This window comes from Helicobacter aurati (assembly GCF_003364265.1).
In the GTDB taxonomy this organism is placed as follows: Bacteria; Campylobacterota; Campylobacteria; order Campylobacterales; family Helicobacteraceae; genus Helicobacter_A; species Helicobacter_A aurati.
Genome location: NZ_NXLW01000002.1, coordinates 115,343 through 173,013, shown reverse-complemented (window position 1 = coordinate 173,013; position 57,671 = coordinate 115,343). Strand labels below are relative to the sequence as shown.

Genomic DNA, 57,671 nt, shown 5'->3' with positions numbered 1-57,671 from the left:
AAAATTTACGGCAATTTTCCCTATTCATCGAGAATTAGCAAATGAACAAGGATTTTTTACTGATATTCGTAGTGCCGATGGCTTTACTGCGAGTATCTTGTTGCGTGAAGATATTACCCTATTTGAAAAATATTTTATCGGAATTGCAATGTATAAAAATATTGGTAATGCCAATGCGCGTATGGCAATGTTTGGCAATCCGTTAGGTATTGATATATGGGATAATAGCGTTTATGTTACAGGGGCATCCTTGAATGCTTCTGTTGCGCCAGATGCGCTTAGTGCGATGTTCTTTACTAAAATGCAATACGATAATCTAACAACCTTGTTGCAATCTGTGTCATTGGGGATCAACGGTCGCTATACTTATTCGCCTAGTAGTGATGAGTATTCTTTGAGTTTCTTTTGCGATATGGATATTGCAGAATATTTCACATTGGGATTAATACTGAATTACTACACTAGTGTAGTAAAAAATGAACTATGGATAACAGAAGAAACCATGCGGAATAATGCTAGCAGGGCAATATTTGATAGAAGTTATCTCATGACGCGTATTGCCTATAATTTCTAAAGAACTTAAATTTAAGTATTTTATTGTTTGTAGTTAAAATCCCATCGCGTTAGATTTTCAATTTTGTTGTAAAATCTATAAATCACTTGGTGATGGTACGAAATTATGTTTAAGGAGATAAGTATGTTAAGGCTATATAGCATTATAATGCACGTTTTTGTTGTGGCATGCACAGGACTATTAGTAGCTGCTATGGCTGGTTGTATGTCTCAACAACAGGAAATACAACAAGAAACAAGCAAATGCGAATCTTACAAACCTTACGGGAGTGTTACTTTTGAAGTTGAAGGTGATATGAGTGAGCTGGTCGAAAAAACTGCAAAAAAAGCATTGACAAAAAGTTGTTTTAAGAAATCCGATCAAAGCAATGCCAATATGCGTATTAAAATTCACTCCACCCAAACTTCACATGCTCAATCTGGATTTATCCAAGATAAGCATGATAATTCATTTGGGCTTGATATCACTGCCATTATGTTGATTCCTACTCAACAGGGTGGTTTAACTACGATTACTGGCAAACAAACTGCGAATTTACATTTAAAGTCTACTACAATTGCTGATTTTGGTAGTAAATCAGAGCTTTCCGAGAAAGAGCTTGTGCCTTTTATTGAAAGCAATGTGCTTATTGCGCTTAATACACTCTTTAAAAATATTTCTTAAGATTCTATGATGAGACGATTCTATCAATATATCTTATTGTTGATCTTTGCATTCGGGCAGCTTGCTTTTGCAAAACAAAATACCAATAATGACAATGAATACATTATTGATAGATTGCACTCTAGTGTAAGTTTTGGGATAAAGCATTTGAGTGTAGCCGATACAATTGGAGTCTTTGAAGAATTTGAAGGCATGCTTGTATTTGAGCAAGGAGAGATTAGAAAGTTACAAGGAAAAGTTTTAATTAAAAGTATCAATACTTTTAATACAGCAAGAGATCTTGACTTACAAGATTCTAAGTTTTTCTCACAAGATATTGCTTTGCTAGAATCTCTTTCTTTTCAGAAAAATACGTTACGAGCTAGATTAACAATTAATAATATTACTCGAGAAATTGTATTCACGGCACATATCACAGGACCAATTCGCAATCCAAACTTAGATAGATCCAATACCGCGTCGCAGAATATTTTGCATAACCCCCTTTTGAATAAGAGTTCGAATCAAGCAACACAATTTCAAAAGAAGCAAGATGTAGCATCGACAAATAGAGTAGCGCAGTTCGATTCTGCAATTAATAATCCACTTACTCACCCCATGATGCGCGTATCTAACGATTCTGATTGTAATTGCTATGTGAGTTATGGAGATAATGTTCTTGGCATTGAGCTTTTTGGTACAATCAATCGTTTTGATTTCCATATTGCTGATGACACTCCAAAGGAATTACTTGGCGATACAGTATGGATAAAAATTATTTTAGAAGCTTCACGGTAATTCTTAAGGAGCGATATGGACGATGTGATTGTTAAGATAGAAAAGATCATTCTTTCTGCTATCTTCTTTGACCAAGAGAAGTTCGATGAAATTTCTAGTAATCTTTCTCATAAAGATTTTACGACTCCCTTACATATTAATATGTTTAAAGCATTTGAATTGCTACAAAAAGCCAATACAGTCTTTACTCCTGAAATTGTATGTTTGGAAATGCAAAAAGACATGCCTGCTATAACCCTTGATGACATCAGTGCGATTATTGCGGAGTCTCCGATTGCAGATATAGATTCTTATGTGCAACAAATAAAAAATGCCTCTGTTAATAGAACATTGTTTTCATTAGCAAGTTTTATTCGAGATTCAAGCCTTAAGGTGGGATCACAAGCTTTTGAAACACTCAAAGAAGTAGAAAAGAGAATTTACGCCTTAAGCATGCAAAATGTTTCAAGTGATTTTCGTTCAAGTGAAGAAGTAGTGCTATCGACAATGTCTATGATAGAGGAAATCAAAGGGCTGCAAGGTGCAATTAGGGGTGTTGATACAGGATTCAGTCGTTTAAACAGCCTTACAACAGGATTTAATACGGGCGAACTTATTATTATTGGGGCACGTCCTGGTATAGGGAAAACCGCACTTATATTAAGTATGACATTAAAAATTATTAGTAGTGGTAAGGGTGTTGCGATATTTAGCCTTGAAATGCCTGCCGAACAACTTATGTTGAGAATGTTTGCGGCAAAAGGAAGAATTCCATTGCAGAATATGCGTTCGGGTTCTTTAAGCGATGCGGAGTGGAGTAAGCTTAGTGTTGTAGCACAGGATTTATGCGAAAAAAGGAACCTCTACATTGATGACGGTTCAGTACTTACACTTACGTCATTGCAAACTAAATTGCGTAAGCTATTTGCAAAAGATAGTAGTGTTAGTATCATTATGATTGATTATTTGCAGCTTATGAATCAAACAACAATGGGCAATAATGATAGATATAAGATTGTTAGTGAAATATCAAGAGGACTAAAGCTTTTAGCCCGAGAGCTTAACGTTCCTATTATTGCATTATCACAGCTTAATCGTTCTCCTGAGAATAGAGAGGATAAGAAACCTATTATGTCTGATTTACGTGAAAGTGGTTCAATTGAACAAGACGCTGATATTATTCTTTTTCTTTATCGAGAAGCGCATTACAAGGAAAGGGAATCCAAAAACAACAAAAAAACAGCATTAAAGAAGAAACAACAAGGCGAGAATATAGAAATACCAGAAATATTTGTTGCTCCGCCTATTGAGGAAGTAGAATTAATAGTTGCTAAAAATAGAAGTGGGGCTGCAGGAGAATCAATTAAAATACTGTTTCATAAAGAATTCACGCTTTTTGAAGATATGGAAGAAGAAAAAATTACAGAAATGTCAATTAACAATACGACAACGATTGATATGGATGGTATTGATGTTGGAGGAATACCCTTAGTATAAGTATCTTTGTAATTTTATTGACTTATCGCGCAGTAAATTAGATTCATAGTGTTTTGTATCGTAATGGTTATAGATTTCTTAAAGTTATTATCTGATAATCTTAAGAAGTCTATAACATCAATGTTATAGACACAAGACAAGAAGACTTAAGTCTTCTTTTGCATGAAAGCAAAAGTAGTTCCATATTATGATTGTTAAAATATCAACATAGAATATTGTGTAGATATTGTAATAATTGTGCAACTTTGTAATAATTTTTTTGAACATTTGTTTTAATTAAAACACTGCAATTTAGGAATGTCAAGGTATTAAGGATAAGTTTTAATTTTGAGAATGTCAAAAATATTTTTATACGACAATAGAAATCTATTATTGCATTTTGGTATTTGTGAATTTATGGAATCTAAACTTCAGTTATTTAGTTGTATACGTGGTTAGTCAAACCGTAACAATTACTTGTGATAAGCATATTGCAGTAGAAATGCTTGGCATGATTTGCATAAGCCAATGAGTTATGCAAATTAGAATCTTAAGTAAGAGTTATGCAGGATTGTTGGGGATAATGGACACTTTCTTCCTATATTTATCCTTTTGTTTAAAATGCACGATACCATCAACTAACGCATAAAGTGTGTGGTCCTTGCCTATACCAACATTTTCTCCGGCGTGTACTTGAGTACCCCTTTGTCGAACAATGATGTTTCCAGCTCTGACAAATTCTGAACCAAATTTCTTTACTCCCAATCGCCTTCCTGCGGAATCCCTGTTATTTTGTGTGCTGCCTTGCCCTTTTTTATGTGCCATAATTATTCCTTATTTGATAATATTAGTAACTTTTACTCGTGTAAAATCACGTCTAAAGCCTCTTTTTGTTTTACTATCCTTTCGCCGCCTTTTCTTAAAGATAATAACCTTTTTACTTCTACCTTCGTTAATAACTTCCAATTCTACTTTTGCATTTGCTACGAAAGGAGAACCTATCTCAATCTGATTTTCTAATGAATCATCTAATATAGCTAAAACTTCACAAATTTCTAGCTTAGACTTTGGCTCAAGACTTAATTTATCAAGTAGTAAAATATCACCCACTTGCGCCTTGTATTGCTTGCCTCCGTTCTTAAATATTGCTTGCATAGCATTCCTTATTTAGTAAGATTATAAGGCTATTATTATAACATATTTTACTAATTTATTATAAAATTCTTAAAGTAAATATATAACATCGTGTGTTGTAGTAATGTTAATGTCAATCATATTTTGAATGGAAAGTTGATGCTAAAAAGTTGTAAAAAAATCTTTTTTATTGCCGTGATATTATTGCTTGTATTGTTATTGGTTGTTGCAGTATATAAGCCACAATGGCTCTATTCTTTAATAGCCGCAACTTTTTCTTATATTCTTACTATGGCTGCTTCAATGTATTCTATTGGTAAAAAAATATCTCAAAAGATTACACAAGCTCAACATGATATAGAACAAGAATCTATAGAATTTCCGGATAATTCTACTGCATATAGGGAGAAACTACATCCTAAAAAACAACATTATAAAAAAATGTTAACATTCCTTAATATATCTAAAGTTAGTTTAGGTTTTGAACTCAGTTTTTCTTGGATAAGAATTTTGGCTTTTATCATTATGCTTCTAGGTTTTGCTTTATTAATTTATTATCAAGTGTTTTACCCTATTGCTTATATTCTAGGTATTGCATTGGGTGTTATCATTGTGGTGGGTTATTTGTTTTGCAATGCAAACAATTAATTGTAGTTTTCTTTGATTCTTAGAATCTTATGTCTTTCTATAATTGCTGCTAGCCGCAATAGATACTTCATCAAAAGGGATATATTAATGACACTTCTTAGCTTACTTGGAGTCTCTAAACGATATGGTGATAAAGTTTTATTAAACAACATTGCTTTAACTCTTAAAGAGAAAGAGAGAATAGCACTTATTGGTAGAAATGGCAGTGGCAAAAGCACACTTCTTAAAATCATAGATTCTTCTGTTCAGCAAGATGTCGGACAAAGAATGGCAAAAAACGATCTTCAAATTGCTGTTTTACCACAACATCTGTCGTTTAATACAAACCATACTGTGTGGCAAAGCATAGAATCTAGTCTTAGTGCTTTAAAAAATGCACATGATAGATGGATGCAAATTGCAAATATTCAAGGTTTTTTAGATAACACCACATTACGACAAGAATATGATAGATTGTATAGTTATATCACACAGCATGATGGTTGGGATTTGGAATCCAAAATACAATACATTATGCAGAATTTTGCTATAACGGATTATAAAAATCGATTAAGCGTATCTCTTAGTGGAGGTGAGCAAAAACGTGTTGCTCTTGCTTGTATTTTGTTGCAAAATGCTGATGTTATTATCCTTGATGAGCCTACTAACCATTTAGATGTAGAAATGGTAGAGTTTTTGGAGCAAGTGTTATGCAAAATATCGAGCACTGTTATTTTTATTAGTCATGATAGATATTTTATTGATAAAGTTGCGACTCGAATTATTGAACTTGAAAATGGGAATCTTAGTAATTTTATAAAGCCATCCCATACGGAAGGTGCTTATCTGGGATATCTGCAAATCAAGCAGCAAATGTTACATAGTGCTCAAAAAGAGCAAGAAATACTTAAAAAGATTCTAAAGAGCGAAGAGCAGTGGTTACAGCGAGGCGTGCAAGCAAGACGCAAGAGGAATGAAGGTCGCAAGGAGAGACTTTTGGCACTTCGCGCGAAAGTAAAGTCTATGCCATCATCTATACGCAATATTACACAAACCCTTGAAAGAACTTTTAACAATCTTGCACAAGAGGATCCTAAGAACAATAAAAAGATTCTCTTTGAATTGCGGGATTTTACAATACGATCCAATGATACAATACTTATTAACACATTGAATCTGGTTATTTCACAAGGTGAGAAAATAGGTGTTGTGGGTAGAAATGGCAGTGGCAAAAGCACATTCCTTAAGGCTTTATTGGGGGAATATCAAGATCAACAGCTTACCAATGCAGCCATTACCATTACAGGCAAACTTATAAAGTCGCCAATACGAATAGGTTATTTTGATCAGCATAAAAAGATGTTGCAAGATTCTAAGACGCTTATTGAGACTTTTTGCCCAAATGGTGGAGATACAATCACTATTGATGGAAAAAACATACATGTATACGGATATTTGAAGCAGTTTTTATTTCCTCAAAGTGAATTGGAGAAAAAGATAGGATTACTTAGCGGCGGTGAAAAATCTCGTGTCGCTTTAGCCCTACTCTTTACGAAACAATATGATTGCCTGATATTAGACGAGCCAACGAATGATTTAGATATTGTTACGATGAATATCGTAGAGGAATATTTACAACGTTATAAAGGTGCAGTGATATTTGTTAGCCATGACCGTTATTTTGTTGACAAAATTGCCCAAAGATTATTGGTTCTTAGGGCGCAAGATTCTACAAAGAATGAGCCCACACATTTTATTTCACATAAAAGTTATAGCGAAATTATTGATCAATACAATGAACTCAAAGAACTCACTTGTGTATATAATGATGAAATAAAAGTAAATTCTGTTAATGTGAAAAATACACGACAAACTACTTGCGATAAATCGCAAGATTCTATTAGGAAACAATCCAAGAAATTAAGTTACAAAGACCAACTAGAATATGATAATATAGAATCTCAAATAGAGGAATTAGAGCGTGCCGTAGCATTATTGGAACATCGATTGGCAACACCCGAAGAATACCGGCGATATGGGGTAGAAAGATTAAGTGAAGAGTTACGTAGCGCACAAGCAGAATTAGAATCCAAATGGCAGAGGTTTGCTGCATTATGCGATAGATGATTTTATAAGTTTATGACAGCTAGAATAACCAATAACTTTTTATAATATTCATATAGATTCTGTACAACATCGTAATTAATGTAGCTACAAATAAAAGGCAATTTATTGCGAATGCAGATAACGACTTCTATACTTTAGTTTATAGCCCATTTTCTCAACAATTGATTGATAACATTCTGAAAATTCTAAAAGAGAGAAGCGAATTTATTGAAAGATTGATTCGCAGATTCCAAATTTGACTAAATCCGACTAATTAACTAAGGCAAATTAGCTATTAATGAAAGGGTATGTCAATAATTCCCATAACTTCAAATGAAGTATTAGGATCAATTTCTGCATGACTTAAAACCACTACAGAATCTACACCAAATTGCTCGAGTTGCAAACTCAATGAGGCTCTGATGTTAGAATCTACAACCAATACCACAGGAGCAATGTTTCTTTGAACGAGCTTTAGGCTTTCTTGTCTCACCGAATCAATGAGTTTTTGCATTTCTGTTGTATTGAGCAGTAAGATTTTATTACCATGTTGATCTTTTAATTTGCTCTTTAAAAATTCAGTAGACGCATCGGAGAATGTTAAAAACTTGAAATTTCCATCTTCAGCTTTAAAAACATTTGTAATAACTCGGGCAAGTTTGGCACGTACATGTTCCACAATAATGGGAATATCATTTTGCACGATAGGAGCTATATCTGTGATTGTTTCTAAGATAGTAAGCATATCCTTGATTGGAATACCTTCATGTAATAGTGCTTGCAAAACACTGCGAATAACGCTTGAGGGGACTTTTTTGGCTTCTTCAATGGCAGTTGGGTATTCGCTTTCGAGTCTATCCATGAGTTTTTTCACTTCGTCTTTAGTGATAAATTCTTCAGCATATTTCTTGACTAATTCACCCATATGCGTAGCAATTACAGTAGCAGGATCAATCACTGTATATCCTTGAATGATTGCATCTTCTTTAAGGTTGGAATCTATCCACATACCGTCCATACCAAAAGCAGGTTCTTTGGTAGGTATTCCATCTATCTCTTTTGTAACCATACCTGTATTCATTGCTAAAAATTTATCAGGCATGACTTCACCATTGCCTATTTCTATGCCTTTTAGAAAGAATTGGTAGGTTGTAGGACCAATTCCTGGATCATCTGTCATGCGAATTTGGGGCATCAAAAAGCCATAATCTCTCGCAATTTTCTTACGGATTCCACGTACTCTTTCTAATAAGTCGCCACCTTGTTCTGCAGCAGCCAAACGTATAAGATGATAACCTAAATGTAATTCTAGGAATTCCACTTTTAGTACTTCATTGATAGCTTTTTCTTCTTCTTTTTTGATTTCTTCTTGTGTTTTTGGGACTCTTTTAGGTGCTTGTTCTTGAATCGCAATTTTTTCTTTAGAGCTTGGCTGTTTTGCTTTATCTTGCGTTTTTGCTTTACCAAAACCACTAAGTAGTTTAGTAATTTGAGAGAAAGCAGATTGTTCATTGTCCTTGTTAATAAGCCATGCAGCAAGCCAAAAAACCATTGATACAAGCATAAGCGGGTATGCTGGGAAACTAGGGGCAAGCGCAAAGATAAAGAGTACAAACCCTACAATAATCAATGTTTTTGATTTTTCTGTTAGTTGTTTTACAAGGCTATTTGCAAAGTTTTCTTCTTCGCCTTTTGTGGTTCGTGTTGCTACAATACCAGTAGCCGTAGCAACAATAAGGGCTGGAATCTGCCCTACAATTCCATCACCAATGGTAAGAATAGTGAAAGTTTCCGCGGCATCAGTCATTGTCATTTTATCTTGAAAGACACCAATTGCAAATCCACCAACGATATTCACAATTGTAATAATAATGGCTGCAATAGCGTCACCCTTCACAAATTTACTTGCACCATCCATAGCACCATAGAAATCTGCCTCTTGTGCTAATTGTTCGCGCCGATTTTTTGCTTCCTTTTCATCAATTAACCCCGCATTCATATCCGCATCAATTGCCATTTGTTTACCAGGCATTGCATCAAGGGCGAATCTTGCTCGTACTTCTGTAACTCTCGTAGAACCATTGGTAATCACAAGAAGATTCACAATCACAAGAATTATAAATATAATGATCCCTATAACATAATTCCCACTTGCTACAAATTCCCCAAACGCTTTCACAATTAGACTTACATGATCTGTGCCTTTGCTTCCTTCGCTTAATATCATTCTTGTGGTTGCAACATTCAATGCGAGACGATAGGCTGTTACAAAGAGCAAAAGAGTAGGAAAAGTAGAAAAGTCCATAGGCTTATTAATGTAGAGTGCAATAAGGATAATCAACAAGGAGAGAGCAATAGAAATAGCGAGTAAAAAATCTAACGCAATGGAAGGCAAGGGGATAATGATAACGGCTAAGATAGCAATAATAAAGACAACGACACCTAAGTCTTTAGATTTGCCAACTAATTTTAAAAAAGGAAAAGCTTTTTGCATGACACCGCTTTTTTGCTTGTCATTACTTGCTATAGCCATTAGTAGTAATCCTTAGTTTTTTGAATAAATATACTTGTAATTCTACCAAAAATATTAAAAAAGTATGTTAAAATACAGGCTTTATTTTGTCATTAACGAATGTTTTTAGGAGATTATTATGGCTATAAGTACAACAAATAAGCAAGAAATTATTACTAAATTTGCAAGAGATACCAAAGATACAGGTTCAAGTGAAGTGCAAATTGCACTTTTAACACATAGGATTACAAATCTTACAGAACATTTAAAACAGAATCCCAAAGACCATTCGAGTCGCTTGGGGCTTTTAAAATTGGTGGGACAAAGAAAAAGTTTGCTTCGTTATCTTAAACGTAAAAAATATGATATTTATATTACTACTATTAAATCACTTAATATTAAAGATAGGATTTGATACTCAAGTTTAATGCAATTCGTTGCATTAAGTAGGGTGAAATGTAGAGCGAGATTAATGCTAAAAGATATTGCAAGTTTAGGAATTAGTCTGCAACCGCTTGCAATTTTTATCATTATCACAATGGCGGCTATCATTTTTTGGTTGCTTATTATGTATTTTTTTAGAAAGATTTTACACTCTGCGGTTTTCGTGCGCTCTCATAGATTACTCGCTAAGACTGAAGAAAAAGAATCTTTCTGTCAATCTGGTGATTCAATATTTAATAGTGATTCGGCGGATTTGGTATCGTCTACGCATGAATCAAAATGTAATAGTTATGTAAATGAAGAAACTCTTGTAGTAACAAAAAATGTTCGAGATAGTTATTGCTTTAAATGTTCTTTTGTTGATTTGGTAAAGTTATTTTTACATGTTTGTATAATACTTTTTCTTGTGTTATTGAGTTTTTATCTCATTATCCATGCTAATGTTTTTCAGAATGAAATAGACAATAAGCAGATTCGTGATGCTTTTACCTTAGAAATCAATTTGCTTGCTATGGTTGTTGAGCACTATCTTGCTACCTTTTCTCTTTGTGTATTTTGTTTGGTATTATGGTACGCGTTAAGCATAATGGATTTTGAGTTTTTTTGTGTGCCCAATATTTTGCTTGTATGTTTTTTTGTTGCAAGTTGCGCATTATATTATTTACATGTTGGATGGATTACTTTATATCCGCTTGCTATGTTAGGTATTGTTTATTTGTTTTTTTTCTTAATACATTGTATCAGCGCAAAACAACTCATGGGAGAAGGAGATATTTGGGTGTGTTCGTCTATGATAGTATTGCTCTCTTCGTTTTTTGAGGAGGAATACAGTATAGTAGCCCAATCTCTTGTTGTTTCTTCAGTTTTAGGCATTTTATCTACTTTTGTAATTTCCATACTTACAAAATATAAATGTCGTTTAATATCATTTAATACTCGTCCTCTGCATATTGCTGAAATAAAGATTCCTTTTGTGCCCTTTTTATTTTTGGGATTCATTCTTGTGAGCTTATTCCATGTTGCTTAAAAAATATATTTTACAAGCAATAGGAGAAATGTTTTTCCCCTTTTTTTTCGTACTCTTTTTTATTTCTTCCATTGTTCTTCTTCTAAATATTGCAGTATTGACAAATGGTATTAAAATTACCGTATCAGATTTAATGTTATTGTATTTTTATGGCATACCTGGCAATATCTTTTTTGTAATAGCCATCACTTTCTATGCAGCTTGCATATTGGGATTGAGTAGGCTTTCTTATGATTCTGAAATGCTCGTATTTTTTTCATTGGGCATTAGTCCTTCTAAGATTATAAAAATCTTATTGCCTTTATGTATTATGGTAACCTCTATTCTCCTTATGTTTTCTCTTATTATGGTGCCTTTAGCGAAAAATGCTTATCGTGATTTTATTGCCTACAAAAAAAACACCATAGATATTAACCTCAAACCTGGTGATTTTGGGCAAAAAATTGGTGAATGGTTAATTTATGTTGATAGTAAAGAGAAGAATTTGTATAAGGGTTTAGTGTTGTATTCTAATGATGTTGCAGAATCTAAAAAAGGACTTATTATTGCGAAACAAGGGGAAATACTCAATCAGGATGGAATTTTAGAGTTACTATTGTATGACGGTGATTCCTATTTAAATAATAACGAATCGCTACAAAAGATACATTTTGATTCAATGGTTGTTCGGAGTATTCTTCCAAATTCTAGTTTGAGTTCAGATGATATTTATGAATATTGGCTTCCAGCATTGCAAGGAGAATTTGGTCGTCTGCGTGCGTTAGTGCAAGCTCTTGCTATTTCATTTTTTCCACTCGCTAGTATATTTTTTGTGTTGTTTTTTGGCATACGCAATCCAAGATTCCAAAAAAACTTTGCTTATTTCTATGTTTTAGGCAGTGGAGGGTTTTATTTATTAAGTATGTATATTCTCTCCATAAAATTACAATTAGCTTGCTTATTGCTTCCTTTTCTTTGGTTTTTTATAGGAAAATGTTATTATGCTCTCTATGTTAAAAAGTACTATTGAGATATGTTATGGATTCCATGTTATATAAGAATATTGCTTGTATTATCGCTTATGATGGTTCAAAATTTTATGGTTTTGCAAGACAAAAGACTCAAGATTCGCAAGTGTATCCGACTGTGACGGGTTTCTTTGAAAATGCCTTAAAATGTATTGGAATTTTTACACATATTATAGGTAGTGGGAGGACAGATAAGGGGGTACATGCAACTTATCAGGTTATTAATTTTCATGCAATACTTTATATGTCATTGTCAAAGATGCAAAAATTGCTTAATGATAGATTATATCCTTTTGTGAGGATAAGAAAAATTTATGAGGTTTGTTTGGATTTTCATGCGAGCTTACATGCAAAGGCACGTTATTATAAATATATTTTTACCCGAGAAGAAATCTTGCCTTTTTACACGCATTATATTGCAAAAGTACAATACGGAAATGTAGAATTATTGCAACAAGCACTGAAACAATTTAGGGGGGAACATGATTTTTCTCTTTTTAAAAAGAATGGAAGTGAGACGAGGCATTTTACGCGTGAGATTCTAAAAGCCAATCTTTTTCCTGCCAAGATTCATAATATTCATTGTCTTGTTGCGCATATTGGAGCGAATGGTTTTTTACGTTCTCAAGTAAGGTTAATGATGCAAGCTGCCATTTATGTAAGTTTGCAAAAAACTTCATTAGATGATATAAGAGAACAAATTAATAATGTGTTAGATTTGGAGGATAGTAGATGTGTGCGCTCTCTAGTTCCAGCCTGTGGGTTATATCTTACAAAAGTAATTTATTAAATTTCTTTAAGGGTATATATGTTTGAGTTACAACCACAAGACTTTAAAAAAGATGGAGATGTTGGTATTTATTTACATTGCCACAATATTTTTTTGTCTATCTCTTTGGGGTTTTATCTTAAGGGGCATTTAAATACATTAGATAAGGCTGATTTTATCATTACTGATGTTGTGAATTTGGAGAAAAAATATACCCATTTGCCCGTGTGCATGATTGGTAGAGATTTATATACGCCTTGCAGCGTTTACGAAATGTTTGCACAGCTTCATGATTTTTACAGCCATGTAAATGCCAAGCAAGTCAGTATTTTTCAACAAGATTTACAGCATATCAATCAGAATGAAAGAAACATAATAAGCAGACAAAATACCATACAACAATCTTTGATATACCAAGAACAAAGGGCGCAGAATGCCCTTATAGAATCTATTAAGCAAGAGAAAATGCGTGAATTGCTTAGAAATACAAATCCAGAATTAAGCGGTCAAATTGAGGTGCTTTTTGATGAACTCTCGCAAAAAATTTATGAAACGCTTAATCAACATGGCAAGAAGTAAATGATGAAACAATATTTTTATATTGCGCGATACGGCATTCTTGTGTGTTTTATGTTTTTCTGTGTGGCTTGTAGCGTTAATAGACAATTGCTTACCTTGCAAGAAAGTAAAAAAATAGGGTTTCTTAGCGATGGAAGTTATGTCTTGCAAGATCCTCCCGCAGGTAAGTCAAGAGTGTATGTGTATCGCGATAAAAGTCCTATAGGTTCTTATTTGGGATATACTTTGCGCATAGAATATGAGCCTAAAAAAAACAAAAAAGGTAGACCAAACTACCAAAATTATCAAGATTCATTGGGATATCTTACAGTAGGACGAACTTTTTTTGCAGATATTTGGGCTGGACATCCTGTTGCCATTAGTGCTCATACAGAATCTACTTCTTATCTCCTTTTTACCCCTATGGATGGGCAGATTTATTGCATAAAAGCAAATATGAAAAATGGTTTTACAATACATAGACCAAACCTTGTATTTGTTGATAAACATACTTGCGAAGAGGCTTGGATTGACTACTTCTCGAGTGAGAATATTGAGTTTCAAAATAAATGGCGCAAATATTATAATGAACAAGCAGGAAGGATTCTTATAGAACCCCCTTTTGCTACCAATACGTCGGAAACAAAAGATTCGTTATAGGTTTTTCAAGCAGCACATAGTGTTTGATTATCAATGAATTATTATTAGATTTCATTGAGCTTTAAAGAGATTCTAAGGGCAAAAAAGTTATAATGATTCCTCTTTCATGCAATACACAAATATACAATACAAGGACGAGAATGGAACAGCAACTCATGTCTCTTGCAATTCAAACTTACAAAATTACTTTATTTTTGTCTCTACCTGTCTTATTTGTTGCGTTAATTATGGGGCTTTTAATTAGTATTTTTCAGGCAACAACGCAAATTAATGAAATGACATTATCTTTTGTGCCAAAGATATTAGCTGTTATCGCGATGATTATTTTTACAATGCCTTGGATGCTTAATATGCTTATGGATTTTACAAAGCTAGTTATTAACATGATACCAAAGATAATATCCTAATCTCAATATAGTGGGACATTATGGAGGTGAAAGAGATAGATTTTACGCGGTATTCAAGCATTAGAATCGGAGCAAAAACTGCCGTTTTTGTTATTGAAAGACATGATGTTGGCGCAGAATTTGTAGAATATCAACCCCACACATTTACTTCAAAATTACCCTCTTATTCGTGTCACAACAAGGTGCAAATACTTAATAACTTAACTTTGCATGTACCTTTAGCTTGTTCTCTTCTGAACTTTGTAGATTTAGCTTCTTGTGTGAGGTATAAAAATGACACGTTGTATGTGATAGGTAGAGCAAATAATTTATTAGTATCACCAAATGTAAGTAATCTTGCAATGTTGGGAGAAAGTTTTAATTATATTTCGGATATAGGCGAGTATATCGAAATGGGTGCTAGTGTCAATAGTTTGCAGGCGTTTCTTTATTTTAAGAAATATGATATACGTGGGCTTGAATTTCTTAAGGATCTACCAGGAGTTGTGGGGGCATTATGCAATATGAATGCAGGTATGAAAGATTATGAAATCAAAGATACTTTAGCGCAACTCAATATTAATGGTCAATGGATAGATGTAGAGCATTTGGGATTACATTATAGAGGAAGAGATTCTAAGGGAATTATTTTTGCGGCAAGATTTCATAAGCAGCAAGGTTTTAGAAAAGCATTACTACATTCTTTTTCTGCTATGCGAAAATTTCATCCTCACAAACCAAGTTGTGGGAGTTGTTTTAAGAATCCTCCAAACAACTATGCAGGTAGGCTATTAGAATCTGTTGGATTAAAGGGGTTTGCTATTCGAGACATTGCTTTTAGCACTAGTCATGCTAATTTTCTGGTGAATCTTGGACATGCTAACTTTGATGATGCTATTGCGCTTATTGGTTTGGCAAAAGAAAGAGTGTATGAACATTTTGGAATCATGCTCGAGTGCGAAGTAAAAATATGCAAATAGATATTGTTGATTCTTCAGGATTTTTACAGAGTGCAAAGACACTAGAATCATGGGAAGAGTTTCAGAGAAATTTACAGCAGATTCCTTATAGAATTGAGAGTTCAAGTAGGGAAAGTACAACGTATTTTGTTTTTCTTGCGAAATATATTTTTGTGAATTTTTGCAATCTCATTCATTCATTTTGTCAAGATTCTGTCATATCAACTGATAAGTTTATTCACAGCCTTTTTATTGAACTTCTTTTTGTGGATAGTGCGGACATACGAGATATTAACTATGAGTATTTAAAGAAGGATTACAGCACTGACGTGTTGAGCTTTCCGCTTCAAATATTACCTTGGAATCCTTATGAGTTTATTACGGCGGATTATGATTTTGTCTTGTGCCCCGTTGCTATTGATGGCACAGCGCATTCCATTCCAATGCAATGTTTGGGCAGTATTATTATTAATACGGATGAAGTACTTCTTCAAGCAAAAGCCCTAAAGCACAATCTCTATGCGGAACTTTCTATTTTATTCATTCATGCTTTTTTGCATTTATTAGGGTTTGATCACGAACGCGATAGGGGAGAGCAGAGAAATTTTGAGAAAGCAATTAGAGAATCACTCAATCTACCCTACGGATTAATTGAGCGAAATATTATGGGTGAAACCTCATAATAATTGCAATGTTTGATAATTTATCTAGTTTATTTGTATGTAAAGACCCGATAAAAGCAAAGGAAATATTTGTAGATTCTAGCTAGCAATCTATGATGATAGCCGGAGTTATAGATGGTAATAAGTTGCAATAGAATGGTATTACACGTAAATCGTTTGATGAATAAAGAGTTTGATATTGCTATTGTCTTTGCAATAATTAGGCAATAGATAAACAATATTCATTGGTAGAATGGGGGATTTCTGTTACTTTGCTTTGCTCTTTTTATTTTTAATTATAAGCTATAATACATCTTCTGATTTTTCATATTTAACACTTATAAGTGCAATCTTTGAAGGATATAACTCATGTTTCATGCAACAACAATACTTGGCTATGTTGGCACAAAGAACAACAAGCCCTATGGAGTAATAGGTGGAGATGGACAGGTAAGTTTTGGTAATTGCATTATGAAAGGTAATGCTAATAAAATTCGTTCTTTGTATGGAGGGAAGATTCTCAGTGGTTTTGCTGGTAGTACAGCCGATGCCTTTAGTCTTTTTGATATTTTTGAAAGGATTCTTGAGGGGAAAAAGGGCGATTTGCTTAAATCTGTTTTGGAGTTTAGTAATGAGTGGCGTAAGGATAAATATTTGCGCAAATTAGAAGCAATGATGGTTGTTTTAGATTCGCAACATATTTATATTTTAAGCGGCACAGGAGATGTATTAGAGCCAGAGGATGGCAAAATTGCGGCTATTGGTAGTGGAGGTAATTTTGCTTTGAGTGCAGCTAGAGCCCTTGAGAGGTTCGCAGATATGCAACCAAGAGATTTAGTTTTGCAATCATTGCAAATTGCAGGAGAAATTTGCATTTATACTAATACGAATATTAAAATTTTGGAGATTACACAATGAATGATGTTTTATTTGCTCAAACACCACGTGAAATTGTTGCCTACCTTGATGAATATATTATTGGGCAGCACGATGCAAAGAGATTCGTCGCTATAGCTTTGCGAAATCGTTATCGTAGATTACAATTACCAGTGGATATGCAAGAAGAAGTAACGCCTAAAAATATTCTTATGATAGGCTCAACAGGGGTAGGAAAAACAGAAATCGCGAGACGCATGGCAAAGATTATGGGGTTGCCTTTTGTAAAGGTAGAAGCTAGTAAATATACCGAAGTGGGGTTTGTGGGTCGAGATGTAGAATCTATGGTCCGTGATTTAGTGAGTGCGAGCATCAATCTCTTGCAAAATAAGAAAAAAGAAGAATCTTATGCAAGCATACAAGATTATATCCTTACAAAAATCACTCAAAGGCTCTTGCCACCGCTTCCGTCAAGTGTAAGTGATGAGAAGAAGCAAGAATACAATGAGAGTTTTGAAAGAATGAAGCAAAAGGTTGCTGATGGCAAAATGGATTCAGTAAAAATCACCATTGATATTGCCAAGCAAGAAACAAAAGTTGATGATGGATTGCCTAGCGAATTGATTAAGGTTCAAGAATCACTTATGAAAGCTTTGAGTGCTAAAAACGATAAAGTAAAACGAGAACTTACTATTAAGGAAGCTAAAGAATCTTTGCAAGTTGAGGCGCAAAATGCCGTTTTAGATTCTGAAGCTATCAAGGCAGAGGCTTTGAAATTAGCCGAACAAAGCGGTATTATATTTATCGATGAAATAGATAAAGTTGCTGTTTCTTCTAAAGATTCTAGCAAGCAAGATCCTAGTAAGGAAGGTGTACAAAGAGACTTATTGCCTATTGTTGAAGGTAGTATAGTGCATACACGTTATGGGCAAATTCGTACCGATCATATTTTGTTTATTGCAGCGGGTGCTTTTCATTTTAGTAAACCTAGTGATTTGATTCCAGAATTACAAGGTAGGTTTCCCTTACGTGTCGAATTACAAACTCTTAATGAAGAATCTCTTTACCAGATTCTTACCCGAACAAAAAATTCCATTATTCGCCAATATCAAGCATTACTTTCTGTGGAAAATATCACACTTGAATTTGAAGATTCTGCATTAAAGGCTCTTAGTAGGCTTTCGTATCATGCTAATGAGAAAACTGAAGATATAGGTGCTCGAAGATTGCATACTACTATTGAACGTGTATTGGAAGATATTAGCTTTTGTGCAGAGGACTATGCGGGGCAAAAGGTTGTTATTACTCAAGAAATGGTAGAAGATAAGTTACAAGATTTAGTTGATAATGTAGATTTAGCCCGCTTCATTTTGTAATGTAGATTGTATGGGTTGTAATTTTCTTATTACGTTTTCAGGAAATTTTTATGAGTATCAAATCTATTAGATTACTCTTTATTATTGGAATTACAATAAATATTATTGCTTCTCTTGTTGAAGTTTTTTCGATTAGAGTTATTTCATACCACCTATTTTTTTTCATTTCTATGGTTGGGCATAGTATTTTTGCAGCAGGTTTGTGGTTTGTAGATAAAGTGGCAAAAAGCTTGCTGTGTAGTTATTATCTTGCTATGATGATCGTAGGCTGCCTATTCTATTGTTTGCAGTCGTATCAATTTAATTCATTAGTGATACTTCTATGCGCCTTGTTTTTTTTATTTCTTGTATTTAAATATCTTAATGGGTTCACACAAGTCAGTGGAAATTATTTATTTATTTCTAGTTTCTACTGCTTAATAGTTTGTTGTATGGTTGGAGTGTGTTTGCTTAAATTTAGCAATGTAGTAGATTATCGTGCGACAGTAAGTTTCATTGTTGGTTTTATGATTTTTCCAGCTTTCATTGTATATATTGTAGCGATTCTTAATTTTAAAACTATTAGACAACGATAAGAAGAAACAATCTAACAAATTATTTAATATAACCTAATTCTTGCATTTTGTTAGTGAGCTGCACCAAAAGAGGACCACCTCTGCTACCTCCACCTCCGTGCTCAATCAGTATTGTGATGACATATTGGGGTTTATCATAGGGGATAAAAGCAGTTATCCAGCTCTGTGAACGATGCCAATAGTCCATATCTGTTTCCTTTTTACGTCTAACGGTATCTTGAGAGATTTTTACTACTTGCGCAGTACCTGTTTTGCAGGCAATCTTTACTTTGCTTCCTTGTGTAGCGCGGTAGGCTGTCCCAGTGGGATCGGAGCAAACTTGATACATACCTAAACGTAAGGCAGGTAGCTTGGATTTCTCAAAATCTGAAAGCACATCTTGGGTTTTTATTTCAATGGGATTTCTTCCTAATTCTTTCACAAAGTGTGGCGTTACTAACTTGCCAGATGCAAGCAGTGCAGTATAACGTGCAATTTGCATTGGAGTACTAAGAAATGATCCTTGCCCTATTGAGGCAACAATTGTATCCCCCGCATACCATTGTTGCGAATAGGATTTTATTTTCCATTCAGGTGTGGGGAAGATACCTGCATTTTCGTATGGTAAGTCTATACCTGTTTTTTGTCCAAACCCCATTTTTGACATAACTGTCGCCATATTTTCAATCCCAATAGTCCTTGAGAGTTTATAGAAATAAACATCAACACTTTCTCGAATCGCTTTGTAGACATCAGCACTACCATGTCCACCCATTTTCCAGTCCCGAAATTTATGCCCATTAATATCAATGAAAGGTGGTGTAGGAATGACGGTGGATTCTGTAATATCTGCAAATTCCAAAAAAGCCAATGCCATACCCATTTTTACAATAGATCCTGGCGGATATTGTCCATTAATGAGCTTATTAATGAGCGGTCGATAGGGATTAGTGAGAAGAGCATGGTATTTTGCATGCGAGATGCCACCTATAAAATCATTAATATTGTATTCAGGATAGCTTCCAGCAGCTAAGATTTCGCCGTTGTTTGCATTCATAATAATTGCAGCACCTTCGAGATTATGAAAGACAGAATCTAGCTCTTCTTGCAGTCGCATATCCAGATTTGTTTTAATGTTGTTGTTGCTTGTGGGCTGATTCTCTTCAATGAGTTGTACTTGTTGATTGAGGCTATTGACTTGAATTTTGCGATAGCCTAGTTGTCCTTGTAGAAATGAATTGTATTGTTTTTCTAAGCCTTGCTTGCCAATGACTTTGGTATATTTTGAAACCGGTTCTATCTCTCTATCCCTTGCATCGCTTGCGCCTATATATCCAATGATATGCGATGCAGAGCTATTGTTTGGGTAGAATCTTCTAGTTGTAGGAGTAATGATAATATTTTTACGTTGCAAAATAGCACTATAAATAATTTGCATTTGCGCGTAGGGGATAAAGTCTATTAAATGCACGGGCGTACGTCTGTAATGGTTGCTGAATTTTTCGTATTTTTCTATTAATGATTCTCTGTTTACATCCACTATATAAGAGGCAATAAAATCAATTTCTTCGTGGTATTCTGATTTTTTTAGTTTATTTTTTAGTGCAAGTGTGAATCCTAAATCATTAATCGCAAGCGGCTCGTTATTGCGGTCTAGAATTTGTCCTCTTACTGGAACGAGAATCTCTGTCTTGAGAGTGTTGTCAAGCGAAAGTTTGGAATAGTATTGGTGTTTTGCTATTGATAGTATATAAAGCTTTATTAAGATAATAGCGAAAACAATTGCAAAAACAACATAAATAACTTTGAAGGTAATAGGCGTTTTTTTCATTATTATTCTTTCACAATAAAGTAGTTATAGGCTAACGCTAGCGCGCAATCAATTATGAGATAGTATGCAAAAAGAGAAGAAAGACGTAGAGCAGGAATACCAAATAAGACATTGCATAATATTGTACCTGCATAATAGATGAGATAGATAGCCGCTGTGTAAAGAATCATAAACAAGAAATTATTACTAAAGAGAGCTTCGAGGCGTTTGGCTATAAAAAAGTATGTAATACAAAATACAATAGGCATAATACCGAAAGTTAAAGATTTATGCAGCTCATAAAATGTTAAACACAAGAATACCAATAAGGATACAAAGAGCTGCTCGTCATTGGAATGTTTATGGAAAATAACAAAGAGAATACCTAACAATGGCGGTAAAAACTGATAAATATCACTCATACTACTATAAATTATGTAGAATCCAACGAATAATATATGAATAATAAGAGATGTGGTTCGCGCTTGTTTGTACATTTATTCCCTCGTCTTTAGTGTATTATACAATACTTATAGAAAACGAGGAGTTCGGCTTCGCTTAAAACCACGTGGCAATGGAAATATCATTCAAGCCATATATTTTACATATCATATCATTACATTTATATTACAAAGGCATATTTATGACATCACAAATAAAACAGCGACATTCTAATCTCCAAAAAGATTCTAAGATTTTTGTGGCTGGGCACAAAGGATTGGTAGGGAATGCGATTGTTAAATCATTACATGAGCAAGGATTCCAAAATATTCTTACGCACACAAAAGATGAATTAGATTTGAGTAATTTAGTCTGTGTAGAGAATTTTTTTGCATTACACCAACCAGAGTTCGTCTTTTTGGCGGCTGCTAAAGTTGGTGGCATTCTTGCAAATACTACTTATCGTGCGGATTTTATTTATCAGAATCTAGCCATTCAAAATAATGTTATTTTTAGTGCATATAAGTATCAAGTAAAAAAGCTTATATTTTTAGGAAGTTCTTGTATTTATCCTAAAGAGACTAGGCAACCTATCAAAGAAGATTATCTTTTGACAAGTCCGTTAGAATACACTAATGAACCGTATGCTATCGCAAAAATTGCAGGCATGAAAATGTGTGAAAGCTTTAATTTACAGTATGGAACAAACTTTCTTTGTCTGATGCCTACTAATCTTTACGGTAGCAATGACAATTTCAATCTTTTTCATTCGCATGTGATTCCAGCACTTATACGAAAAATGCACTTGGCAAAACTTTTATCGCAAGGCAATACACAAGCGGCTTTGCAAGATGTGCGACGAGACTGCGCGCAAACTGCTAAAGAAGCGCAAAATATCCTTGATACATTGTTAATTAGCGACAAAGCTGTAGGAGTATGGGGAAGTGGTAAGCCTCGAAGAGAATTTCTACATAGTAGTGATATGGCTAATGCGAGTATCCATATTATGCAGCATGTGGATTTTGCTGATATTTTATCTCTTAAAAAGCTTAATGTGGCAGATTCAGAGATAAGAAATACGCATATTAATGTGGGCTATGGCAGTGATGTGAGTATCCAAGAACTTGCAGAATTAATCAAACGTATTGTGGGATTTGAAGGAGAGATTTTGTATGATTCAAGCAAGCCCGATGGTACCATGCAGAAACTTATGGATTCAAGTATGCTTGAAAGCTTGGGATTTATACCGCAAGTTTCCCTTGAAGATGGTTTAAAACAGATGTATGAGGATTATTGTAGAAGATTCCCTATTTGTTAAGAGATTTACTTGATTTATTGTTAAAGTTTATGAGAGGATTATAAGAATAGCCTTTTTATCGAACTTTTTGAGAGATTTTGAGGCTATTCAGAATTTGTAGCGCATTAACTGAATGCTACAATATGAAAATGCAAACAACCTCCAACAATCCTAAAGAAAGATTATTCTCTCATTTTGTTTTGAATGTCGCTGCTCTACCAGTGATTCTGATAATATCTTTACCTAGTGTCTTTTTAATCACTTCATAACGTGGCAGCAGGATTGTATCGCATTTATGCTCTTTGATGGCTTGATTGAGTAGTAATGCCTCTATGTTAGGATTGTTAGAGTAGGGCATTTCCGAACTGATTATATTGCCGATAATAAAGTCATTGCTATTAAATTGCATAACATATTGCACATTCTTTTCCATTTTTGTAGCAGCTATTTTAGAGCATCCACTAAATACAGAAGCCAATGCGATAGAAGTAGATAATGTAAAAAACCAAAATTTCATAATTTCTCCTATTAGAGTGAATTTAAGTACTTGCTATGCAAATACCTAATTAATCAAAATTCTAAAAAAAAAAAAAAACTAACAATTTATGTTTCATTTGCATATTTTTGTTTTTATAGATTGTAGTTGTTACTTAAAGTAGCATATTTGTCGGATTTGCGTGTGTTATTCCTTAGATAAATGGCATAGGATTGTGGTTATAAATTCGATATAATATATTTTAATTTTCTATATAAATAAAGAGGAGTTGTTATGCCACTACTTGATAGTTTTAAGGTTGATCACACTATTATGCCTGCGCCAGCAGTGCGGCTTGCAAAGATTATGCAAACACCATGCGGGGATAAGATTAGCGTCTATGATTTACGCTTTTGCAGACCCAATATTGAGATTTTAGATGAGGAAGGAATCCATACAATGGAACATCTTTTTGCTGGGTTTATGCGTGAACATCTTAATGATTCGAGGACGGAAATTATTGATATTTCACCTATGGGTTGTCGTACGGGGTTTTATATGAGTGTGATCGGGAATCCTTGTGAATATCAAGTAAAAAATGCTTGGGAAGCGAGTATGCGTGATATTTTACGCTTGACAAGCAAAGAGCAGATTCCAGAACTCAATATTTACCAATGTGGCACTGCTGCTATGCACTCTCTTGATAAAGCACAAAAAATTGCGCAAGATATGTTAGATAAAGGTATAGGCATTATGGACACGCAGAAATTATTGCTCAAAGAGTTTCAGTCTTAAAAGCCTTAATTATAAAGAAGTTATTGAAATTTTGATTGTATGATTAAGGAGAAGTAATGGGCAATATATTTAAAAAATTGCGTGATTCTATGCCTGCTAGACGCAAACATATTCGTGAATTAAGAGATTCATTAGCAAGGGTAGAATCTAAGTTAGCTTGCGTTGTAAATGAAATCTGCGATAATAATGGATTAGGTAGGCTTGAACTCATGCTTGCGAATGCGCATGTTCCTGTGCAACATCGTCATATTTTTTACAGAATGTTTTCTGCCACTAGAGGCAATGTTAATATTGACAGTGTAAGTAATTTGATTAATGACGGGGGGGGGGGGGCAAGCCTAGTACTTCGTATTCCACAGGTATGAAGAATATTCATACAACAAGTGAAAATACCGACAATAATTTACCAATTTGTATTGATTGCGGCACACACGCGGGGCTAATTACTGATATTATCTTGTTTTGTGGTGGAATTTCCTACGCTTTTGAACCAAACATTTACCTTTATAATATTTTAAAATCCAAATACAATGATAATCCGCATGTTATTCTCAATCAAGCTGCTGTCTCTAATCGCTATTATACAACTGAATTTTTGATGGATTGCGGCGGGATTTTATCACAGGGGAATCGCATTGTAGAAAGTGTTGATTCTACTCAAAAGACCTTTTGCGTGCAAGTGGTAGATTTAAGCGAGATTATTGAGCAACAAATTTTGCCAAAGTATCAGAGAATCTATTTTCTTAAACTAGATGTTGAGGGTGCGGAATTTGAAATTATAGAATCTCTATTGCAAAAGCAGCTTTACAAACATATTGATTTCATTGCTTGCGAAACTCATGAAAGATTTTTTATGGATAGTGATTCTAAAATAAAAAAATTAAGAGATTCTATTAAGCAATGTGGAGCAAACAATATTTTTCTTGATTGGATATAGACTGCAAAGAGTATATATTTAAGTTATATTTAAGCTATAAAGGCATTTTGTATCCTTGCTGTATGGTTTAATGGAGAAATTAAACGTTGCTATTTTTACCCCTTGGTTCGTTGATGTTTGATTACGCATAATATAGGCTATTTGTGGAGAAATTATAGAATCTTGTTTGTATCACATAAATTCATTATTTGATAGAATCATTGGAAGTTACTGATTCTGCAATAGCAAGATTCCGCCAAGTTGCTGACCGAAATTTTTCAAAAGCTCTTCGCCATTTTCCATAGCTTCTTGCAATGACATAGGAGCATTAACAATAGAAAACATCGCTTGCAAATGATGCTTGTGCAATTCTAAATAACCCTTTCCAAGTGTCCCAGCTACGCCAATGACATTTGTGCCTAGTTCAAAGGCTTTTTGTGCTATTCCAATAGGAGCTTTTCCAAAGCTGCTTTGTTTATCAAGGCAACCCTCCCCTGTGATAACTAAATCCGCATTTTGTATTATTTCATCTGCCCTAATTAGCTCTAAGACACGTTTGGCGCCATTTTGTATCGTTGTTGAGCAAAAGGAGGAAAGTCCAAAAACTATCCCCCCAGCTGCACCACTTTTAGGAATATGACGTAACTTTTTTCCTGTGTGTGCTTCAATCACATCTGCAAAATAAGTGAGTTGTGATTCTAAGAATTCTAAATCCCCTTGAAGTATTCCCTTTTGCGTTCCATAGATATAGGTTGCGCCATTGCTTCCTAGCAAGGTATTTTCTACATCGCATAGAATCTCTATTTGCAAATCGTTAGGTTTTATCACGCCAGAAATTTTTTTAATGCTATTGAAGTCTTTTGGGCTTATGCTTTGTGCGAGTATTCTCCCTTGATTATCATAAAATTCTATACCAAGTGCTTGCAAGCATCCCGCACCGCCATCATTTGTGGCACTACCTCCTACGCCCAAAATGATTTTTTTTGCTCCCTTTGTGTATGCATCTAACATCATTTCGCCCAATCCATAGCTTGAAGCATGGATTGCACGTCTTTTATGCGGAGGAGTGAGTGTTAGCCCTGTGCTTTGAGCCATTTCTAAAATTGCCTCATCGTTATGGAGGAGGTATTGTGCTTGAATTTTTTCTCCATAAGGTCCTGTAACAAGAACTTCTTGCAATGTGTGAGGATTGTCTCTATTTTGTGAGTAAAATGCACTAATCAATGCAGTAAGTAAGCCATCACCACCATCGCTTATAGGCAAAATAGTGCAATGAAGGGGGGTATTTTGTTTTATAAAGGCATGTTGCAATCCTTTATGCAATGCCTTACAGGCTTGTAGTGAATCTAGCGAACCTTTAAACGAGTCGAGTGCAATCACTATGTTATAAGGAGATTTGGTAGGCATATCATTCTCCATTTTGTTATTTGCATTGAAAAATTATTTCTCTATGCTTTTGGAGTTCTTCTATATTTTGTATTTGAGTTTCCGTAATGAGATTGAAAGTTTCGCGTGCCTTTTGACAATCTCCACTTTTATAGAATCCCCAAGCAAGACTATCTAAATATTCGCTTGAATCTGGTTCAATGGATACAGCAAGGCTTACATATTGCATTCCCGTGTGTAAATCAATATCATAATCAATCAAGAGATAACCTAAGAAGTTGTAAAAAAATGCGTCTTCTTTATTTGGTTTTTGATTATTGCCCGCCAGCTTTTTATTGCGATAGGTAATTACTTCTTTGAGAGATTTGATAATAGGAGTCAATGTGTGTTGGTTTTTAGATTCTAAGGTTTCATATTGATAGACGGCACTTAAGCCTAAGAAACTCTTTATCTTGGTATCTTCATATAATTCTTTTGCAATAATAAAGGCTTCTTGAAATTGATTGTTAGCCGAATATACTTGCATAAGCATTTCTTTGGCATCTTGTCCTAAAATCATTTGATTTTTCTGTAAAAATAGAATGGCTTCTTGGTATTTTTGGAATTGCACTAGGAAACTAACAAGCAATCTAGCGTTGTCTATATTTTGGGAATTTATGAATCTTTTCGTTAGGCTATCTTGCAATGCATCGATTTGATTTATCTTTGTATACAGAGCGATGAAATTTTGTAGGTTTGTAAGAGATTCGTTGCCTGCAATAAAATTGTTGAGATAGTGTAATGCCTTTTGTATTTCTTGTTTGTTAAAATAAATAGTAACAATTTGGTAGAGTACTTCTTGTTTTATTTTGCTCCCGCTACTCATAGCATCGTTATAAACTATTAGAAAATGTTGTAATGCCTTATCAAATTGCTGTTCTTGTAAATATAAATTACCTAAAATATAATGAAATTGAATATTGGGGTTTGTTGTGATGATTTTTTCTAGCAATATAGCAGCCAGATTGTATTCTCCTTTGCGTATGTGTCCTTCAGCAATGATAGCATTAATGTCAACATCATCTGTGTCATGACTTTGGGCTTGGTATTGCATTGCAAGATGTAGAGCATTCTCAAAGTTTCCTGCTTCATTTTGTATTAAAGCCATTTGTTTTAGGAAATGTAAATCTTTTGTTTCTGCAAAAAGCTCTGCATAGATTTTTTTCGCTTCTACATATTGACCATTTATCCATAAATCTGCCGCTTTAATCATCGCGCTATCTTGCGCTATTTTATTATTGGTTGTTGTTTGCGCGCATATAGTTTGATTGCTTAGTGCAAGGAATATAATTAATAGGCAGGTTGCTGGTAGCCAAGAGGAGTTATTTGTGGAAAGGTTATTTGTGTACATAAGAATCCTTTAAGGGTTTGTGCGAGAATCCTTTCATAGAATAACGCCAATACATCTTTTGACGAGTTCTTGTTGGTTTTCTTTTTTGTTGCTGTGATGTTCCTTATACATATTCCAAAATGGAAAGCTTTGACATTGTTTGGGACGTACAGGATAGATATTGCATTGCATTGAATCCTCATTAAAAAATATACAGCTCATTCCCATTTTTGTATCTTTGCATGCCTTTTCTATTAAAGAAAAACGGTAGCCTATTTTTTTGATATATTGTAGGCACATATCTTCAAAAGGAATATTCAAGAATTGTGCTATTGCCATCATTTCGTCAATACTTAGGAATATATAACCACTTTCACCATAACAGCACTTACCGCCACATTCTAAACATTTGTTAGGATTGAAAGTAAAATTAAATCCATCTTTCTGTATGTGTGATAAATACATCGATGACTGTGAGTTGTGATTGTCTTGTGTTAAAGTTTTTTTATTCATTATCTTCTCTGGACAGCTAAGGGAGTGGCTGATATTGTAGTGAAACTTTATTAATATGCTTTATCAAATGTAATTCGAGGGTCAATTATCATATATAGTATATCGCTGATAATGTTGACAATTAGCCCTATTAATGTAAAAATAAAAAGCGTACCAAATATTACAGGATAATCACGCGAAATAATACTATCGTACCCCAATAAACCTAAACCGTCCAGACTAAAAACGATTTCTATTAAAAGATTGGAGCTAAAAAACATACCAATAAATGTTGCAGGGAAAAGAGAGACTAAAAGCAAACAGGCATTGCGAAAAACATGCCCATAGAGAATAGACGCATTGCTTGCGCCTTTTGCCATAGCAAGCACAACATAAGTTTTGCTAATTTCGTCTAAGAATGAGTTTTTCACCAACAACGTAAGGCTAGCAAATCCACCTATACAGATACACACTAATGGTAAAATAAGATGTTGTAAGTAATCTAAAATCTTATCAGCAAAAGATAATTCTTCAAAGTTTTCACTAACTAGCCCTTTCATCGGTAGAATGTCCCAAAAACTGCCACCACAAAATAGCATAATTAATAAAATAGCAAAGAGAAAAGAGGGGATAGCATAGCCTATCGCTAATAATGAACTTGTAAATGTATCAAAGCTTGTTCCGTCCTTACAAGCCTTTGCAATGCCTAGCGGAATGCTAATAAGATAAATAATAATTGTACTAAAAACACCAAGAGAAATGGAAGTGGGCATTTTTTCTTTGATAATGTCAATGACTTTTGCCTCACGATAAAAGCTTGTGCCGAAATCCAGTTTGACAAAATTCTCTACCACAAGCCAAAATCTTTGCATAAGAGGTTTATCGAATCCGTATTCTTTACGTAGTTGTTCTATAAGTTCAGAATCTAGTCCGCGTGAACCTTGATAACTAGCAAGATGAACGCTACCAATATTGCTTTCATTCCCTGTTGTATTGCTAAACTTTGCGCTTATTTGTTCTATGGGTCCGCCTGGGGCAAGTTGAATGATAAAAAAATTAATCGCAATGATACCAAATAACGTTGGGATAATCAGTAGAAGTCGTTTGCAAATGTAGAATAGCACAGTGAATATCCTTAGTAATGTTTAGGCTAGGTAATATTACTTTTATTGTTATTGAGTAATAGAAAAACAGAATAATTTTAATTATCTTGAGATTGTTGTTTAGTAATGATTGTTGAAATCCCAGCCTTAACGCTATCTCCTTCTTTTATAGAGGGCTGTAAATTTTTCCCATTGAGGGTTATACGGATTTTTCCTATATTGAGGAATCCGATTTTATCTAAAAACAACGCTTTATCACCATTTGTATGGAGAGTGCAAAATTTAAAACAACGTGGAAAAAGATACATTGTAAGATAGCAATAGTCCTGTTCGAGTAGAATAGTCGCCTCTAGTTTATCGTTTGCACTAAGTTTGGTTGCAGTAGGGTTGTTAGTGATAAAGTAGAATCCATTTGTATGTGATAGAGTAATATCATTTAAATCACTAGGAGCATAGACTCGTGCATTCCATTTTGTTGCTATGTCTATTGTTATAGAATCTTTTTCTTGTTTGAGTTGTGTAACCTTTCCATTAATTGGTGAAATAATACCCTGCGGGTTGGTAGGAATGATGATCTTAGAACTACAAAGCAATAACCAAAAAAGCAAAACCAACAGACTTATGCTAGCTAGTATGTACCAACCAAAGTAGGAAAAAACTAAAGTTATAATGATTAATAGTAACGTTCCTTGTTTGCTTTCAGGCTCAATGACACGCATAGGAATCCCCAGATTTAGAATCTAAAATTTATTTAATGAAGTCAATTATAGCAAAATTATCTTTTGATTTTTAGGTGTTTTGATCTTGAGGATTTATGGAAATTCTTAATCTTGCTGTATAATCATTCAATTTATTTGGAATATACAATGAAAACTTGTGATTATATTCAACACTTTGAATCTTTAGCACATATCCCCTTGCCTTTGGAGCAGTTTTGCAATCTGATACATGGATATTTTCCAGAGTATCGTGAATTATCTTATGAATGTTTTTTTGAGATTCTTCTTGCCTTACACGCGCCGCTTACACGAGAAATTTTTAGACAGGATTCTACGGATTTAGAATATGTTGGCTTGAACACTAAGAGTGTTGATTTAAGTAAGGGAAGATTTTGTTTTGTAGATATTGAAACGACTTCCGCCAATATTGAGCATGGGCAGGTTATTGAGATAGGTGCTATTATTGCACAAGATGGGAAGATTTGTGATATATTTGAGACTTTGATACATAGTCCTTTTGTACCAGATGAAATTACGCAATTAACAGGTATAAATGCACAAATGTTAGAAAATGCTACAAATATTGATAAGGCTCTTAGAGATTTTCGAGCTTTTTTATCTGACTGTGTTTTTGTAGCACATAATGTTACTTTTGATTATTATTTTCTTTCAGATAGTATGTTGTATTATAGTATTCCACCTCTTTTTAATCCAAGATTATGTACCGTCGAACTTAGCCGCAGAGTTATTCCATCAAAAAAACATGCTCTATCTTATCTCAATACGGCATTAGGGATTAATACATTAATTAGCCATAGGGCACTAGCCGATGCTTTTACTGCAATGCAAGTTTATAATATTTGCATGTTGAGTCTTCCAAATCATGTCGCAACCGTGCAAGATCTGATTGATTTTTCTAAGGGTAGAATCGATTATTCTACTCGCGCTACTAGTAAAAGAAATCTCCATAAAAGCACGACTAAATATTTTTTAGAATAAACTATCAGAGATAGGGTTGTTGCTAGATTGATTCTGTTATAACAAGATAAACTTTCTTTCTTGATTACAGAATCGAAAGAAAACATGAAAATTACGAATGAAATGTATTCAGAAGTTTTCCTACAAATATTACTTTCCCACAAACATTACATTGTCAAGTTAGATATTAAAGATATTGAATAAAGATTAGATATTACCTTCATGTATTTCTTTTATCATTTTATCAAATGCTTCTTTTGTTCCTTGTCGTACGGGTTGTAAGAGGCTCACAAGGATAATAGCAATGCTTGCACACAGGAATCCCGGAATGATTTCATAAATTGGGAAATATTTATAAAAAAAGTTATTATGCAAAACAACCACCACTGCTCCTGTTACCATACCAGCAACTGCTCCCATGCGAGTCATACGTCTCCAAAAGAGTGAAAAAAGAATAACGCTTCCAAAAGATGCGCCAAAGCCAGCCCAAGCATAAGCAACAATGCTAAGAATGCTAGAATCTTTATTGGTGGAAATAAAAAATGCTACAAACGACACGATCAAGACACTTGCACGACTAAAAAACATAACTTGCTTAGGAGTAGCATCACTTTTGAGTATTTTTTTATAAAAATCCTCAGCTACCGTGGAGGCTGAAACAAGCAATTGACTACTTGCCGTACTCATAATTGCTGCAAGTAGAGCAGAAAGCAATATGCCTGTAACCCAAGGATTAAAGAGTGTTTGGGACATTACAATAAAGATTTTTTCTGGATCGTTAAATGAGAGGTTGAACTTTGTTACATAAGCTAAACCAAGCATACCTACAAAGCATGCTCCGCATAAGCTTATAATCATCCACGACATGCCAATTACAGTGGCTTTCGGAATATCTTTAGTGGAGCGAATAGACATAAAGCGCACAATAATATGTGGTTGTCCAAAATAGCCAAATCCCCAAGCTACTGCGGAGAGAATACTAAGGAGAGTAACGCCATGAAAAAATGAGAAATGCTCTTTTTCTATCAATGCCTTTGTGATTGTAGAATCTATATTGGTAAAGAAAGCCTGTATATCTTTGTGTAACTGTTGTGATGTTTTTTCTGTTTTTAGTGAGTTATGCAAAGATTCTGCTTGAACCGCAAGATTCTTAAAGCTTTCTTGTGTTTCAGGAATACTTATTTCGCTAAACGTTTTAAGAGATTCTATTAGCATAGGTAAATTTATTAATAGATTTTCTTTGTTGTGTCTACTTTCTTCTAAAATTGTCTTGAAATCTGTATCAAGGTATTGCTGTGTTTTTGCCACTTGTTCATTATGTGTTGTATCGCTTTGATGAATGAGCTGATTTGCCTCATGCAATCCCCCAATATGTGAAAGCATCACAATAGGAACAACAATGAGTGCTAGCATCATTAAGATTCCCTGCAGTAAATCAGTCCAACATACTGCAAGATATCCGCCAAAAAATGTATATACTACAATAATTCCTGCTCCAATCATTAACGAGATTTGATAATCAATAGCAAAGGTTTGCTCAAAGAGCTTTGCCCCTGCAATAAGACCCGAAGAGATATAAAAGACAAAGAAGATAAGAATGACAATAGCCGAAATCAAACGTAAAATATGCGTATCATCGGAGAATCTTGTTTCGAAATAGTCTGGAATCGTGATGGAATTATCCACTACTTCGGTATAGATTCTTAGCCTTTTAGCTACAAGTATCCAATTGATAAACATGCCAACGCTTAATCCAATAGCAATCCAAGCATTTAATAATCCTGCTATATATAAAGCACCTGGTAAGCCCATAAGTAGCCAGCTACTCATATCTGACGCGCCTGCACTTAACGCACTCACGGTTGGCCCCATATCTCTGCCGCCAAGGAAGAATTGTTCTGGGTCTTTTGTTTTTCTCCAAAAATAAAAACCAATTCCTATCATAATTAGGGCGTATAGTCCAAACGTTGCGAATATAGGAAAGCTTAAGGTTTGTACCTCTAATGTATTTGTCATGACATCTCCTCGATGGATGCTAGAAATTAAATTATAAAATCAAACAAGTTAGAATATTAGGATTAGAATCTCCGTGTGTTTACAAATTATTTGATAAATTTTTCATAAAAACTACTTATAAAGATAACTAGAATGATAAAAGGAATAATATATTTTACATAGTAAAACCATATATCAATTATCTTAGCATATTTTTCACTTCCATTAAGAATTTCTTTTTTTGCTTCGTCTTTAAGTATCCAACCTACGAATAATGCACAACCTAGTGAAGTAAAAATAAAAAATATAGTAGCACTAATATCATCAAAAGCGTCAAAAATACTTTTCCCTAATATGTGGATATCGCTCCAGACATTATCGCCTAGGATTGATGGGATATTACCAAGTAGAAATGTAACGCCAAGCACAATGAAAACCGCTAAATTTTTCTTCATACCAAATTTTTCTTCCAATACCACAATTAAAACTTGAAAATTAGGCAACGAAGTTGTAAAAGCAGCAAGCATAAGTAGACAGAAAAAGGCAACCATAAAGAATGTCCCTCCGTGCATTTTAGAGAAAACGATAGGCAAACTTTCAAAGACTAAACTAGGTCCAGCATTGGGACTTACGCCAAAAGTAAATAATGAAGGGAAAATCATAAATCCAGCCACGACTGCAATCAACGTGTTTACAATGCCTGTGATAACAGAAGTTTTAATCAGTTGTTCTTCTTTATGTAAGTGCGAAGAAAGGGTAATCATAACCCCAAATCCTAAAGATAAAGCAAAGAAAACCTGCCCTAACACTGCAACAAAGAGTTGTGGAGTAATTTTAGTAAAATCAGGGGTGAGGTAATAAGTAATTCCTTCCATCGCGCCAGAAAGTGTAACATTACGTATTACCATGCCAATCATAATTAAAAATAATAAAGGCATAAGAATTTTCGCGACTCTTTCGATACCGTTAATAACGCCTCTTGTTAGCACGATATAATTTGCCACTACGAAAATAAACGTAGCGATACTAATTGCTAGAGGAGCATTAACTACATTGTTGCTATAAAATTCTTTTGTAACGTTTGCACTTAGTTCATGGGATAGAGAAAGATTCCCAAAGGTGGTATGGTAGATGTAATTTAAGACCCAGCCACCAATAACCATATAATACGACATGATTCCGAACGCACCAATTAAACCTGTTATTCCTACGATTTTCCAAAGAGGTGAAATAGGTTTGCCGTTAGCAATGCCACTAAAGCAATCATAAGAGTTTTTATGCATTCTTCTACCAATAGCATTTTCAACGAGAATCATAGGTATTCCAACAACAATCATTGCAATACAAAAAACAATTACATACGCACCCCCACCATTTTGTCCAACGAGATAGGGGAAGCGCCATGTTGCGCCAAATCCGATAGTTGCTCCAGCAACAGTGAGAATGTAAGCAATTTGAGAGCTCCAAACTGGTCTTTGCATTGATATGTCCTTAATGTGTCAATAAAATACTTATATCATGAAAGGATTTTGTAAATATTTGTGAGATTGATGGAAATGAATAATATCAAATCAAGGAAAATTACTAATAGTAACATTTATATAAGATTCGCTAAATTTTTAGGAAAAATAAATGACATTTTGTGAATTTTGTGGCTCTCAATAATTGAGTACCCGAATCATAGGATTGCAGATTTTCATAGATTAATACAGAGTTGATTATAGGTTATCGATGCGAATCATAAAGGGTGATTCTATAATGTCTTGCAACGTTGCGAGTTCGTTTAATGCTTGCTGTATTTGTGATTCTGTACAAATATGGGTTGCGAGTAAAAGATAGGCATATTGCGAATCTAAGTTTTTTGGATTTTTTTGGATAAGAGATTGAATTGAGATGTTATGTGTAGCAAAAACATGCGCAATATTTGATAAAACGCCTAGCTTATCGCAGACTTTCAGCCGTATATAATAACAACAAGAAATCTCTTCTCTCCGTATAAGCTTAATACTTTGGTTCGTATTGTGGTGTTCGCACATAGCATAGCCTAGCATTGGTTTATTAGGCGAAGTGGATTGCGTGGGGATATTGCTGTCAGATAAAACTTTGTTTCGCGCAATTTCAATAATATCACTTACTACCGAGCTAGCCGTTTCATTTCCTCCAGCCCCAGCTCCGTAATAGAGCATTTCGCCGACTTTATCGCCAATCACGCTAATTGCATTCATCACGCCGCTTACTTTTGCAAGCATACAGCTTTTTGGTATCATACATAAATGCACTCTTAGCTCTAATTGATTCTGTATTTTTTTGGCTATTCCAAGCAATTTAATTTCATATTCGCTTTCTTTTGCAAAATTAATGTCTTCTAACGTTAATCCTTCAATGCCCTCTACAATAATGTCGTCTATTTTTGTATTAATACCGTAAGCAAGCGAGGCTAGAATCAAAAGTTTATGCGCGCTATCACTGCCATTAATGTCAAGAGAAGGATTTGCCTCTGCATAACCTAATTCTTGAGCTTGTTTTAGAGCAGATTCGAAATTTGTCGCTTTTTCGCTCATTTGGGTAAGAATATAGTTACTTGTGCCATTCATGATACCGCGAATACTTAGAATGTGATTGGCACATAGTCCATCGCGTAAGATTCTAATAATAGGAATACCACCGCATACGCTTGCTTCGAATCCAATAGGAATGCCATTGCTTTTTAATTCTAAATCATGTCGATGATAAGCTAACATAGCTTTATTCGCAGTTACAAAGGCTTTATTGTGTTGCAGTGCTTGGAGCGCAATAGAGTAGGGTAATTCAATGCCTCCCATAAGCTCTACGATAATTTCTATATCTTTGTCTTGGAGTGCTTCATTTATATCTGTGCTTAAGGGAATGGAGAGATTTTTATTGTCTATGTTACGTGCTATGGCAATTTTTGGAATAATTTGCGCGCCAGCTCTCGCGGTAATAATATCTTGATTGTTTTGCAATGTTTCTATGACGGCTTTTCCAACCGTACCTACACCCAAAATAGCGATAAAGATTTTTTTCACTTTGAAACCTTAGAAAGAAATTTGAAGAATTATACTTAAAGTTTCATAGCTTATTTTCAGAATCTATATATTTCTCTTAAAATTCTTATTAAACTTTTTGATATTCAAAATTTATTGTAGTTTTATAACTTTATGCTTTAATACTTGGTTATAATATAATAAATAAATTTTATGAAAACAGGGGGTTACATATAATGGGTGAAGTGATTTTATGTATAGATGATGAAGAGAATTTACTGGATTTATTGGAGCTTAATCTTAGTGCTGCATTGAGTAAAAGGGGCTTTGAAGTTATTGGTTGCTTGAATACCGCTACGGCTTGGCGTTTTATTCAAAAAGAACGTGTAGCACTCATTCTTTTAGATAAGAATCTCATTACTGAAGATGGTTTACATTTTGCAAAAAGCCTCAAGGATTCTGGTTATGATATACCACTTATTTTTCTTAGTGCTCTTACGTTGTCTACCGATAAAGTTTCTGCGCTATATTATGCCGATGATTATATTGTTAAACCTTTTGATTTTGAGGAGGTTATAGCTCGTATTCTTGCGGTGTTACGTCGTTACAATAAAAATATTTTTCAAAAAGTTATTAAATATAAAGAAATCACACTCAACACTTCCACTAAAGAACTTTGCGTTGACAACTTAGAAATTATTCTAAGTCCGCTTGAGACGCGCATTATGTCTTGTTTTATGCAAAATGGAGGGCAGATTCTGACTAGAAGCTTTCTGCTTAATGCTGCATGGGGAGATGAGAAAGACTATCATGAAAATAGCGTTAATGTAGCTATCAAAAGATTGCGTAAAAAAATAGAAAGAGAAACCAGTGATATTAAGATTAGGTCTATTCGAGGAGAAGGATATAAATTATGTTAGTCCTTTGTATTTGTTTTTTCATTGGAAGTATTATTCTTTTTATGTATGAATATATGGAACTAGCTATTGCGTTAAATTGCTTGGGATTTATTTGCGCTGTTATCTTTCCTATCGGGAGATTGTTCAATTTTAATGTTACTAATCGATTTGGGAAAATAGCTTTTCCGTCATGTGTTTTTCGATTTAAAAAATTTTTGTTTACCGCAATATCAAAAAAAAAAAAAACACCCTTCTACTTTTTTAATACGCAATTCTGACAATCAGCAACGTTCTGACGATGAAGATATCAAAAAGATTCAATTACTCTCTACCATATCGCATGAAATAAAAAATCCTCTAGCTATTATTCGGGCTAGCGTGGAGACTTTACAAAAGCTAGATACAAAAATCGCACCTAGCATGCAGCAGGATTTGTTACACAGAGTGTTGTTTTATACTAAAAAAATCACTACTCTTTTGGATAAACTAAACCTGACTGATAGGTTCACTCATAATTCAATAATAGTTACTATGCAGAGATTTGATGTTTTTGTGTTTTGTAAAGAGGTTATTGCTGATGTAAGAACACATGTTTTGCAAATTGATTATCAAGAGAAGCAAATCATATTGCGAGGCATACATAGAGAAATCATTGCAGATAGAATCTTGTTAGAACAAATGCTTAGTAACCTTATATTCAACGCTTTAAAGTACGCAAATTATAAAGTAACAGTCTCTATTACGGAAGAGTATATAGAAGTGCTTGATGACGGTTATGGAATGGATGATGAAGAAATACCAATGATTACTCAAAAGTTTTATCAAGGCAAGAATGCGGTATGCAATAAACACTCGCTAGGACTTGGATTATTTATTGTGCAGCAAATTGCCAAGATTCACAGCACGAAAGTTCAATTCTTTAGCAAACGTAATAATGAAGAAGGGCTGTGTGTGCAGTTTTTTATATGATGCACTATCGTTTTGTTGATGAATGTGCGAAGCAACAATCAATCAAGATTACTTTACATTTATGGATTCTAAATAATAGAATCTTTTGTTTAAAGATAGATGATTCTTGTAGGAATGAGCAATTTTATGCACAGTGAAGTCGGATTATTTTCTGCTACAATGAATGATTTATGATTCACTAGGAAAAATTATGTACAGTTCAGAGCTTGTTTCATTTAGTGTTCTTGCGTTATTGATTGTTGTTGCACCTTATGTTAGCCGTTTTACTCGCGTGCCTGTAGCTGTTATCGAAATTATACTTGGCGCATTAGCTTGTTACTTTGGGTTATTTAAAGATTCAATGGTTCTCAATACTGTTTCGCATGTGAGTTTCCTTTATTTAATGTTGTTAGCTGGTATGGAAGTTGATTTACGTGGTTTTAGTAAATTGGGTAAGGTTTTTTACAAGAAAGCTGCGTTGTATTTTATCATTCTCTATGCTTCTGCTGGAATCATTGTATTTGTTTTTCAGTTGAAATGGATTTATATTGCCATCTTTCCTGTTATGAGTTTAGGCATGATTGTAACTCTCTTGAAAGATTACGGCAAGAATCACGAATGGCTTAATGTAACATTAAAAATTGGTATTGTTGGTGAATTAATCAGTATTGCTGCTCTTATTATGGTGCAGAATGGCTATTCGCAAGAGCATGCTCATTCCTCTTGGGGATTCTATAAGTCATTTGTTTTACTTGGAATCTTCGTTGTAGTTTTTATTTTACTTTTTCGTATTGGAAAAATCATTTTTTGGTGGAAACCTACTATTAAATTGTGGTTCATGCCAACTAACGATAACTATAATCAAGACATTAGATTTAGTTTCATGCTTTTTTTTGTATTAATTGGAATCACGACCTTTATGGACATAGAAGATGTTTTGGGCGCATTTTTAGCGGGTATGGTTGTAGCTACTTTTTTTGCTTATAAACATGATATGGTGCATAAGCTCAACGATATAGGTTTTGGTTTTTTTGTACCCCTCTTTTTTATTCATGTTGGTTCTACGTTGAATCTCAATGCAATTTTGCATGATTATCGTATTGTTCTTTATGGAATTTCCATTGCTTTTGCCATGTTATTACTTCGTTTGATCGCTGCCTATTTGGCTTTTGGTTCTTATTTTAAAAGTATAAAAAATACTACACTTTTTGCGTTAAGTGGTTGTATTCCGCTAACATTTTTAGTTGCAATAGCAAAAATAGGATTGGGTTTTGGTGCAATTGGGGATTCGGAGTACTATTCTCTTGTTATTGCTGCGGCATTTGAGGTGATATTTTTTACGATTTTTATCAAAATTATTTTTTATTCATCGCATAATCAAAAGATGGCTTAGTCAGTGTGATTTATCGCCTGTTTTTATTATGTGCAGTTTTGGCATTATTCAGGTTGATTTGCAGAGTGTGTATGTCCGATCCTAAACGAACCTTTATTAATAAAACACCAGATTGCATTCTGTCGTAGGGGATAGCGATAAAACCGCCTTTTGTATCGCTTTGTGTAAGGGTATTTTTACGCAAATAGTTAGCAATAAGAATCTGCTTTGCCTTTCTTTGTAATTGGGCATTTTGTGCCGCTTGTATATTTACTCTTGCGAAAGAATAATCATAGAATCTATATCCAAAGCCCCTAGAAAAATATAACGGAAAAGGAGAGAAATATGACACAGAAGAAAAGAAAGGATCAGTTATTTGTATATTGTCTATTTCAATGTCTTTACCATAGGCATAGAGTGCATCACTAAGGTTAAGATTATATTTAGGTAATTCTTGGAATCTCAAGACATGAAGAGACGTGTTATTATTTTGCACCGTGATATTATTAGTGTCAAATGTGAGCTGTTCATTAGTAAGATTCTGCCCGGTGATATATATCAGTAGCGGTTCGTTATCTATTCCTCCAATTTGCTGTTGAGCAATCTCAAATTGCATTTTGCTTGTTGTGTGGTTGCTTTGGATAATTGCTATCCCATTGTTATAGCTCACAATATTTTGTGGGTTAACGTTTAATGTTGTACAACCGTTGAATATTGTCAAACAGAGAATAAATAGAAAATAATAAATGAGCTTTATTTTGTGTATTTTATGGAGATTTGGCATAGTAAAACCTCTAGTGAATTTTTGATTTATAGTAGTGTATTGATTTTAACAATATGCTATAATTTGCCAATTTTCTAAGCAAGCTTATAATTCATGTTTTATTCTCTAACTATACATACTAATTATCAAAGGAATGCTGATGCATAATTCCTACGCAAACTCTGTTTTGCGGTTTTTTAAGCTAGTCATGTTGTTATGTTTTGCTATATGTTTTGTGTCTGTAACTTATGCACAAGAGGACTTATCAGCGGTCATTAATAATATGGATATTGAAGAAGAGCAACAAAACAATGGAAGAGCGATTCAGCAAGATTTAACTCCAAATATACCATCAAAGATTCTAAGGCTTGAGATTCTTAGCGATGTTGATTCTTTTACAAACGGGACATTTTATGTTGGGCAATATATTAATGTTTCTTATCGAGTCATGTTATTTGATGACGCGAGAATTGTTTATACGGAGTTTAATCCCCCACTAGAGCAGCTAAATACCACGAATCAACAAGAGCCAGCAAATAATCCGAGTGTAGCCCTTATAAAAGATACGGGTTGGGAAAAAGAAGGTGAATACTGGAATATCAGTTATACATTTAAGATTCTAAAAACCAAAGTTACAATTCCGGCTTTAGTGGTGCATGTTCAAAATAACAATATCCAAGACTCCATGCAAACGCTCCCTATTTTATTTCAGGCGCAAAGTCTTTCAAGCAATCCTCTTTTTAGCAACGTTATAGCAAGTAGCCTTAAAGTAATCGACTATACTCTTGAAGAGTATGACAATAAAAATAATATGATTCTCATTGAGCTAGAAGGCAAAAATAGTAATTTGGAAGATTTTTCTTTACGCAATGTCAAAGAGCAAGAATTTGGACAAGGTACGAAATTTGGTAGCGATTTAGCAAGGGCTAATGTGCTTGCTTTGATACCTAAATCATTGCAATCAATAAATTTCAGTTATTTCAACATTGACAATAAAGAATTTAAAGACATTAGTATTCCCAACAATATTAATGTCATAGCCGCAGATGAACATGTAAAAGAAGACTTAAATCCTAAAAATTCATTTCTGGGCTTTATTAATCTTAGTATCATCTTTTTACTTATTATGTTTTCTTGCTTAACACTCGTGCAAAGATCGTACTTTTTTGCAGCTATTGCTCTTGTCTTGCTTGGTTTATTGATTTATAGATTCTTTTCTAATACTTACACTATTAAGACTTTTCCTAATACTAAAGTTCTTATTTTACCAACAACACATTCTACTGAATTGCTCACTATTGTTAATCCAGTCAAATTGCAGGCTATTGATAAGAAAAACGGTTTTTATAAGGTTCATATTAATTCTAAAAAAGTCGGTTGGATTAGTAAAACTCAAGTAAGATAATTTTAAAGGCATATATTGATGAATATTAATAAACTTAGAGGATATGTTGCAACGCTTTCAATTATGATCGGGCTTGCAGCTATTATTTGTTTTATGGCGATTTTTCGCAAAAATAATGGAAGAGGCGCAAGAAAATATTCTAAGCTTTTTTTTACTTTTAATCGATTTACAATGGAAAAGATAGGAGAATATGATTTAGAGGCAAAGCTCATTGTAGTAAATCACCAAAGTGCTTCAGATATTATCTGTCTTGAGGGCGATCATCCTCTTAATATTTGTTGGGTAGCAAAGAAGCAGTTAGGTGAAATTCCATTTTATGGATATTCCGTGAAGATTCCTGAAATGATACTTATTGATAGGGAGGATAAAAAAGGCATCATCCAATTATTGCGCGAAGCGAAAGAGAGAATAGCGCAAAATCGTCCTATTGTCATTTTTCCTGAAGGTACAAGAGGACCTGGAAACAGAACGTTTTTACCCTTTAAACCCGGTGCCAAGATTCTTGCTGAAAAGTTACGACTTCGGGTGCAACCTATTGTTTTTGTGAATACAAGAAAAATATATGATACTAATCCTTTTTGTAGTCAGAAGAATATAGCACGCGTGGTTTGTATGCCTGCATTTATGCCTGAAGCAGGTACCGATTGGTATGAAAAATTAGAGAAAGAGATGTTTGTAGTGTATTGTAAACATTATGACGAAATGAATCCTGAAGAATTATTGCAGCAGTGATATTGAGATAAAAGAAAAACTATTGAGTATCAAGCAATGGGTTTTTGTTGCGTGATTAATATACGAACCATTCGCGTTTTAATTTATTCAAGGTATCAATTTCCTTTTTTAAGGCAGTAACATGTTCGTCAAGTATAGTAAAGAGGCTCATGTTGAGATTTTCTGGCATGTCGGCACTCCCTCTTTTTATCATTACATATTCCTCTAATGTAAGTTTTGCCATTCTCAAAGAAATAGTGATTTCGTCTTGAATGTTTTCGATATTTTTGATAATTTCATTAATTCGTTCGAGCATATTGTTCCTTTGGTAATTGAATCTTTTCAATAAATGGCTATTCTATCATAAGAATAAGAATGCTCTTTCGTTTCTTAAGTATAATTGCGATAAAACTATTTTGAAAAAAGGAAATCTATGTTGGTGGTCTTTGATTTTGATTCAACACTTCTTGATGGGGAAAGTATTGATATATTTGCAAGGCGATATAATAAAGAATCAGAAGTTTCTTCTATTACGCATGAGGCTATGCAGGGTAAAATAGACTTTTTTCAAAGCCTTACTCAACGTGTTTCTTTATTGCGAGGTATGCCTTTAGAGACAATTTACCATAGTATTCATCATGATTTTCACCTTATGAATGGGGCTGTCGCATGCGTACAAGAATTACGAAGAAAGGGGCATACTGTTGTGTGTTTCAGCGGTGGATTTTCTCTTGTTACTGAGCATTTTAAAGATATTTTAGGGCTTCATACAACTTTTAGCAATATTTTGCATATTGTGGACGATAAGCTTACTGGACAGGTTGGTGGAGCTATGATGTTTGGAGATTCTAAAGGCGTTATGTTATTGAATTTGCAACGTATTTTGGAAGTGGATTCTAAAGAATGTGTAGTTGTTGGAGATGGCGCAAATGATTTATCGATGTTTGCACATGCAGAAACAAAAATTGCTTTTTGTGCAAAAGAGATTTTGCAAAAATCCGCAACACATTGCATAGCCAATAAAGATTTACGGGAAGTTATTGCTATTGTAGAGAATAGAGAATCTTGCAGCAGATAAGGCAATAATTAATCTTTTTTTGCTAGGAATAAGGCAAAATTTACCCATTTAAACATAATTTCAATACGATTGAATCCGGCTTGCTTTAGCATAGCAATGTTTTCTTGTGTGCTGTATGGGACAAGAATATTTTCTAATGCTTCTCGTTTTTTGTAAATTTCTTTTTGACTGTAACCTTTTTGTGCTTTGTAATTATAGTAGCAAGAAAGCATTTGAGATTCAAGCTCTTTGTCTTCCGAAATAACTTTTTCAGCAAAAATAAATATTCCTCCATTCTCTAATGATTCATAAATTTTTTTTATAAGTCGTAATCGTTGTGGTGGTCGAATAAATTGCAATGTGTAATGGGCGACAATGACGTTACATGATTGAAAGTGGTATTGCAGTAAGTCATAGCAAAAAAATTGAGCACGAGAATTTAAAGCTTGCGCTTTTAATTTAGAATGGGCAATCATAGCCTGCGAATTATCAATGCCATACAGACGTAATTTACGCCATTTAATGGCTTTCAAAGCTTCGTCAAGTTGCAAGAGAAAGTTTCCTGTTGAACTTCCCAAATCATAGATTGTGATAAGTTTTGGAAGCATTGTCAAATCAACCGTAGTTTGCGCGTGTTTAGATTCTGCATGTGAATCTCGCGTAGGAAAATATCCTAAATGTTGCTTGATGAAATAAATTGATAATTGAATTACTTCATAATAAAATGGAATTGAACGTTCAAGCATGTCGTCAAAAACACTTGCCACAGAGCTAGTGAATTCGAATTTTTGTATACACTCTTTTGCAAAAAATGTGTCTTTCTTTTTATCTTGTTGTGTGGAAATTGTGTTGGATTGCATACCCAAATCATGTTTTTCTTGATGAGTGTCTAGCGGAAATTTGTTCTGTTGTTTAGAAGACGCTGTGTTATCTTCCTTATGCGGAGAGGTTTTGTTTTTGTTGGGTTTAGGAGTGTTGGTATGATTATGGTGAAGTTTTGTTTTATTAGAGGAAAGGTTACTAGCTTTATAGTCTTGTAGTTTATTTTTTGTAGAATCTTTTGTTTTATTGTTTTGCATAATTTTCCTTTTATGTTGGGTTGTATTAGTAGTTTGATTCTACTTCGGTAAATACTTTGGTTAATCCTAGAAATTGTAATGTCGACATAACGTCTATGAATTGTTGGACGCTAGCGTCTTTGTCCGCTTTAAGAATAATATTTGTTTCGATGTCAAAGTTACGTAGATAGCTAAAGAGGCTTGCTTTATCCACAACTTGAGAATCAATGTAGATATTTCCTGCTTTATCGAGAGCGATATGGACTTGCTTAGATTCTGCACTAACAGATGGATTGTCATCGACTTTTGGAATCTGTATGGGAAGTTGAGAACTTGTTGTAAAGGATGCGCTGACTAGCACAATAACCAATAAGACCAACATAATATCAATAAACGGCACAAGATTAAGAGAGTCGATTTTTTTCATTTCCATCCTTCCATAGAGTTTGATCGTTTTTTCCTTAGTTTAGACCATTTATTTTGCTTACCTTGCATGTTTGTTATAAACTATAAAGATTCCATTCCAGCTTTTGGTTCTGTCCTTTGTATTCTCGGTGCTTTATGGATTTTTGAAGCAAAATCTTTTTCTTTTACATAGGTATAGGCGGGATTCTTTTTATCTTTTATTAGCTGATTAATTGTTGTATCTTCATTATAATCAAGTCTTGGATTATAGGTTGTTTTTTCAGATGGACTCATAAAAATATCCCAATTTGTTAAAATAACTTCAGTTTTGCGTACCAAGAGATTATAAAATACTATACTTGGAATTGCTACTATTAATCCTAAAGCGGTAGCACGTAACGCCATTGCGAGTCCGGACATAATCGTTTTCGTATCGAGGATATTGTTTTCTCCAATCGCGCTAAAAGTAAGCATGATTCCAATGACTGTCCCTAACAATCCAATATATGGCGCATTTGAGCCAATTGTTGCAACAAGAGTTAATCGTTTGTGTAAATCTAGCTCGAGTTCCCTTTTGTCTTGATAATCATTTAAGCGAATAATAGAATAGAACCATAATCTTTCTATTCCAATCGCAATGACTAATAAACTCAAGAATATAAGGAATCCAAAAATCACATAATCTATGTAAGTTGCGTAATTTGTCATTTTTTCCATTACATAATTCCTCAATTACCGATAAGCCTTCATGTTTGCTCTTGCTTCTTTTTCCAATTCTTTACGTTTTATAATCTCGCGTTTATCATATTCTTTTTTTCCTTTTGTAAGTGCTATGATAATCTTCGCCTTGCCCTTCTTATTAAAGTATATCTGCAAGGGCACGATACTCAAACCTTTCTGACTAACTTGCCCCGAAAGTTTATCAATTTGTTTTCTGTGGAGCAATAATTTTCTTATTCTTTTTTCATCTGGTTTAAAGTAAGGATTTGTGTTCTTCGAGAAGCTTATGTGCATACCAAACACAAAAGCTTCTCCATTGACGATTCGCACAAAACTTTCTCTAAGATTTACTCTACCATTTCGTAGTGATTTTACTTCGCTCCCTTGCAGCACAATGCCCGCTTCAAGTTGCTCAAGGATAAAGTAATCATAATAAGCTTTTTTATTGCGAATTGCGATACTCATTAGATTAGGCAACCTTTTAATTAAGATTTTAATTAAGAACTTTATGGAATCTTAGCATTTAATAATAACGAAAAAATACTATTTTAGCAAAGGCATTTAAATTTCTAATCTCTTAAACAGCATAAATTTCTGTTATACTTATATATTTGCAACACTCTACAAGGTATTAATTATATGGAAAAAATCTTAGATATAGTTGAGGCAATAGCTTCAGAAAATGATTTGCCCAAAGAAAGAGTTATAGAAGCTATCAAAGAATCTATGATTAATATGGCAAAAAGAGAGATTGATGATTTAGCGAATTTTGCTGTCAATCAAGATAATGTAAATAGGGATTTGCAGCTTGTGCAGAAAATGATTGTTTGCAGCGATGAGGATTTTGATGAATCTTTAGAATCCACTCATATTCCGCTTAGCCAAGCAAAAGAACTTGTAGATAGTGTAGAAATCAATGATGAGCTTGAATACCAAATCAATCTCGAATCTATGAATAGAAATGCGGTAAATCAAATCTTTCATGAAATATCCCATCTTGTTCAAAGAATCAGCGAAGAGGAGGTATTGAAACGGATCGAAAAAGATTTGCATTGTATTGTATTGGGGAATGTGATTTCGGTAGATAATGTTGGGAATACATCTGTTGAAATTGGCGAGAATCGTGCTATCTTGCCACTTAAAAATCGCATTAAGGGAGAACAATTCCAGCATGGTCAAACTATTCGTGCTATTTTGAAATATATTGGAATTAATCGAAATGGCATGAGAATTGAACTTTCAAGAACCACGCCTAAATTTTTGGAAGAATTACTGAAAATGGAAGTGCCAGAGATAAAAGACGGTGAAGTACATATTCATAAAATTGCAAGAATACCAGGAGAGAAAGCAAAAGTAGCCCTTTATACCAATAATCCTAAAATTGACCCGATAGGTTCTGCGGTTGGGACAAAGGGCGTGCGCATTAATGCGGTAAGCAAAGAATTGCATGGTGAAAATATTGATTGCATTGAATATTCAAATATTCCTGAAGTATTTATTGCAAAATCGCTTGCGCCTGCACAGGTTGTTTCTGTCAAGATCCATGCTGATTCTTCTGTCAATAAAGAAAAATTACAAAAGGGAGACAAACCTATGGCGGTTGTACATGTTCTACGTTCGCAAAAATCCAAAGCCATTGGTCGATCGGGTCTTAATATAAGATTGGCAAGTATGCTTACTGGTTATGAAATCGAGTTGATTGAAATTCCAGATAGAGAAAATTTATCAGAGCAAGTTTTAGAAAACCAAGAAGCGAAACGTAACATAATAGAATCCGTTTTTTCGTCCAGTGGAATAGATTCTAAATCATTAAATAATGTAAAGCCTGAAGAAAAGAAATTGGATATAGAGGCACTAAAGTCGCTATTTAAAAATTCAAATATGGATGACAATAGTAAGTAATTACAAAATATTAACGTGTGAAATTTTATTTTCATAGTTTACAGTTTGGCAGACATAGGATTTTGGTTGTTGATTGAAGTATATATTTGCTTCTTATTTTCTCTTATTCTTTCCAAAGTAATATATAACTATCAAGCGATTCAATGCTTGCCTTATGCAATCAAAGTAGCGAAAAAGATGGGAAGCTCTACCTTGTATAGTAGGTAATGTAGCTAAAGCGAGCTTATTATTAGAATGATTGCTAAACACAAGTTTAACTACAAACTATAATTTTCGAATACAAAATATTGGCAGATTCTAATGATATTCTTCAAATATTCGAATGAAATCCCTAGATGAATGATTGAGAGATAATGAGCATATCTATTACGCGTTTATTTGGTATTCAAGAGAGTTATGATTACAATATTCCAAAGTTAAATGAACAAAGTGAAATTGAAGAGATAAAGATTATTTATTCAAGCAACACAGAATCACTTGAGTTCTATAAAAGAATTGCCTATTTGCATAGGAGAGTCTGGGATATATTTGGTATTATTGGATTAAGAATCTTTGCTTTTTGTTTGTTTTAATTGCTCAAAAATATAATGCGGGCGGTATTTGACTTGCTCATAAATTCTTGCGATATATTCACCAATGATACCCAAAAGTATCAGCTGCATGCCACCAATGAAAGTAATAATGCAAATAAGGCTAGGGTAACCGGGGACTAAATTACCATAGAGAATCGTCCAAATAAAGCGGTAGATTCCATATCCACCAGAGACTATACTCATAATGAACCCCACAATAAAGGCAATACGCAACGGCATGGTGCTAAAGCTAACAATTCCTTCAATTGCATACTTAAAGAGATTCCAAAAACTCCAGCTCGAGCTTTCTTTAAAATGCGGTATATAGTCGTATTCAAGACATTTGCTTTGGAATCCAACCCACGCAAACATGGCTTTTGAGAATCTATGATACTCTTTTAATCGCAAAAGAGCTTCTACGACTTCTTTATCCATTAGGCGAAAGTCGCGAACACCAGATTCTATTTTAACCTCTGAAACATAGTTAGAAATTTTGTAGAAAAACTCACTAAATACTGCCCGAATTTTGTTCTCCCCACGTCTATTGCTTCGCTTGGCGTAAATAATCTTAATAGTCCGTTGGGAATTAAGCCAAATTTGTATCATTTGCGGAATAAGACTCGGAGGGTCCTGTAAATCGGCATCAAGAAGAATTACTCCTTCACCTGTCGCTTGCTCTAAGCCAGCAAGAATACCAGCCTCTTTACCGAAGTTCCTCGAAAAAGAAAATATTTTGATTCTATGCTGATTATATTGTTTTTGCATTGTTTGTAATATTTCTAATGTTTTATCCTTGCTACCGTCGTTAATAAAAATAAGTTCATAAAGTTGTTTTTGCTCCGTTGATTCTTTGTTGAAATGCACACTTAGTAATGGTTGCATAGAATCCATTGTTTGAGTAATCTTTTGTAAAAATTGAGGTAAAGAAACTTCTTCATTATAACAAGGTACGACAATAGAGATCCCAACTTGCATGTTTATTTTTTGCATTATATTCCCTAATGATTTGTTGAATGTGAGCTTCAATTATACTATGAAATATGCGAAGAAACAAAGGGGGTTATAATGAAAAATAAGAGGCAATCTTTATATGCTAAGGGCTTGCAAATATTTTGTTACCATTCATTATTTTATTGTTTAAGGATAGCTATGTCAAGAAAATCATCACAGACATTACGTATAGTCAGGGAACAGGGTTTGTTGCAGGCAATTGTTTATAAACTCGAGAAAAAAGGTTTGATTGCCGCCTACAAAAATGAGGGAATATTGGGGCTGCTTAATATTCTGATTAATAGAAATAAGCATTGGTATTATTCATTAAGCAATCCGCAATGGCGCGAGAATCTTTGGGTTAAGCCTTTTTGGACACAATTCTATAAATTGCCGCAAAATTATTCTTATATTAATCTTGGTTCGCATGGAGTAGGTTATGCCGCATGGCTTGAGATGTGTAGAATCTGTAATCTTGCCCCTATGGATTTAAGTGTGTATCATAGAATCGATTTTGCAAGATATTATCGAGAAGTGAGCAAACAACAGCAAGGCAAAGTGTTTGGAATCACTCTTGATAAATCCTACCAAGATTCATTGCGAATAAAAATTCTTTCTAAATTACATAAGAAAGTTCCAGTCTTTTGTCTTGTGCGCGATCCAATTTCTGTAATAAAAAGCCACGCGAATGCCTTTTTTCTTCCTTATCTAAGATACGGGGGGGGGGGCACAACCGATGTGCTGCCTTATAGTGCTTTAGAAATAGAGAGGATAAAAGAACGTTGTGTTACTGATTGTTTTCTTTTCCTCTTAAAATTACACTCCAGCTGGACAAAAACTCGCAGTCATTTTTGTTATACAAGTAGCGTAGAGCAAGTCCGTAATGCTACGCAAGAAGTTTATTATATTGATATGCAGGAGATAATGACAAGTCAAAGTTCTCATTGTGTATTTCAAAAAATATGTGAAATTTTACAAGTTCCGCCCCCACAAGACGCTTCCGCTTTTGATATATCTTTTTCAAAAGAATCTTTTTTATACTATGGATTTCCTTATTGGCATACTTTTCAAGAATTAGATATTCCTATTATTTATGTTTGCGGCAAAGGTGTGCAGGATTTTCTTGAAATAGGTAGAGTGCGCATTGTAGATTCGAGAGCGCGTAAGGATTTATTATGCGATAGTGAATCAAGTCAGACTACTAGAGATTATATTATGAAGTTCGGCATTGCTAAAAGGTATCAATCAAGATTGCAGAACATTCTTTCCAATCAAGAATTAATACAAAAGATTCACAATACAGCACAAGAGTATCATAATTGTCTGCAGGTACGAGAACGATTATGCGATACCCATAAAGTTAATGAAAAGTATATCCTTGTTTTTTTGCGGCAAAACACAACGTGGATGCAAAAACTTTATCAGGTTTTGCAATATGAAGTAAGTGGTGTTAAGCTTATGCGACCAGATATTGTTGCTACGTGGAAGTGGTATTTAGAGTTTGAGATTTTATATAAGCAAATGGAAACACTTTCTGTTCAAGAGCGACAATAGAAAGTGTTTAAGCATGATAAGCCGTCATAAATCAACGACAGCTCACGGAATAAATGGTATTGTTGTTGTGCTTGACTTCATACAGAATATGCAGAATACATTGATTACTTATTTTAGATTACTTATTGTCTTCTACCAAAAGTGATTGAATAAGTTTCATTACGTACATCGAATAATGGATCCTGTGGTTGCCCTATGCCGTTAGGCAAAACGTTTGGCATAAACACATCGCGATTACAATCTGTTCCGTCATATTTTGATACCTTGAGCGTGCCCACTTCTATTTCTTTATGTTTGCCGCTCCATAACGCTGTTGTGTCATAAATGCTGTCTTCAGGGTTTGCCAAAACAAACACCAATTTATATTCGATAGGTTTTTGAGCGATTTTGTTTTTAAAATCAGCTTCTAGGAAATTATCGTCTTTTGTACGTAACTCTTCTTGATTTAAATAAGATACCCCAGCTACTGGAACTAATTTAAAGCGAGCGGGAACGAATTTTTTGCTTCGAGAATCTTTCATGAAAAATGTATGAATACTATGATACATAGTGTTAGCTACACTTCCTGTAATGCCAATTTTTTCCATATATTTTGCAAAGTTACGATAGGAATCTACTTCTTCTGTAAGCTTTGCAATATTCGCCTTATCTACTTTTCCGTTTTTTGGTATTTGCATTGCGAAAAATGTACCAAATTCGTTAGGATTCTTAGCAAAATTAATTTCAGTATTTAGGGCAACAATTTCCCAGCTATCATTTTTCCCTTCTATTTTTAAAGCTATACCTCTTGGTTTTGATTTATCGCTAGCTTGAGGATTGCCACCGCCTAAAGAATAACGAATTTGTGTTGGGATATTTTTCTCTGCAAGGAGAGGAATATCAAATTTCTTTGTAATATTTTTTGCAGGGATAAATTCGCCACGCGTACAAAAACCTTTTGCATGGTTGATTTTTTTATGAGGGTCATTAGGGTTGCCATTAAGGGCGTAGAAGACATCGGCTATTTTTTCTGCGTCATATTCTTTAAGTTGAATTTGCGTGTCTTTTGCATTTAAGAGAAGCAAAGAGGAGAATACTCCAATCATCATAAATCTACCAATAGTATTTATATGTAACATATAGTTCCTTTAAAGTTAAAATGGAATCTATTTTATCTTGTTAAGTTAAATTATTTTGAAACATTATGGTGTTTCATTTTTCTTTAAGAGTTACTTTATGAACCATCTTTATCTAGGATAATTAGTAATTTTTATAGCGTATCAGTATCATTCACCTGAAAGGCATGGAAGATGTGTAGCATTTCTTTATGCGCTGCCAAGTCATGAACGCGTAGAATATTTGCACCATTTTGCAATGCTAAGAAATGTGTTAGGAGCGTAGATTCTAGCTGTTTTTTATTCTCATTGGAAGTAATTTTTCGCAGGAAACTTTTATGACTAGCACCGATTAAAAGTGGCTTAGAAAAATGTTTAAAATGTGCGAGCTTTGAAATAAGAGCGATATTTTGTAGATGATCTTTTGCAAATCCAATCCCGACATCAAGGATTACTCTATCACAATAAGCGTCATGCAACATATTGAGTTTTTCTTGAAAAAATGCGTCAATTTCTATAATGAGATTCTGATAGGAGCATAAATGTTGCATGGTTTGGGGTGTTCCTTTAGTATGTGTAAGAACATAGGTTGCTTGAGGATTTTTTTGCAGAATCTCTAACATGTTTTCAGGTTTCCCACTTACATCGTTAATGATACTAAATCCAGAGTCTAGTGCCATTTGCGCGACTTCGCTGTGATAGGTGTCAATGCTAAAAGGTATATGTGTTGTAAGGTTACGGATTTCTTTGAAGATTCGCTCTAACCGTTTCAGTTCTATGTTTGCAGGGATTATTTTCGCATTAGGTCTTGTGCTAACAGCTCCAATATCAATAATGTCTGCTCCTAGTGCAATATGCTCATGAATTTTTACTATTGCTTCATCGACATTATATTGTTGATAAAAACTCTCTGAATCTACATTAATGATACTCATTAGTTTCGTTTGAAAAAAGTTTGACATATTGCACGTGTGTTGTGGTTGTAGAAATTGCTGCAAGCTTTGACTTAATGTTTTTAAACCAAATGGTTGTTTGGCTATTTTCGCGCGAAGTAATTTCAGGCATTTTGGTGTGCCAAGTAACAGGCAATCATAGCTTTTTTCTTTTCCTAAAATGGCATTTCTAGGCGTTACTAACTCTGCTCCCAGACTTAGAGCATTTTGTTTAAGAATCTGCATGGCTTCAGTTCTCAAAGAATAGATTTTAAAGCCTAATATTTGCGTTTTATCTTTCATAATGCTATATCCGACACTATCGGGCTGTATTCTTTGCATTTCGGCATTAAGATTTTTTATACGTTCAATTTGCATGTTCATCCTAGAGATTTGGTATTAGCGAGAGTAAAAGCGGCAATAAAACAAGATGTACAGCCTGCTTATTATGCAGAGATTCTATTGCATTATCAAAACGTTTGAGTTCATATTGATTGAGTGTTTTATCACTCATTGCTATTGCGTGCAGGATAGCAGAGACAATTTCTCTGCCTTGCTCACTTGTATAGTTTTTCTTTTCTATATCTTTTATGTATTCATAAATGAGTGGCACTGTAAGTTTTGTAATGTTAAGTGGAAAAGATTCTTTAGCAATCTTTTTACGTTTGTCCAAAACAATTAGACGCGAAAAGATTGTAGGTAGAAGCTTGTTTTTTGTGTTGGCATACAAAATAAAAAGGGTATGATTTGGAGGCTCTTCTAAGATTTTTAATAGAGCATTTTGCGCGAAACGATTATAAGAAAAACCAAAAACAGCAAGGATTTTTGTTTGACTACTTGTAATGTAAGCCTCTTTAATGATATTGTGGGCGTCTTCTGTCTTGATTTCTTGCGCTTCAAAAATTCTTAAAAATTCTGCTTCTATATTGTTGCGTAGAATATTTTTTTCAGATTCAAAATCATGCGTAAGAATAATATGTGAGCTATGTAGGTAAATTGTAGAATCTACGTTGATATTTTGGGAATCTTGCATGTGTTTTGTTATCTCTATAAAGTTTTGCCTTAATTGACTTTATTCGGAATCAATTACAAATTCACCACATATTCCAGCAAAAAGGGCATGTTCAAAGATTCTAAATGCCTGTAAAAGCTTAAAATCCAAATGTTTGTCTGTGGAGTTTAGAATAAATGAGTGTTCTAGTGGTTCGTCAAATATCCACAAAAAAGAGTCTCGTATATCTAAGGCAAATTGCGCTACTACATTGTCGCATTTGCCAATATACCAAAATGCGTAACGTGGATATGACATATCCAACATATCGCGCACAGCTTGATTGTCGTTGCAATGCAAGAGATTGATTAATGAAGAATCAAGGGCGTATATGGGAATAAATGGTCTTTGTATTTCTGTGCTATTTATTGCATTAAGGATATAACGTTGTAGCCATTCACGTTGAGAATCTACGCATAAAAGAAAAGTACCCCCGTTTACAATGAAAGAAACGGCGCGCATAACTAACGGAGTCCAGCTAAGCCTTTCAATTTCAAGCCATTGTAATGGGCAGTTCAGTGCCGTTGCATTATTACGTAAAGCATATAGCATCCATTCATCGATATGTCCCACGTTTTGCCTTTATTGATCGAGCTTATAGGCTGCGTGTAGCACCCTAACGCCTAGTTCGGCGTATTTCAAATCGATTAACATTGATATTTTGATTTCGCTTGTGCTTATCATGCGAATATTGATATTGTCTTTTGCCATTGCTTGAAAGGCTTTTGCAGCGACACCGCTATGGCTTTTCATTCCGACTCCTACAATAGAAACAATCGCTACCTCATTATCATAATCAATTAAATCTGCGTTAGAATCAAATTCATTGAGTGTAATTTTTGCTTTTTCTAATTCATTCTTTGGGACGGTAAAATCAAGATTTGTTTTAAAATCCCTGCCAATTGTTTGTACTATCATATCCACATTAATATTTGCTTTTGAAAGTTTGCTAAAAAGTTCAGCAGCAATACCTGGTTTATCTTGTACGCCAATCAAACTCACTCTTGCTTGATTTTTATCTAAGGCTATGCCACTTACAATAGGCTTTTCCATAATGTTCTCCTCTGTGGTGATTAAAGTTCCAGAATCCTCGCTAAAGCTACTCTTTGCATAAATGGGCACATTCCATTTCTTGGCAAGTTCGACAGAACGTGTTAGTAAGACTTTAGCACCCATGCTTGCTAGCTCCAACATCTCGTCATAGCTTATTCGTTCTATTTTTTTTGCTTTGGATTCTATACGTGGGTCAGTAGTATAGACGCCATCGACATCACTATAAATTTCACAGCTATCCGCTTTTAAAGCACCTGCTAAAGCAACGGCGGATAAATCACTTCCGCCTCGTCCTAGTGTAGTGATTTCTCCTCTATCGCTTAAGCCTTGGAATCCAGTTACGACAACAATGTATCCTTCACTAAGTAGAGCTTTAATGTTTGATGTGTCAATATATTGTATACGTGCTTTTGTATGATTGGAATCAGTAAAGATTCCAGCTTGTCTGCCATTGAGTGCAATAGATTTTAATCCCTTAGCGTTTAAGGCAATGCTTAGTAATGCAGCACTCATTTGCTCGCCACTACTTAGCGACATATCCAAGTCGCGTTCATTAGGTGTAGGCGTGAAAGCATAGGCGTGTTGTAAAATTTCATCCGTTACTCCGCTCATTGCCGAGACTACAACGACTAACTTATTGCCATTTTGTGCATTTGTGTTGGATGTATGCGTAGCTGTGGAAGAGTGAGCATAGAGAGAATGAGATATTCTATTGGCTACATTTTGGATTCTTTGTGTGCTACCCATGCTTGTGCCACCATATTTTTGGACAATTAGCATTAAATATACCCTTCTTTCTTAAAGTATTGTAGAGCCTTTATATAGACATGCTTTTTGAAGCTAATAATACGTTGCATGAGTGTATCAAAATCCACAAATTCATAACGTGCAAATTCTGGCTTTTCCGTTTGTATGTTGATTAGTGAATCTTTTTTGAGTTTCACCAAAAAATATCTTTGTATTTGTCCGTCAAAAGGATACATTTTTTTAGCGATAGTTGAAGGAAAATCATATTTTAGCCATTCGGGATATTCCGCAATAATTTCTATTTCATTTGTGCCTATTTCTTCCTCTAATTCGCGATACAACGTTTCTTTTGGTGTTTCCCCAGGATCGATACCGCCTTGTGGAAATTGCCAAACATTTTTTAAATCTAGTCTTTCTGCAATAAAAAATTCACAGACGCTCGGATAATTCGCAGAAAGCAATATGGCTGCCACGTTGGGTCTATAATTTTTGTTTGTAGTTTGTTGTTCGTTGTGTATGTCCATTGGGTTTACCTTTTGGTCTTTTGTATTGAGTAATAATAGCATTTTGAATCATAGTTATTGATAATTATTTGTAGAAATATTGTATAATTTTAGTATTTTTTTACTTGATATGGAATCAAATTTGCATATTTTTTGCTTTGATTGCATATTATTTTTTATTTAGAATTACTAAATGATTATTGTGGATTAAGGATGTTTTTGTGTTGATAGCCAAGAGAGCGGTTAGATTTTTTGTGAGTTCTTGCAGCAAGTTTTTAATGTGTTGTTCTGTGTGTTTTGCTTTTGAATTGCAACAAGCTAATGACTTAGAGTCGTATGAATATAGCATGAACACTCATTTTAGTCCGCATTTACTCAATCGTTTTGACGAAGAGACAATTAACGCTTTTGGCATACCAACTGAATATATATTGACACTTGCAAGTGAAGGGAGATTAATTGTAGCTGATACAATGCGATGGAAATACCTCACAAGGCAGTTTGATAAAGGGTATGAGTTTATTCCCATTTTACGTAAAATGCTTTTTGATTCTGATGTGCCGCAAGAATTTCTATTTCTCGCTATGGCAGAATCTGAATTTCAATCTCATGCGTTGAGCTCAAAAAAGGCGGCGGGTATTTGGCAGCTTATGCCCGCTACGGCAAAAGAATTAGGATTGCTCATTAATGAATATATTGATGAAAGACAAGACCCGATTAAAAGTACGCAGGCCGCTATCAAGTATTTGCAGTATTTATACAATGCGACAGGGAAATGGTATCTTGCAGCAATGGCGTATAATTGTGGTTTAGGCAGGCTTAATCGCGCAATCGCGCAGGCAGGAGATGATAGTATAGAGATTCTCTTAAATGAAGATGAGCAATATCTCCCGCTTGAAACACGTAATTATTTACGCAAAATCATGTCTATGTCATTAGCCTTTTCCAATGCGCATCAATTAAAGAGAGACGATAAGGAATATATGCTTAATCGAGGTGCGGCTGATTCTCTTGTTATTGTTAATGTAAAAGCCGGAAACTCTTTAGCCAATATAGCTAAAGGCGCTAATATGACTTTAGAATCATTAAAAAATTATAATCGCCATTTTAAGTATGATTTTATTCCCTTAGAACATAAGGAATATCAAGTTTATATTCCCTACGAAAAGCTTAGTTATTTTCGTCAGAATTTTAAAAACTCTTTGGATATTACCTCATATTTTTTGCCCTATAAAGTAAAAAAAGGTGATACGCTTTTTGCAATAGCAAGGAAAAATGGCTTAACTGTGGCAAAAATCAAAGAAATTAATTCTCTTAAATCTGATTTTCTTTCTGTTAATCAAAAGCTCTTGCTGCCCATACGACCCACTGTTGTCTCTATTAATAACAAAAAGAAAACAATAAAAAAAACAAGTAGTTAAATATTTGCAATTAAGATTTTCAAGGGAGATACATTGCGATATGTATATAGCATTTATAACATTGGATTGATTGGCTTTTTTTTGTTTGGTTGTGCTCCCGAAAGTAGATATGGTGGCGGTTTAGGTAGCTTCAAAGACTATGAATCTTTAGGTTCATATCAAAATAAAGATGTGAAATATTCTCCTAAATATACACAAACACAAACCTCCAATTTTCATACTTCGCTCGTTGAGAGCGACAATCGATCGGCTAAGCAATCAGACACTAAACAACAGGCTATTGTGAAAACAAATAAGGGGAGTAAAGCGGGGGGAGAAAGACAACAGGATATACAAGCCGCTACTTATACGCCTCCTGTGGCTGGGAGCGGACATTTCCAGCCGACACGTTCTTTGTTGGAGGGCATGCGCGAGAGTGAAGCGATACAAAGAGCAACTATGCGTCCTTACACTATACGCGGAAAAACCTACCGTCCTCATCCCGTAAAAGTAGGTGATACTTTTGATGGAATTGCTAGTTGGTATGGTCCAGATTTTCATGCTAAGGCTACTTCTAACGGCGAAACCTACAATATGCATGCGCATACTGCTGCACATAAGACGCTCC

At 34.3% G+C, this 57,671-nt stretch carries 59 protein-coding genes and 2 pseudogenes (2 of these 61 running past the window's edge); 34 read left to right on the top strand and 27 right to left on the bottom strand.

Annotation, left to right across the window (positions count from 1 at the left end; translation table 11 throughout):
• The 4 genes from CQA66_RS02025 to dnaB form a co-directional block, all read left to right on the top strand.
• Positions 1–574, top strand: the 3' end of a protein-coding gene (locus tag CQA66_RS02025; RefSeq protein ID WP_104763653.1) for an outer membrane family protein. 815 nt of this gene lie to the left of the window's left edge; the window shows 574 of its 1,389 coding nt (coding positions 816–1,389); the start codon falls outside the window, past its left edge; it ends in the stop codon at positions 572–574.
• A gap of 123 nt (positions 575–697) precedes the next feature.
• A complete protein-coding gene (locus CQA66_RS02020; protein ID WP_233707790.1) occupies positions 698–1,237 on the top strand; it encodes a hypothetical protein in 540 nt (179 codons plus the stop codon).
• 9 nt (positions 1,238–1,246) lie between these two features.
• Positions 1,247–2,014, top strand: coding sequence for a YceI family protein (locus CQA66_RS02015; protein WP_104763652.1), 768 nt, complete (start codon positions 1,247–1,249; stop codon positions 2,012–2,014).
• Between the two features lie 15 nt (positions 2,015–2,029).
• On the top strand, positions 2,030–3,490 hold the full coding sequence (gene dnaB, locus CQA66_RS02010; RefSeq protein WP_104763651.1) for a replicative DNA helicase: 1,461 nt from the start codon (positions 2,030–2,032) through the stop codon (positions 3,488–3,490).
• 540 nt (positions 3,491–4,030) lie between these two features.
• Here dnaB and rpmA read toward each other — a convergent pair.
• Both rpmA and rplU read right to left on the bottom strand, forming a co-directional pair.
• Positions 4,031–4,294: a 50S ribosomal protein L27 gene (gene rpmA / locus CQA66_RS02005; protein ID WP_104763650.1), complete on the bottom strand. Its 264-nt coding sequence runs from the start codon at positions 4,292–4,294 to the stop codon at positions 4,031–4,033.
• A 9-nt stretch (positions 4,295–4,303) separates the two neighbouring features.
• Positions 4,304–4,624, bottom strand: coding sequence for a 50S ribosomal protein L21 (gene rplU, locus CQA66_RS02000; protein WP_104763649.1), 321 nt, complete (start codon positions 4,622–4,624; stop codon positions 4,304–4,306).
• A 138-nt stretch (positions 4,625–4,762) separates the two neighbouring features.
• On the opposite strand from rplU, the gene CQA66_RS01995 reads away from it, so the two are divergent.
• Positions 4,763–5,251, top strand: coding sequence for an OPT/YSL family transporter (locus CQA66_RS01995; protein WP_104763648.1), 489 nt, complete (start codon positions 4,763–4,765; stop codon positions 5,249–5,251).
• Positions 5,252–5,338: 87 nt separating this feature from the next.
• Positions 5,339–7,357 carry an ABC-F family ATP-binding cassette domain-containing protein gene (locus tag CQA66_RS01990; protein ID WP_104763647.1) on the top strand — a complete coding sequence of 673 codons (2,019 nt, stop codon included), beginning with the start codon at positions 5,339–5,341 and terminating at the stop codon, positions 7,355–7,357.
• Positions 7,358–7,631: 274 nt separating this feature from the next.
• Here the strand turns inward: CQA66_RS01990 and flhA are convergent, their stop codons facing one another.
• The gene (gene flhA, locus CQA66_RS01985; RefSeq protein ID WP_104763646.1) at positions 7,632–9,869 is read right to left on the bottom strand and encodes a flagellar biosynthesis protein FlhA; all 2,238 of its coding nucleotides are present in this window, start codon (positions 9,867–9,869) and stop codon (positions 7,632–7,634) included.
• Positions 9,870–9,987: 118 nt separating this feature from the next.
• Between flhA and rpsO the strand changes: the two genes are divergently transcribed.
• The 12 genes from rpsO (at position 9,988) to CQA66_RS01925 (ending at position 19,147) form a co-directional block, all read left to right on the top strand.
• Positions 9,988–10,263, top strand: coding sequence for a 30S ribosomal protein S15 (rpsO, locus tag CQA66_RS01980; protein WP_104763645.1), 276 nt, complete (start codon positions 9,988–9,990; stop codon positions 10,261–10,263).
• Between the two features lie 57 nt (positions 10,264–10,320).
• Positions 10,321–11,319 carry an A24 family peptidase gene (locus CQA66_RS01975; RefSeq protein WP_147289194.1) on the top strand — a complete coding sequence of 333 codons (999 nt, stop codon included), beginning with the start codon at positions 10,321–10,323 and terminating at the stop codon, positions 11,317–11,319.
• Positions 11,309–12,328: an LptF/LptG family permease gene (locus CQA66_RS01970; protein ID WP_104763643.1), complete on the top strand. Its 1,020-nt coding sequence runs from the start codon at positions 11,309–11,311 to the stop codon at positions 12,326–12,328. Before CQA66_RS01975 ends, CQA66_RS01970 begins: the two co-directional genes overlap by 11 nt.
• Before the next feature lie 8 nt (positions 12,329–12,336).
• The gene (gene truA, locus CQA66_RS01965) at positions 12,337–13,116 is read left to right on the top strand and encodes a tRNA pseudouridine(38-40) synthase TruA (protein ID WP_233707789.1); all 780 of its coding nucleotides are present in this window, start codon (positions 12,337–12,339) and stop codon (positions 13,114–13,116) included.
• Between the two features lie 18 nt (positions 13,117–13,134).
• The gene (locus tag CQA66_RS01960) at positions 13,135–13,674 is read left to right on the top strand and encodes a hypothetical protein (RefSeq protein ID WP_104763641.1); all 540 of its coding nucleotides are present in this window, start codon (positions 13,135–13,137) and stop codon (positions 13,672–13,674) included.
• Positions 13,675–13,677: 3 nt separating this feature from the next.
• The gene (locus tag CQA66_RS01955; protein ID WP_233707788.1) at positions 13,678–14,313 is read left to right on the top strand and encodes a hypothetical protein; all 636 of its coding nucleotides are present in this window, start codon (positions 13,678–13,680) and stop codon (positions 14,311–14,313) included.
• A gap of 140 nt (positions 14,314–14,453) precedes the next feature.
• Complete coding sequence (fliQ, locus tag CQA66_RS01950; protein ID WP_034557034.1) at positions 14,454–14,720, top strand: flagellar biosynthesis protein FliQ; 267 nt, start codon at positions 14,454–14,456, stop codon at positions 14,718–14,720.
• A 20-nt stretch (positions 14,721–14,740) separates the two neighbouring features.
• Positions 14,741–15,679 carry a UDP-N-acetylmuramate dehydrogenase gene (locus CQA66_RS01945; RefSeq protein ID WP_104763640.1) on the top strand — a complete coding sequence of 313 codons (939 nt, stop codon included), beginning with the start codon at positions 14,741–14,743 and terminating at the stop codon, positions 15,677–15,679.
• 170 nt (positions 15,680–15,849) lie between these two features.
• Complete coding sequence (gene ybeY, locus CQA66_RS01940) at positions 15,850–16,341, top strand: rRNA maturation RNase YbeY (protein WP_411698861.1); 492 nt, start codon at positions 15,850–15,852, stop codon at positions 16,339–16,341.
• A 348-nt stretch (positions 16,342–16,689) separates the two neighbouring features.
• Positions 16,690–17,238 (top strand): ATP-dependent protease subunit HslV, encoded by a 549-nt coding sequence (gene hslV / locus CQA66_RS01935; RefSeq protein WP_104763638.1) that lies wholly within the window; start codon positions 16,690–16,692, stop codon positions 17,236–17,238.
• Positions 17,235–18,572: an ATP-dependent protease ATPase subunit HslU gene (gene hslU / locus CQA66_RS01930; protein WP_104763637.1), complete on the top strand. Its 1,338-nt coding sequence runs from the start codon at positions 17,235–17,237 to the stop codon at positions 18,570–18,572. The genes hslV and hslU overlap by 4 nt, the downstream gene beginning before the upstream one ends.
• Positions 18,573–18,622: 50 nt before the next feature.
• On the top strand, positions 18,623–19,147 hold the full coding sequence (locus tag CQA66_RS01925; RefSeq protein ID WP_104763636.1) for a hypothetical protein: 525 nt from the start codon (positions 18,623–18,625) through the stop codon (positions 19,145–19,147).
• Between the two features lie 19 nt (positions 19,148–19,166).
• Here the strand turns inward: CQA66_RS01925 and mrdA are convergent, their stop codons facing one another.
• Positions 19,167–20,957: a penicillin-binding protein 2 gene (mrdA, locus tag CQA66_RS01920; RefSeq protein WP_104763635.1), complete on the bottom strand. Its 1,791-nt coding sequence runs from the start codon at positions 20,955–20,957 to the stop codon at positions 19,167–19,169.
• 2 nt (positions 20,958–20,959) lie between these two features.
• A complete protein-coding gene (locus CQA66_RS01915) occupies positions 20,960–21,433 on the bottom strand; it encodes a hypothetical protein (RefSeq protein WP_104763634.1) in 474 nt (157 codons plus the stop codon).
• Positions 21,434–21,579: 146 nt separating this feature from the next.
• Here CQA66_RS01915 and CQA66_RS01910 point away from each other — a divergent pair, with 146 nt between their 5' ends.
• Positions 21,580–22,695 carry a GDP-L-fucose synthase family protein gene (locus CQA66_RS01910; RefSeq protein WP_104763633.1) on the top strand — a complete coding sequence of 372 codons (1,116 nt, stop codon included), beginning with the start codon at positions 21,580–21,582 and terminating at the stop codon, positions 22,693–22,695.
• 169 nt (positions 22,696–22,864) lie between these two features.
• Here CQA66_RS01910 and CQA66_RS01905 read toward each other — a convergent pair whose 3' ends face one another.
• Entirely contained in the window at positions 22,865–23,191 is a 327-nt protein-coding gene (locus CQA66_RS01905; protein WP_104763632.1) for a hypothetical protein, read from the bottom strand.
• A gap of 252 nt (positions 23,192–23,443) precedes the next feature.
• On the opposite strand from CQA66_RS01905, the gene luxS reads away from it, so the two are divergent.
• The 3 genes from luxS to CQA66_RS01890 are packed head-to-tail and all read left to right on the top strand — an operon-like array spanning position 23,444 to position 24,881.
• Complete coding sequence (gene luxS / locus CQA66_RS01900) at positions 23,444–23,944, top strand: S-ribosylhomocysteine lyase (RefSeq protein ID WP_104763631.1); 501 nt, start codon at positions 23,444–23,446, stop codon at positions 23,942–23,944.
• A 56-nt stretch (positions 23,945–24,000) separates the two neighbouring features.
• Complete coding sequence (locus CQA66_RS01895) at positions 24,001–24,309, top strand: hypothetical protein (protein ID WP_115582530.1); 309 nt, start codon at positions 24,001–24,003, stop codon at positions 24,307–24,309.
• Complete coding sequence (locus tag CQA66_RS01890) at positions 24,306–24,881, top strand: FkbM family methyltransferase (protein WP_115582529.1); 576 nt, start codon at positions 24,306–24,308, stop codon at positions 24,879–24,881. Before CQA66_RS01895 ends, CQA66_RS01890 begins: the two co-directional genes overlap by 4 nt.
• Before the next feature lie 207 nt (positions 24,882–25,088).
• On the opposite strand, the gene CQA66_RS01885 is transcribed toward CQA66_RS01890, so the two are convergent.
• The 5 genes from CQA66_RS01885 to CQA66_RS01865 form a co-directional block, all read right to left on the bottom strand.
• Positions 25,089–26,267, bottom strand: coding sequence for a glycerate kinase (locus CQA66_RS01885; protein WP_158657009.1), 1,179 nt, complete (start codon positions 26,265–26,267; stop codon positions 25,089–25,091).
• Between the two features lie 16 nt (positions 26,268–26,283).
• A complete protein-coding gene (locus CQA66_RS01880) occupies positions 26,284–27,636 on the bottom strand; it encodes a tetratricopeptide repeat protein (protein ID WP_104763048.1) in 1,353 nt (450 codons plus the stop codon).
• Between the two features lie 33 nt (positions 27,637–27,669).
• The gene (locus tag CQA66_RS01875) at positions 27,670–28,128 is read right to left on the bottom strand and encodes a YkgJ family cysteine cluster protein (RefSeq protein ID WP_233707734.1); all 459 of its coding nucleotides are present in this window, start codon (positions 28,126–28,128) and stop codon (positions 27,670–27,672) included.
• Between the two features lie 50 nt (positions 28,129–28,178).
• Positions 28,179–29,231, bottom strand: a complete 1,053-nt coding sequence (gene yejB / locus CQA66_RS01870; protein WP_104763047.1) for a microcin C ABC transporter permease YejB — start codon at positions 29,229–29,231, stop codon at positions 28,179–28,181.
• A gap of 77 nt (positions 29,232–29,308) precedes the next feature.
• Complete coding sequence (locus CQA66_RS01865; protein WP_104763046.1) at positions 29,309–29,929, bottom strand: hypothetical protein; 621 nt, start codon at positions 29,927–29,929, stop codon at positions 29,309–29,311.
• 147 nt (positions 29,930–30,076) lie between these two features.
• On the opposite strand from CQA66_RS01865, the gene CQA66_RS01860 reads away from it, so the two are divergent.
• Complete coding sequence (locus CQA66_RS01860; RefSeq protein ID WP_104763045.1) at positions 30,077–30,928, top strand: 3'-5' exonuclease; 852 nt, start codon at positions 30,077–30,079, stop codon at positions 30,926–30,928.
• A gap of 186 nt (positions 30,929–31,114) precedes the next feature.
• On the opposite strand, the gene CQA66_RS01855 is transcribed toward CQA66_RS01860, so the two are convergent.
• From CQA66_RS01855 to CQA66_RS01845, 3 genes are all read right to left on the bottom strand, one after another.
• Positions 31,115–32,923, bottom strand: a complete 1,809-nt coding sequence (locus CQA66_RS01855; RefSeq protein WP_104763044.1) for a sodium:solute symporter family transporter — start codon at positions 32,921–32,923, stop codon at positions 31,115–31,117.
• A gap of 86 nt (positions 32,924–33,009) precedes the next feature.
• Complete coding sequence (locus CQA66_RS01850) at positions 33,010–34,383, bottom strand: sodium-dependent transporter (RefSeq protein ID WP_104763043.1); 1,374 nt, start codon at positions 34,381–34,383, stop codon at positions 33,010–33,012.
• Between the two features lie 237 nt (positions 34,384–34,620).
• Complete coding sequence (locus CQA66_RS01845; RefSeq protein WP_104763042.1) at positions 34,621–35,949, bottom strand: homoserine dehydrogenase; 1,329 nt, start codon at positions 35,947–35,949, stop codon at positions 34,621–34,623.
• Between the two features lie 194 nt (positions 35,950–36,143).
• Between CQA66_RS01845 and CQA66_RS01840 the strand changes: the two genes are divergently transcribed.
• The 3 genes from CQA66_RS01840 to CQA66_RS01830 all read left to right on the top strand — a co-directional run bounded on the left by CQA66_RS01840 (position 36,144) and on the right by CQA66_RS01830 (position 39,147).
• Positions 36,144–36,827: a response regulator transcription factor gene (locus CQA66_RS01840; protein WP_104763041.1), complete on the top strand. Its 684-nt coding sequence runs from the start codon at positions 36,144–36,146 to the stop codon at positions 36,825–36,827.
• A gap of 171 nt (positions 36,828–36,998) precedes the next feature.
• Positions 36,999–37,775: a sensor histidine kinase gene (locus CQA66_RS01835; RefSeq protein ID WP_104763040.1), complete on the top strand. Its 777-nt coding sequence runs from the start codon at positions 36,999–37,001 to the stop codon at positions 37,773–37,775.
• A 190-nt stretch (positions 37,776–37,965) separates the two neighbouring features.
• Positions 37,966–39,147, top strand: coding sequence for a cation:proton antiporter (locus CQA66_RS01830; protein WP_104763039.1), 1,182 nt, complete (start codon positions 37,966–37,968; stop codon positions 39,145–39,147).
• 10 nt (positions 39,148–39,157) lie between these two features.
• Here the strand turns inward: CQA66_RS01830 and CQA66_RS01825 are convergent, their stop codons facing one another.
• Entirely contained in the window at positions 39,158–39,910 is a 753-nt protein-coding gene (locus CQA66_RS01825; RefSeq protein ID WP_104763038.1) for a hypothetical protein, read from the bottom strand.
• A gap of 139 nt (positions 39,911–40,049) precedes the next feature.
• Here CQA66_RS01825 and CQA66_RS01820 point away from each other — a divergent pair, with 139 nt between their 5' ends.
• Together CQA66_RS01820 and CQA66_RS01815 are read left to right on the top strand one after the other, a co-directional pair.
• On the top strand, positions 40,050–41,294 hold the full coding sequence (locus tag CQA66_RS01820) for a hypothetical protein (RefSeq protein WP_104763037.1): 1,245 nt from the start codon (positions 40,050–40,052) through the stop codon (positions 41,292–41,294).
• An 18-nt stretch (positions 41,295–41,312) separates the two neighbouring features.
• Positions 41,313–42,026: a lysophospholipid acyltransferase family protein gene (locus CQA66_RS01815; protein ID WP_104763036.1), complete on the top strand. Its 714-nt coding sequence runs from the start codon at positions 41,313–41,315 to the stop codon at positions 42,024–42,026.
• Between the two features lie 55 nt (positions 42,027–42,081).
• Here CQA66_RS01815 and CQA66_RS01810 read toward each other — a convergent pair whose 3' ends face one another.
• Entirely contained in the window at positions 42,082–42,321 is a 240-nt protein-coding gene (locus CQA66_RS01810) for a DUF2443 family protein (protein ID WP_104763035.1), read from the bottom strand.
• Between the two features lie 117 nt (positions 42,322–42,438).
• Between CQA66_RS01810 and serB the strand changes: the two genes are divergently transcribed.
• Entirely contained in the window at positions 42,439–43,083 is a 645-nt protein-coding gene (gene serB / locus CQA66_RS01805; protein ID WP_104763034.1) for a phosphoserine phosphatase SerB, read from the top strand.
• An 8-nt stretch (positions 43,084–43,091) separates the two neighbouring features.
• Here serB and cmoA read toward each other — a convergent pair whose 3' ends face one another.
• The 4 genes and pseudogenes from cmoA to smpB all read right to left on the bottom strand — a co-directional run bounded on the left by cmoA (position 43,092) and on the right by smpB (position 45,710).
• The gene (cmoA, locus tag CQA66_RS01800; protein WP_324843338.1) at positions 43,092–44,141 is read right to left on the bottom strand and encodes a carboxy-S-adenosyl-L-methionine synthase CmoA; all 1,050 of its coding nucleotides are present in this window, start codon (positions 44,139–44,141) and stop codon (positions 43,092–43,094) included.
• 25 nt (positions 44,142–44,166) lie between these two features.
• Complete coding sequence (locus tag CQA66_RS01795; RefSeq protein ID WP_104763033.1) at positions 44,167–44,547, bottom strand: ExbD/TolR family protein; 381 nt, start codon at positions 44,545–44,547, stop codon at positions 44,167–44,169.
• 245 nt (positions 44,548–44,792) lie between these two features.
• Positions 44,793–45,233: pseudogene (exbB, locus tag CQA66_RS01790) on the bottom strand (TonB-system energizer ExbB); the annotation flags it as partial.
• Positions 45,234–45,257: 24 nt separating this feature from the next.
• Positions 45,258–45,710: an SsrA-binding protein SmpB gene (smpB, locus tag CQA66_RS01785; RefSeq protein WP_104763031.1), complete on the bottom strand. Its 453-nt coding sequence runs from the start codon at positions 45,708–45,710 to the stop codon at positions 45,258–45,260.
• A gap of 174 nt (positions 45,711–45,884) precedes the next feature.
• On the opposite strand from smpB, the gene nusA reads away from it, so the two are divergent.
• Both nusA and CQA66_RS01775 read left to right on the top strand, forming a co-directional pair.
• Positions 45,885–47,147 carry a transcription termination factor NusA gene (nusA, locus tag CQA66_RS01780; protein ID WP_104763030.1) on the top strand — a complete coding sequence of 421 codons (1,263 nt, stop codon included), beginning with the start codon at positions 45,885–45,887 and terminating at the stop codon, positions 47,145–47,147.
• A 353-nt stretch (positions 47,148–47,500) separates the two neighbouring features.
• Positions 47,501–47,719 (top strand): hypothetical protein, encoded by a 219-nt coding sequence (locus CQA66_RS01775; protein WP_104763029.1) that lies wholly within the window; start codon positions 47,501–47,503, stop codon positions 47,717–47,719.
• On the opposite strand, the gene CQA66_RS01770 is transcribed toward CQA66_RS01775, so the two are convergent.
• Positions 47,690–48,709, bottom strand: coding sequence for a glycosyltransferase family 2 protein (locus tag CQA66_RS01770; protein WP_233707733.1), 1,020 nt, complete (start codon positions 48,707–48,709; stop codon positions 47,690–47,692). The two genes, CQA66_RS01775 and CQA66_RS01770, sit on opposite strands and share 30 nt — an antisense overlap.
• 159 nt (positions 48,710–48,868) lie before the next feature.
• Here CQA66_RS01770 and CQA66_RS01765 point away from each other — a divergent pair, with 159 nt between their 5' ends.
• A complete protein-coding gene (locus tag CQA66_RS01765) occupies positions 48,869–50,263 on the top strand; it encodes a DUF2972 domain-containing protein (protein WP_181882212.1) in 1,395 nt (464 codons plus the stop codon).
• A 122-nt stretch (positions 50,264–50,385) separates the two neighbouring features.
• Here the strand turns inward: CQA66_RS01765 and CQA66_RS01760 are convergent, their stop codons facing one another.
• From CQA66_RS01760 to CQA66_RS01735, 6 genes are all read right to left on the bottom strand, one after another.
• Positions 50,386–51,348: a catalase gene (locus tag CQA66_RS01760; protein WP_411698680.1), complete on the bottom strand. Its 963-nt coding sequence runs from the start codon at positions 51,346–51,348 to the stop codon at positions 50,386–50,388.
• Positions 51,349–51,512: 164 nt separating this feature from the next.
• Positions 51,513–52,667 (bottom strand): dihydropteroate synthase, encoded by a 1,155-nt coding sequence (gene folP, locus CQA66_RS01755; protein ID WP_104763025.1) that lies wholly within the window; start codon positions 52,665–52,667, stop codon positions 51,513–51,515.
• A 7-nt stretch (positions 52,668–52,674) separates the two neighbouring features.
• Positions 52,675–53,322, bottom strand: coding sequence for a DNA polymerase III subunit delta' (locus tag CQA66_RS01750; RefSeq protein WP_104763024.1), 648 nt, complete (start codon positions 53,320–53,322; stop codon positions 52,675–52,677).
• A gap of 39 nt (positions 53,323–53,361) precedes the next feature.
• Positions 53,362–53,913: a HobA family DNA replication regulator gene (locus CQA66_RS01745; protein ID WP_104763023.1), complete on the bottom strand. Its 552-nt coding sequence runs from the start codon at positions 53,911–53,913 to the stop codon at positions 53,362–53,364.
• A gap of 9 nt (positions 53,914–53,922) precedes the next feature.
• A complete protein-coding gene (locus tag CQA66_RS01740) occupies positions 53,923–55,173 on the bottom strand; it encodes an aspartate kinase (protein ID WP_104763022.1) in 1,251 nt (416 codons plus the stop codon).
• Positions 55,173–55,664, bottom strand: a complete 492-nt coding sequence (locus CQA66_RS01735; protein WP_104763021.1) for an RNA pyrophosphohydrolase — start codon at positions 55,662–55,664, stop codon at positions 55,173–55,175. The genes CQA66_RS01740 and CQA66_RS01735 overlap by 1 nt, the downstream gene beginning before the upstream one ends.
• Positions 55,665–55,864: 200 nt before the next feature.
• Here CQA66_RS01735 and CQA66_RS01730 point away from each other — a divergent pair, with 200 nt between their 5' ends.
• Positions 55,865–57,064: a lytic transglycosylase domain-containing protein gene (locus tag CQA66_RS01730; protein ID WP_233707732.1), complete on the top strand. Its 1,200-nt coding sequence runs from the start codon at positions 55,865–55,867 to the stop codon at positions 57,062–57,064.
• Positions 57,065–57,394: 330 nt separating this feature from the next.
• Positions 57,395–57,671 (top strand): annotated as a pseudogene (locus tag CQA66_RS09415) (septal ring lytic transglycosylase RlpA family protein) (its annotated part continues 281 nt past the right edge of the window); the annotation flags it as partial.

Excerpts from the sequence above, each read along its gene's own strand:
- CQA66_RS02020 (WP_233707790.1), top strand. The coding sequence starts at position 698 with ATGTTAAGGCTATATAGCATTATAATGCACGTTTTTGTTGTGGCATGC.
- CQA66_RS02015 (WP_104763652.1), top strand. The coding sequence starts at position 1,247 with ATGAGACGATTCTATCAATATATCTTATTGTTGATCTTTGCATTCGGG.
- dnaB (WP_104763651.1), top strand. The coding sequence starts at position 2,030 with ATGGACGATGTGATTGTTAAGATAGAAAAGATCATTCTTTCTGCTATC.
- rpmA (WP_104763650.1), bottom strand. The coding sequence starts at position 4,294 with ATGGCACATAAAAAAGGGCAAGGCAGCACACAAAATAACAGGGATTCC.
- rplU (WP_104763649.1), bottom strand. The coding sequence starts at position 4,624 with ATGCAAGCAATATTTAAGAACGGAGGCAAGCAATACAAGGCGCAAGTG.
- CQA66_RS01995 (WP_104763648.1), top strand. The coding sequence starts at position 4,763 with ATGCTAAAAAGTTGTAAAAAAATCTTTTTTATTGCCGTGATATTATTG.
- CQA66_RS01990 (WP_104763647.1), top strand. The coding sequence starts at position 5,339 with ATGACACTTCTTAGCTTACTTGGAGTCTCTAAACGATATGGTGATAAA.
- flhA (WP_104763646.1), bottom strand. The coding sequence starts at position 9,869 with ATGGCTATAGCAAGTAATGACAAGCAAAAAAGCGGTGTCATGCAAAAA.
- rpsO (WP_104763645.1), top strand. The coding sequence starts at position 9,988 with ATGGCTATAAGTACAACAAATAAGCAAGAAATTATTACTAAATTTGCA.
- CQA66_RS01975 (WP_147289194.1), top strand. The coding sequence starts at position 10,321 with ATGCTAAAAGATATTGCAAGTTTAGGAATTAGTCTGCAACCGCTTGCA.
- CQA66_RS01970 (WP_104763643.1), top strand. The coding sequence starts at position 11,309 with ATGTTGCTTAAAAAATATATTTTACAAGCAATAGGAGAAATGTTTTTC.
- truA (WP_233707789.1), top strand. The coding sequence starts at position 12,337 with ATGGATTCCATGTTATATAAGAATATTGCTTGTATTATCGCTTATGAT.
- CQA66_RS01960 (WP_104763641.1), top strand. The coding sequence starts at position 13,135 with ATGTTTGAGTTACAACCACAAGACTTTAAAAAAGATGGAGATGTTGGT.
- CQA66_RS01955 (WP_233707788.1), top strand. The coding sequence starts at position 13,678 with ATGAAACAATATTTTTATATTGCGCGATACGGCATTCTTGTGTGTTTT.
- fliQ (WP_034557034.1), top strand. The coding sequence starts at position 14,454 with ATGGAACAGCAACTCATGTCTCTTGCAATTCAAACTTACAAAATTACT.
- CQA66_RS01945 (WP_104763640.1), top strand. The coding sequence starts at position 14,741 with ATGGAGGTGAAAGAGATAGATTTTACGCGGTATTCAAGCATTAGAATC.
- hslV (WP_104763638.1), top strand. The coding sequence starts at position 16,690 with ATGTTTCATGCAACAACAATACTTGGCTATGTTGGCACAAAGAACAAC.
- hslU (WP_104763637.1), top strand. The coding sequence starts at position 17,235 with ATGAATGATGTTTTATTTGCTCAAACACCACGTGAAATTGTTGCCTAC.
- CQA66_RS01925 (WP_104763636.1), top strand. The coding sequence starts at position 18,623 with ATGAGTATCAAATCTATTAGATTACTCTTTATTATTGGAATTACAATA.
- mrdA (WP_104763635.1), bottom strand. The coding sequence starts at position 20,957 with ATGAAAAAAACGCCTATTACCTTCAAAGTTATTTATGTTGTTTTTGCA.
- CQA66_RS01915 (WP_104763634.1), bottom strand. The coding sequence starts at position 21,433 with ATGTACAAACAAGCGCGAACCACATCTCTTATTATTCATATATTATTC.
- CQA66_RS01910 (WP_104763633.1), top strand. The coding sequence starts at position 21,580 with ATGACATCACAAATAAAACAGCGACATTCTAATCTCCAAAAAGATTCT.
- CQA66_RS01905 (WP_104763632.1), bottom strand. The coding sequence starts at position 23,191 with ATGAAATTTTGGTTTTTTACATTATCTACTTCTATCGCATTGGCTTCT.
- luxS (WP_104763631.1), top strand. The coding sequence starts at position 23,444 with ATGCCACTACTTGATAGTTTTAAGGTTGATCACACTATTATGCCTGCG.
- CQA66_RS01895 (WP_115582530.1), top strand. The coding sequence starts at position 24,001 with ATGGGCAATATATTTAAAAAATTGCGTGATTCTATGCCTGCTAGACGC.
- CQA66_RS01890 (WP_115582529.1), top strand. The coding sequence starts at position 24,306 with ATGAAGAATATTCATACAACAAGTGAAAATACCGACAATAATTTACCA.
- CQA66_RS01885 (WP_158657009.1), bottom strand. The coding sequence starts at position 26,267 with ATGCCTACCAAATCTCCTTATAACATAGTGATTGCACTCGACTCGTTT.
- CQA66_RS01880 (WP_104763048.1), bottom strand. The coding sequence starts at position 27,636 with ATGTACACAAATAACCTTTCCACAAATAACTCCTCTTGGCTACCAGCA.
- CQA66_RS01875 (WP_233707734.1), bottom strand. The coding sequence starts at position 28,128 with ATGAATAAAAAAACTTTAACACAAGACAATCACAACTCACAGTCATCG.
- CQA66_RS01865 (WP_104763046.1), bottom strand. The coding sequence starts at position 29,929 with ATGCGTGTCATTGAGCCTGAAAGCAAACAAGGAACGTTACTATTAATC.
- CQA66_RS01860 (WP_104763045.1), top strand. The coding sequence starts at position 30,077 with ATGAAAACTTGTGATTATATTCAACACTTTGAATCTTTAGCACATATC.
- CQA66_RS01855 (WP_104763044.1), bottom strand. The coding sequence starts at position 32,923 with ATGACAAATACATTAGAGGTACAAACCTTAAGCTTTCCTATATTCGCA.
- CQA66_RS01850 (WP_104763043.1), bottom strand. The coding sequence starts at position 34,383 with ATGCAAAGACCAGTTTGGAGCTCTCAAATTGCTTACATTCTCACTGTT.
- CQA66_RS01840 (WP_104763041.1), top strand. The coding sequence starts at position 36,144 with ATGGGTGAAGTGATTTTATGTATAGATGATGAAGAGAATTTACTGGAT.
- CQA66_RS01830 (WP_104763039.1), top strand. The coding sequence starts at position 37,966 with ATGTACAGTTCAGAGCTTGTTTCATTTAGTGTTCTTGCGTTATTGATT.
- CQA66_RS01825 (WP_104763038.1), bottom strand. The coding sequence starts at position 39,910 with ATGCCAAATCTCCATAAAATACACAAAATAAAGCTCATTTATTATTTT.
- CQA66_RS01820 (WP_104763037.1), top strand. The coding sequence starts at position 40,050 with ATGCATAATTCCTACGCAAACTCTGTTTTGCGGTTTTTTAAGCTAGTC.
- CQA66_RS01815 (WP_104763036.1), top strand. The coding sequence starts at position 41,313 with ATGAATATTAATAAACTTAGAGGATATGTTGCAACGCTTTCAATTATG.
- CQA66_RS01810 (WP_104763035.1), bottom strand. The coding sequence starts at position 42,321 with ATGCTCGAACGAATTAATGAAATTATCAAAAATATCGAAAACATTCAA.
- serB (WP_104763034.1), top strand. The coding sequence starts at position 42,439 with ATGTTGGTGGTCTTTGATTTTGATTCAACACTTCTTGATGGGGAAAGT.
- cmoA (WP_324843338.1), bottom strand. The coding sequence starts at position 44,141 with ATGCAAAACAATAAAACAAAAGATTCTACAAAAAATAAACTACAAGAC.
- CQA66_RS01795 (WP_104763033.1), bottom strand. The coding sequence starts at position 44,547 with ATGAAAAAAATCGACTCTCTTAATCTTGTGCCGTTTATTGATATTATG.
- smpB (WP_104763031.1), bottom strand. The coding sequence starts at position 45,710 with ATGAGTATCGCAATTCGCAATAAAAAAGCTTATTATGATTACTTTATC.
- nusA (WP_104763030.1), top strand. The coding sequence starts at position 45,885 with ATGGAAAAAATCTTAGATATAGTTGAGGCAATAGCTTCAGAAAATGAT.
- CQA66_RS01775 (WP_104763029.1), top strand. The coding sequence starts at position 47,501 with ATGAGCATATCTATTACGCGTTTATTTGGTATTCAAGAGAGTTATGAT.
- CQA66_RS01770 (WP_233707733.1), bottom strand. The coding sequence starts at position 48,709 with ATGCAAAAAATAAACATGCAAGTTGGGATCTCTATTGTCGTACCTTGT.
- CQA66_RS01765 (WP_181882212.1), top strand. The coding sequence starts at position 48,869 with ATGTCAAGAAAATCATCACAGACATTACGTATAGTCAGGGAACAGGGT.
- CQA66_RS01760 (WP_411698680.1), bottom strand. The coding sequence starts at position 51,348 with ATGATTGGAGTATTCTCCTCTTTGCTTCTCTTAAATGCAAAAGACACG.
- folP (WP_104763025.1), bottom strand. The coding sequence starts at position 52,667 with ATGCAAATTGAACGTATAAAAAATCTTAATGCCGAAATGCAAAGAATA.
- CQA66_RS01750 (WP_104763024.1), bottom strand. The coding sequence starts at position 53,322 with ATGCAAGATTCCCAAAATATCAACGTAGATTCTACAATTTACCTACAT.
- CQA66_RS01740 (WP_104763022.1), bottom strand. The coding sequence starts at position 55,173 with ATGCTAATTGTCCAAAAATATGGTGGCACAAGCATGGGTAGCACACAA.
- CQA66_RS01735 (WP_104763021.1), bottom strand. The coding sequence starts at position 55,664 with ATGGACATACACAACGAACAACAAACTACAAACAAAAATTATAGACCC.